Raw genomic sequence first — 57671 nt, forward strand, 5'->3', positions numbered from 1 at the left:
GGCGAATCACATACGTAATATATGTAAGCCACTATTACAGCGAAGAAATGAGCATTCGCTTTGGCAAATAAGAAAGATTAACGAATTAGGCTATCAAATAGATGAACGGGTTATCAAGCAAACAGCTTTACCAAGTAACACGATTTATAAACAACACATCATGGATAAGTTGACCAAAGCGCCTTATGATTCGTTGGACTATAGACAGCTTTATCAGCAGCTTTTTAAACATAATGGGGTGGCTGCAGGAGATATTGTTTATATAGATGCTTTTGACGCAGTAGTAGCTATTGTTAAAGATGGTGGTGTTGCAGTTGTGGCACATCCGGGTCAATTGGATTCCTATGATTTGATTCCAGAATTAGCAGAAGTAGGACTGGGTGGATTGGAAAGAAATCACCCCGATCACACGGAAAGAGATCATGATAAAGTAGAAGCTTTAGCAGAGGAGCTAGATTTAATAATGACAGGTGGTACGGATTATCATGGCGGGTTCGGTAGTTCTATTCAAGTTGGTGAAATATCTAGTCCTATGAATAAATTATTAGTATAGCGTAAAAAGTCTTAATTTAATATGAAGTATCTGTAAATAAACCGTCTTTTCATCATTTTTATGCTTCAATGAAAATAGCTGTAAACTATACTATTTTATTGGGAGGAATACACGATGTATAAAAAAATTGGTAGTTTCTTTATGGTTGTGATGATTTTGTCTATCCTTGCTGCATGTTCAGATGGGAGTGCAGGAGGAGCAAGTAGTGATGATGTTATTGACATTGTTTGGTACCCTAATGAATCTGGTAATGAATTGAAGGCTGCGAGAGACGAAATTGGTAATGTTATAGAAGAAGAGACAGGTAAAGAAGTAGAACACCATTTAACTACTGATTATGCAATCGCAATTGAAACCATTGCAAATGATAATGCTGAACTCGCATTTATGGGAGCTCAAGGTTATATCGAGGCGAATAGTAAAAATGACGCAGTGAAGCCAATGGTTGTTCCTACTGGCCCATCTGGAACATTAGAAGATGCAATGTATCATAGTTGGCTTGCTGTGAACGTCGATGATCAAACGAATTATAAAAATGGTGATGATTTTAGCTTAGATACGATTGAGGGCAAAAGATTCTCCTTTGTTTCAAATAGTTCAACTTCCGGCTTTGTTGTTCCATCTTCCACAATAATGGAGAATTTCTCAGACAAGGAGTTAACCGAAGAAGATTTAATGGAAGGTGGTCCTTTATTCGAACAAGTATTATTTGGTGGATCGCATCAAGGATCAGCAGTTAACTTGTTAAATGGAAATGCAGACGTAGCAGCTTTTTGCGACACATGTGTAGAAAATTATGTAGAGGTAGCAGAAGGTGAAGAAAACACAGTAGGTTCTGTATATAAAGTAAAAGATAATGCTGAAGAGCCATTTAATACGGTAACTGGTAGTGAATTTACATTAATGAATGTAACTCCAGTCTTAAATGCTCCTTTTGTAGCAAATACGAATTTACTTAGTGATGAAGAATTTGAAACCATTCAAAATCTATTTAGTTCCGAAGAAATTGCAAATAATGAGGCAATTTTTGTCCCTGAAGATTCCGATGAATCTGGTTTATTCTTTAAATCTGGTGATGAGCGTTTTGTCCCTGTAGAGGATCAATGGTTTAACCCAATTCGAGAGCTTTCAGCTACAAAGTAAATTTAATGACTATCTACCGGAATTATCGGAAGGAGTGTCCATGTATGACTTTATTAGAAGTTAATAACCTTGGTAAGCACTATAACGGAGATACGAAAGTCTTAAAGAATGTTAATTTTGAAATTGGATCTGGCGAATTTGTCTCTATCATTGGTCCTTCTGGTGCGGGTAAGTCTACATTACTACGATGCATTAATCGAATGGTAGAAATTAGTGAGGGTAGCGTATTTGTAGATGGACAAAGTGTAGGAGATATGAAGAAAAAGTCTTTAAGAACTCTACGTACAAATATAGGAATGATTTTTCAACACTATAACTTAGTACCTCGTCTTACGGTAATTGAAAATGTGCTACATGGAAGATTTGGGTATAAAACAAATTTACAAGGTATATTTGGGAGATTTACAGAAAAAGAGAAAGAAAAAGCTTTTGAATTACTTGATAGATTAGGTATTGCTGATCATGCATATAAGCGGTGTGACCAATTAAGTGGAGGGCAGCAGCAGAGAGTTGGAATATGTCGCGCATTAATTCAAGATCCAAAGATTATTCTATGTGATGAGCCAATCGCGTCTTTAGATCCAAATTCTTCGAAGATAATTATGGATTATCTAAAAAGAATTACAAATGAATTAGGGATTACCTGTTTAGTGAATTTACACCAAGTCGAAGTGGCAAAAGAATATGCAGATCGCATTATTGGTTTAAAAAGTGGAGAAATTGTTTTTGACGGCCCAAGCAATATGTTGTATCAGGATAAAATTGAATCGATTTATGGTTTTCAACAGCGAGAACTAATTACGGTATAGAGGAGTAGGTCATATGGATGAACAAAAGATGAGGAAAGGGAAGTGGCAAGCAACAATCTTTTTACTACTAATTATCTTGATGACCTATTTTGCTTCGTCCATAACGCAGTTTAATTTGCTTGAGAGTATTACGACAATTCCACAAGCAATTGGTTGGATGGTTGCTAATCTTTTTATTACCAGTGAAGCTATTACAAAATTACCTGGTATAGTAGAAAAATTGACCGAGACAATTTTTATGTCTATTGCTGCTACAACTTTAGCAGCAGTGCTATCAATCGCGTTAGCATTACTCGGTTCAAAAACGACAAAAGTAAATAACTTTTTTAGTGTGCTAGCTCGTTTTATAGCATCTTTTTCAAGAAACATTCCTGTGGTAGCTTGGTCATTGATTTTACTGATTTCTTTTGGTCAAAACTCGGTGACAGGCTTCCTGGCACTTTTCGTTGGGACATTGGGATTTTTGACTAGAGCATTTATTGAAACAATAGATGAAGCAAGCTCAAGTTCGGTAGAAGCCCTTAGTGCAACAGGGGCTACATACTTTCATATTGTAAACAATGCCGTAATTCCGCAAAGCCTCCCGCAAATGTTAAGCTGGATCCTATTTATGATTGAAACGAATATTCGTAGTGCAACACTTGTAGGGATATTAACAGGTACTGGTATTGGATATATGTTCGATATTTACTATAAAAATTTGAATTATGATGTTGTTGCGTTGATTACTTTGTCCATCGTTATAGCCGTAATTATTATTGAATTATTATCTAACAAGATACGGAAGGTGATATTGTAATGGAAATGAATCAAGTAACAACCTCGATAAAAATGAGACGGAAGCGGAACGGGCAAATTAATATAAAATCTGGGAACAAAATTGATTTAGTTGTCAAGAGTACAATATGGATCCTTAGCTTGTTAACAATCTTAGCGTTTTTCTTTTTCAATTATTCCGGTCTACAGCTAGAACGAGCAATACCAGAAACATGGCATAATTTAAGAGTAATGTTCTTAGAGCCTGCTCTTAACCATTTTAGTTGGCAAGAAGCGGCGTATCAAATTGGGGTCACATTGGGATTGGGTATTTTAGCTACGGTTTTTGGGGCGATTATAGCATTTTTTCTTGCTTTGATGGCTGCAGAGAATTTATCAAAACCATGGATATCCAAAACAGTTAGGATTTTTGTAGCGTTTGTACGAGCTGTACCTACCGTGCTTTGGGTGCTTATTTTTGCTATAGCAGCAGGACTCGGAAGTGAAGCTGCTGTTCTTGGAATGTTGTTTCATTCCGTTGCTTACCTAGTAAAGGCATTTTCAGAAGCGTTTGAAGAAGTGGATGCTGGAATTCTTGAAGCACTAAGAGCTTCAGGTTCAAAATGGTGGCATGTAATTGTACATGGTATATTACCATCTACCTTTACGTATTTATTGTCTTGGACATTCTTACGATTTGAAATAAATTTCTCAGTAGCTGTGGCAATGGGCGCGGCTGCTGGAGCGGGTGGAATTGGCTTTGAATTGTTTATGGCTTCTGGATTTTACTTTGATCTTAGAGAAGTTGGCTTTATCACATATGCGATTTTATTAATCGCAATCATACTAGAGATTATGTCAACGAGATTGAAAAATCGCTATTTTCCTGGTCAAGTAACTTCTTAAGAGCAGGAGAATATGTATAGATAAATAGCTAGCTTTAACCAATAATTTTGGTAAGCATGTGTGCAGGTTGAACTAAAGCGAAATGAAAATAGTTTTTAGATGCTTCGCGTATTTTAAGGTGGATGATGCGCCTTCGGATACTATGTATTCCAATATGCTCCCCTTCAGGTGGACGGTTTAAAAAACATAAACTGTTTATCGATGGGGAGTTTTTAATTGCCTATATTTCAATATCCAAACTATTTTAAACTAGAGATTTTCGTGTTTTTATTATCTATATATTTTTAAATTTTTGAAAAAATGAAACCGATAATGAGTAAAATCGTATATAGTAGAAAAGGAGGGGTTATATGAAATTTCTACGTGACATAGATGCGGATTCACTCTTACCATATATTTTGACAAGTATCCTACTATTACTCGTGTCTGCTTTTGGTATACCTGGGATAGCTATTATTTTTATTCAGGACTTATTATTTTTTTCTTATGATCATTGGATTTTCATTCGACCTGTAGAATCGTTTAAAGGATTTGGAATCGCCATGATTTTGATTGCAGTGACACTATTATCTTTCTTATTAACTAAATTCTATATGGAGAAAAAAGATAAAGAATATAAATTAACGACTATTCATCTCTTATTACTAGTTGTAACAATTCCATTATTTATCTTTTCAGTTTCACATTATGCTTATTTTGATAGTAATGGGGTACATGGAAATGATTTTTGGTCTTTATCTGAAAATAACATTGCCTGGGATGATGTAGAGGAAGTTAGTAGGGTTGTTGATCCTCGTTCACGATCAGTATTTTCATACCATTTTTCAGATAGTAATACAACGATTGATATTCCATATGACACGCAAGACAATCGTATCAAACAAATCATTACCGAAGTGATAAACACAAATGATTGGGATGTAAAGGATATATATAATGAATAATTTTTAAGATGAGAGAAGGTATAACATGATTATTTGGATTAATGGAACATTCGGCGTTGGAAAAACAGAAACTGCGAAAATACTACATAAAAGAATACCGAATTCCTATTTGTATGATCCGGAAGAAGTAGGCTTTCTAATCCGAAAACAGCTACCGGTTGAATTATGTGAAGAAGACTTTCAGGACCATGAAGAATGGAGAATGTGGAATTATCACTTATTAAAGAAGATAACAACAGAAACAGAAAAAATAGTGATTGTACCAATGACACTTACGAATGAACAATACTATCAAGAAATTATAGGAAGACTAAAGAAAGAAGGTATTCAATTACATCACTTTACACTTGTAGCAGAACCTCAAACAATAATAGATAGATTAAAGAAAAGAGGGGATGAAGATAATAAATTTATTGTGAATCGAATCGAAAAAATGTAAACCAATTAGATGCAACTTTTTTTCAAAGACATATAAATACAGAAAAACTAACTGCGGAAGAAACAGCATCAGAGGTTTTAAATATAATCATAAGCAAATGCCTATGACTATTCATAACATGTTCTAGGTGCATAATTAATCCATAATAGTAAAAGAAAATAAAAAGATTAGTAGGAAGAAAATAGTTACTATAATGATTATTACATCAGTCTTGCTAGCAGAGGGAATTTATTCTATTAATCAGTGGGGAAATTCCCCACTGATTGAGAGGACTGTCCCTAAAACTCCATCTATTTTCTGCCTCGTTTCTTCTCCCAAGCGAAGCTTCCACCGGTGACATCTCTTACATCGTGAATGACTACAAATGCTTTTTCGTCGACGGAGTAGATAAGTCTCTTTAATCTCATTAATTGGTATTTGCTAATAATAATATAAGACATGTCTGCATCTTGTTTCATATAACCACCATAACCCTTAAATACGGTTGCGCTAGTGTCTAAATTGTTTATTACCACGTCTGTGATTTCAGTAGCATGCGTGGAGATTACACTAACTGCTTTTCTAGGATCTAGCCCCTCCATAACAAGGTCTGTAGCTTTCTTACCAATAAACAATAAGATGATAGTATACATCGTATTTAAAGTTCCAATAAAAAATAATCCAGCTAAAACGACGGCTGCATCCAGTACAAAATTCGTTCTTGTTAGATCCCATCCTAGATTATGGTGAAACATCCGGGCAATAACACTTGTACCGCCCATCGAACTACCGGTACGGAAAATCAATCCTGCACCTATACCACTAAAGAAACCTGCAAATATAGCAGATACAAGCGGATCTGCAAGGGGTTCAATATTATTTTCTGTTATATAAAGAAATAAGGAAATCAGTGTTGCTGTGATCGTAGTTAGTATGATATTTCTTTTTGGTAATACGGTGTATCCGATTGCTAGGATAATTGCTGCCAATATAAAGTTAACAATACCCGTAGACCATCCAAATACATAATGGAGAAGAATGGACATACCTGTAAGCCCGCCATCAGCAAAGTTATTGGGGATAATTAACATATTAACAGCTAATGCGTAAAAAAGTGCTCCGATAATAATAAAAATAATATCTTTTAAGAAATGTTTCATTATGTAAGCTCCTTGTTAGTAGAAATCGTCTCATTCTAAACTAAATTTTTCCCTATTTACTTAAATTAAAACCAAATTTTATATGGTATTTTTTCAGAAAGAGGATGATACATTGGAACGAATATCAAGAAAAAAGTCAATCATCTATGTTACTTTAATAATCTTTCTATTATTTGTACTTGTTGATATCTATTATGAAACGAATGTATTCAAAGTGAATAAAGTACATTTCAAATCTAATAAATTGGATAGTGATTCGAGAATTAAATTGATTCAGCTTAGTGACCTTCATGCAAAAGTATTTGGTGATAATAACCAGAAGTTAATACATACAATAAAAAATCAGCAGCCAGACGTTATTGTGATTACAGGGGATATTATAGATAGAAAGACGAAGCGTTTCCATGACGTTTTTCACTTAGTAGAAGAATTAACGTCTTTTCAGCAGCACGTTTATTTTGTATCTGGTAATCACGAATGGGGAAATAATTTAAAAAATGAACTGTTGATAGGACTTGAGCAACGAGGAGTACACATGTTAAATAATGATTCCACAGAAATGATGATAAAAGGAATGACTCTCAATCTTGTCGGTATAGATGATGTGTCTACCAATCATGAGGATATGAAAAAGGCATTTAACAATGTCAATACTAAAGAATATACAGTGTTGTTGTCTCATTCTCCAGGTGTTACCGATAAATATGTTGAAATAGATGCTGATTTAATCCTGAGTGGTCATACTCACGGAGGGCAAGTAAGGTTGCCATTGATTGGTCCGATAGTAGCACCTGATGAAGGTTTATTTCCTAAAAAAGATAAAGGTGTTTATCAACTGAAAGAGAATCAACATTTGTATATCGATAGTGGTTTAGGTACGAGTTTATTACCAGTTCGATTTTTAAATCAGAGTCAGCTCAGTGTCATTGAAATTACAAACTAACATGTAGTAATGTTTTAGTGTACTTTAGTGAATTGGTAAAAACGTAATAAAGTAAGTTCGATGTGAAAATTTTAATATTTGAAACATTTCCGGTGAGATAGTCGTAGAATAGTTATATTTTTATATAAAAGGGAGAGTAAATATTGAGAGAATGGTGGGAAACAAAAAAAGCTAAAACGAGAAAGCAAAGAAAAGATAAAGAAGATTATACGAAAAAAGATCTTGTATTAGATATTTTGTTTTGGGTTCCTGATATTATTATTTTGCCTATTCGCTTAATTATTTGGCTGATAAGAGGTATTTTTAGATGGATGGATCTGATTTGAAATCTAAGATTGTTTGCATAACGATGTTATAGCTAAGGAGCTGACATAAATGGGAAATAACCAATCATACTCACCACCAAAGCATTTTATATCAGCAGCAACGATTGTCATCAATGAGCATGATGAAATATTATTAATCAAAGGTCCCAGGAGAGGATGGGAAATGCCTGGCGGTCAAGTTGAAGAAGGAGAATCTTTGAAAGTAGCCGCTATTCGAGAAACGAAAGAAGAATCTGGTGTGGATGTTGAAATTATAAAGTTCTGTGGTGTATTTCAAAATGTTCAACAGTCGATAACCAACACCTTATTTTTAGCGAAACCAATTGGAGGGACGCCCTCTATTACATCAGAGAGTCTAGAAACAGGATACTTCCCTATTAAAGTAGCATTAGATATGGTAACGTTACCTAATTTTAAACAAAGAATCAAATATTGCTTAGATGAGAATACGCATCCTTTTTGCATAGAGTTCTAAATGGTTGTTAGTCATTTGTGCTACTTAAGTTGTTTTCTTCTGAAGTATATACAGATATATCATCTGTGTCTATATTTCTTACAATGATGTGGTTCGAGCTTTCTTTTGTAGAATAAATTTCAGATCCCTTAGGTTCAGAATTGGAGCGTAAATGTCTAACGGGCATAACATCAGGTGGAGTCTGTTCCTTAATTTCACCAATTTTTACAGATTGGCTGTAGTTTGTTGCATCATCCAAATAATAGTAATTAGTATTATGAATTCTGATCATGCTTTGATAGGATTCGCTTTCTGTTGCAGTATTACATGCTCCGAGAAAGAATATAAAGAAAAGAAACATTGATCGTTTTTTCATCGTCATAACCCCCATTTTTTAATTATATTATAGGGAGAACTAAAAATGAATCAACATTGGTTAAAAAGAAGCATGGAACAGTAAGCTACATTTCACTTGCACTAGGTATCACCTGTTTTTTTATCGTGTTTGTGCAACCCACTAGAATTGCAAACATAGGCAGTTTAATTGGAGATTCTATTACTATGATATTATCTGCGGTAGGTATCATTCTTTCTCTGTTTGGTAGATTAAAAAAGTCAGAGAAGAATGTAATTCCAACAATTTCGTTGATACTATCTGGGTCCTTCATTATTTATTGGGTCATGATTTTTATTCTCTTGATTACAGGAATCATTGATTTTGCACCATAAAATGAAAGGTGTGAGGATATAGTTGAAAATAACATTGATGATTACTAATTTAATTGTTTGTGGATTTCTTGCTTTTGCTATTACGTTATTTTTTGCTAGCGGAACAATTGCTGAGAATTATACTGATAAAACTTTTGTGGCACCTGAATATTTTTTCATTTTACCTATTTGGTTTCTTGGTGTTATATTGTCATGGTTTTATGTTTATAAGCGCAAGATCGAACATATTTCTTATCTAGAAATGATATTCATTAATATTTTTCCATGGCTCTCTCTGTTTGTTGGGATTTTTATTATACATTTTATTTTATAGTTGATAAGTCTATTGAGCATTTTTAAAACGAGAGGAGTTAGTACATGATGAATAAGCTTTTATCTTATTTATGGAAAATACTACTTTTCGCCTTATTCATCGTACCAATCTTCTACCTACTGATTATGAATGTGGACACAAATGACCAAGTACAGGTAGATGATGATTATCAATTTACTTCAGAGGGGTACGTCGTCTCTAAAAGATTAACAAATACAATATGGATAGCAGATGAGCCTACTTCTTTGATCAATAGAATTACAGGGCATCTTTTTTCTGAACATAAAGGGCTTATCATCGTTTCGGAACATCGAGCTGTCAAAGGTAACAATCTGTTTCATAATATTAGTGTAAATCAAAAAGTGCGTGTCTATAGCGATAAATTATTGGAGTCCTCACCTGCGAGAACAAATGCTTATTTTGTTGAAGTAATCGACGAATGAAATTAGGTCTATGCTAAAAATTCCTTTAATAGCGCATTAAACCTCTCAGGGTATTCCCAAAACATCATGTGTCCACCGAGTATCTCTATGTCTGCTTTTGAAGCTAATTGTTTCAAATAAGGCTTCGCTACATCGGACCAATGTTTGGCAATAATAAATAAAGTAGGTATTTCTGTACTAAGCTGTTGTGCTTCTGTACGATAATCAGAAAATAACCCAGAAGCAAATAAGCTTGCAGCAACATGTGGAGGAGTAAGTAATGATTGGCCAATAATCCAATCTAACTCACTATTGGTTAGGTTACGCTGAATCATTACATTTTCACTGTAACTCTTAATAAATTCCTTTTGACCCTTTTCATCTCGTAAACTGGCATGATATACGTGTGCCATATCATCCAGATTCCCTTCAACCCAATCATTTTCATTTACGGATAATGATTTAGGTGGCATATCAATGAAAGTGGTTGATTTAAGATGATCACTTCCAAATTGTTTGACGTATTCCCATACCGTTAGACAACCAAAAGACCATCCAACTAAATGGACATTTGTTAATCCTAAGCTTTGTAGAACCATGTGTAAATCCATTCCATGGGTAACGTAATCATTCCCATGAACAGTTGTAGTTGATTTTCCATGACTTCTAGGATCGATTATAATCACTCGATAATTAGACGAAAAATAATTTACTTGGTGTTGAAACACTTCAGATGTAAAAGTGAACCCAGGTATAAAAACAAGAACATCCTCTTTACCGCCACTATCCCTAACATAGAGTTTTACATTTTCTTCTACCTCTATAAATAATTCTTGCATCTTCACCTAACCTCCATCATTTTTATTTTCTATAAGTATACTTCAATAAAAATTGAAAAAGACCTGCTGAAGTTTAGTTTATATGGAAATGTCGAACAATTCTATTTCAAAAAAGGAACTGTTCTATTAGGATTAGTATTGTAAACTAGTATATATAATTCGATACAGCGAGAAAAGAGGCATATTTATGTTTGATTTTTCATTATTAGATTGGGTTATTGTTATTATTTGTGCATTATTTGTTGGGTTTTCGAAGTCTGGATTACCAAATCTAGTCATTCTAGTTGTAACGTTGATAATGTTTGTATTTCCCGCGCGAGAATCAGTTGGATTATTACTTCCTATGTTGTTAATTGGCGATTTATTTGCAGTTACATATTATCGTAGAAATGTAGTTTGGAAGTATCTTACTAATTTGATACCTTGGGTTTTAATGGGGATTTTGGCAGGCTTTTTTGTACTACAATATGTCAATGATGAACAATTAAAACCTATTATCGGTGTAATTGTTTTAATCATGATAGCATTAAATGTAGTTAGAGAGAGGCTTGGGAGTAAGTTTAATGAGATGCTACCTACTTCACTGACATTTACAATTTTGATGGGAGTTCTAGGTGGCTTTACTACGATGGTTGGTAATGCAGCTGGTGCTATTATGACAATATACTTGCTTGTAAAAGGACTTCCGAAGAAAGAGTTCGTTGGTACAGGTGCTTGGTTTTTCCTATCAGTTAATGTAATTAAATTTCCTTTTTACATGTACTTAGGTTTAATTACAACGGAATCATTAACATTCAATTTAACGATGGCACCAGTCATCATACTGGGAGCTATAATAGGAGTAAAAGTATTGCCACTGATCCCGCAACATGTATTTACTATGCTTATACTAGTTTTAGCAACGGTTGGCGGAATTAATTTACTCTTTAATTAGGTAGAGCAAATAAAAACAACCGAACTTTCATCCAGTTAATTTAATGGAGAAAAGTTCGGTTATCTTGGATTATGCTTATATTAAAATGCAGCTGTCCATCCGCCATCTGCTGTTACAACGGTTCCGTTAACGAAGCTTGCGTCATCAGATGCTAAGAAAAGCGCCACTTGTGCAATCTCTTCAGGTTGTCCAACACGTGGCATTACACCTTGAACTGCTTTTGTACGTCCAAAACCAAACTCATTGAATCCTTTTAACGAAGAGGTAATATTAGTAGCAACACCACCTGGAGCAATGGCATTACAACGAATGCCGCTATTTGCATACATATAACCTGTATTTTTGGTTAAACCAATTACAGCATGCTTAGAAGCGCCATATGCAGCACCAGCGTGTGCACCATTTAAACCTCCGGTAGAAGCAGTATTTACAATAACACCGCTTTCTTTTTCAAGGAAAATTGGTATAGCTTTACGCATTGCACGCATAACACCTTTTGTGTTTATATCAAAAATAAGGTCCCAACGGTCATCCTCAACATCACCAACTGCTTCAAAACCATCCATGATTCCTGCATTATTCACTAGAATATCTAATGTTCCGTAAGTATCAACAGCAGTATCAATCATCTTATCAATATCCTCTTTTTGAGCAATATTAACTTTGATTGCAGTTGCAACTCCGTTATTGCTTGTAATTTCTTCAACAACACTTTGTGCGCCTTCTTCATTCAAATCAGCGACAATTACTTTTGCTCCTTCACTAGCATATAGAGTAGCAATGGCTTTCCCCATACCAGATGCCGCCCCAGTAACAATAGCTACTTTGTCTTTTAATTTCATTTCAACATCCCCTTTATCAATTTATTGTACATCTGTTCAATAAAAATTATACTGTAAGATAGAGATGGTTCCTATAAAAATAAGTTATGGTTTTTGATTAATCGACAGTTCTTCTTAAACATGTCTAATAAAAGGGGGATGAATAAATTGAAAAAAGATCTTCGTATCATAAAGACAGAAAAAAACATCCGAACTGCATTGTTTTCTTTACTAAAGTCCAAGTCATTAGAAGATATAACGGTATCTGAACTCTGTCGTAAGGCTCATGTAAATAGAGGAACATTTTATTTGCATTACGGAAATATTCAAGATGTATTTAAACAAACTTTTGAAGAAATAGTGGAGGATTTAAAAATATCGTACGATGAACCATATAAACAGACAAACGATAATATTAATCAACTAGACGCAAATATGATACGAATATTTGATCATGTGAAAAGACATCAAAATTTTTATGAAATCGTATTCAATGAGCGTATTCCAATGACGTATTATTACTCTGTTTTTGATCGAATTCGTTTGTTGATGTCTTATTCCATTGAAAAAGCGTTGACGACAACTACTAATATAGATAAGGATTATTTATTAAGCTATCAAACGAATGCAATTCTTGGTTTGTTAATTCAATGGCATCGAAAAAATTATGGAACACCTGTAATGGAATTGAATAAACACTTATTAAAAATTATAAATTTCAATAGTTGAATCAATTTCATGATTGTTACATTGGCAAAAGGAGAGAATACTAAAGGAACCCATTAATTATGTAACTTTTTACCACATTAAATTGTTAAATAGTATAGACTTTATTATCAGATTATTGTTATTATAATGAGAATACAAACAGATTGGAGGAAGATGTCTTGAAATCTTTAGAGAAAGTAAGCATTTTTGCAGGTAATACCTTTGCGATATGGGTGTTGTTATTTGGGGTGATTAGTTTTATTTTTCCAAGTGGATTCTCTTGGATCGCTCCACATATTTCGCTACTTCTTGGAATTATTATGTTTGGAATGGGGTTGACACTTACTCCAAATGACTTCAAAGGGGTAATAAAGACACCGAAAAGTGTATTAATTGCTGTAATATTGCAATATACCATTATGCCAATTATTGCATATTGTCTTGCTGTAGTTTTTCAACTTCCTCCAGCAATTGCGGTGGGAGTCATACTAGTAGGGTGTTGTCCGGGTGGCACTGCGTCTAATGTTATGACATATTTAGCTAAGGGTAATACTGCGTTATCCGTATCCGTGACAACAATATCTACATTAATTGCACCAATTATGACACCTACATTAACATTGTTATTAGCGAGTGAATGGATGGCTGTCTCATTTATGAGTATGTTTATATCCATTATACAGGTAGTATTACTACCAATAGTGCTAGGTGTAGGGGTACGTATGTTATTCCGTAATCAAGTGGAAAAAAGCGTATCGGTTCTACCGCTTGTATCTGTAATCGGAATTGTTGCAGTAGCAAGTGCGGTTGTTGCCGTAAATACTGAAGCAATTGCAACATCAGGTTTATTGATTTTTGGAGTTGTTATGCTACATAATTTATTAGGTTTATTCTTAGGATTTCTCATTGCAAAATTAGCTAAACTCGATTTTTCCGATCGAAAAGCAATATCGATTGAAGTAGGTATGCAAAATTCTGGCCTCGCTTCAACGCTTGCATTAACAGCTTTTGCAACAACACCAGTTGCCGCTGTACCAAGCGCGATTTTCAGTGTATGGCATAATATATCTGGGCCATTATTAGCAACATATTGGTCAAAAAAGGGCGATAAAGATATTTCCATTATCCAAGAAAAAGTTGAAAATCTAGGATAAAAGCAATATCTAGAATTTATCATCTTTATCTCACACAATAAAAATACTGTGTAATAATTTATACAGTATTAGAAAATCCTAGATAATAATATATTGAAAATAAACCGTCTGGGTAGTATAGTGAAATTAATTAAAAAATATCAATTGTGCTGAGGATGATGAATTTGTCAAAACAATCACGTAAAATCACAATCCTGAATGCAGCATCAGGAATCGTAAGTGAAAAAGGGATTTTCAATTTAACATTAGAGGCTGTAGCGAAAGAGGCAGGAATTAGTAAAGGCGGGTTGTTATATCATTTCCCTTCTAAGGAAGCTCTTGTAAAAGGGATGGTGGAACACTTAGCACAAAACTATCAAAATAAAATAAGTGATAATGTTGAGAGAGATCCATTGGAGAGAGGTAAGTGGACGAGATCATTTTTAAATGTAACTTTCAACCAAGGATATCCGAATAAAGATATGCATGCTGGACTATTAGCAGCCAAAGCGGTTAATCCTAAATTGATGGCTCCGCTTCATGATGCGTATGAAAAATGGCAAGGTAATATTGAAAATGATGGGTTAGACCCGATTGATGCAACAATCATTCGTTTAGCAGCAGATGGTATTTGGTTAGCTGAACTTTTAGAACATTATAATATAGATAATGAAAAGAAGAAAGAAGTATATAAAAGGCTCCACGAATGGATTCAGGATTTATATATGAAAGCAGAAAAGAAAGAGAAAGATAGCGATTAAAACTACCTAAGTGATTAGGTAGTTTTTTTTATGAGAAATAACGAACAATAAAAAAGTGAAAAAGGGTGTTGATATAAAACCGTCCAGATGGTATAGTAACACTTGTGAATAATTAACCGTCTGAACGGTACAGTATTTGAATATATATAGATCAAAATTTATAGGAGGGGATAAGATGGCTAAAAAAGTTATGTTAACTGCTGCTGTTACAGGAGCAGGAGATACTATTCAAAAAAATCCTAATGTTCCGGTTACACCGAAGGAAATTGCCGAATCTGCGATTGCTTCTGCAAAAGCAGGTGCCACAGTTGCACATGTTCATGCAAGAGATCCAAAAACAGGTGGAATTAGTCATGATGTAGAACATTATCGTGAAATCGTAGATCGAATTCGTGATTCAGAAACAGATGTAATTATAAACATTACTTCTGGTGGTGGTGGAGATTTTATTCCAAGTTTAGATACACCATCAGCTGGAGGAAATGGTACAGATATCCAGATTCCATCCGAACGACATAAACCTGTTGGCGAATTACTGCCAGAGATGTGTACATTGGATTGTGGTTCAACCAATTTTGGCGACATGATCTACATGAGTCCAACTGATTGGTTACGTGAACAGGCGGCACTCGTGCGAAAAAGTGGAGTGAAGCCAGAACTTGAATGTTTTGATACTGGACATATTCATTTTGCAAATCAGCTAATTAAAGAGGGATTAATTGATAATGATCCGATGTTCCAATTTTGCCTCGGAATTCCATGGGGAGCAGATGCTGAATTAGACACATTGCTGTATATGAAGGGACGTATTCCGGAAAATGCTCACTGGTCTGCATTTAGTATTGGACGAAATCAATTACCAATGGTAACTCAGGCTGCCCAACTTGGAGGAAATGTAAGAGTTGGACTAGAAGATAACATTTATTTAAAAAAAGGTGTATTAGCAACAAATGAAGCCTTAGTAGATCAAGCGGTAAATCAATTACATGCAAATAATATAGAAATAATGACTCCTCAAGAAGCAAGAGAGGCTTATAACTTAAGAGGTAAATAAAGGGGAAATCCAAAATGAAGAAAGTAGCTGTTATTGGTACAGGAGTAATTGGTAATGGATGGATTACTCGTTTTCTTGCAAACGGGTGTGAAGTTGTAGCTCATGATCCTGCACCAGGGGCAAAAGAAAGAACAATACAAGCAATCGAGAATGCTTGGGAATCAGTAGAACAATTAGGATTAAAAGAAGGTGCATCCAAAGATTCTCTTACTTTTGTGGATAGTATTGAAGAAGCGGTTAAAGATGCAGATTTAATTCAAGAAAGTGTACCAGAACGATATGAATTAAAACACGGCGTACTTAAAGAAATTGATCGTTTTGCACATTCGAATACAATTATTGGATCTAGTACTTCTGGAATTAAGCCAACAGACTTACAAATAGGCTTAAATCATCCGGAACGTTTAGTAGTAGCTCATCCATTCAATCCAGTTTATCTACTTCCACTCGTAGAAATCGTTGGTGGAGAGGCAACAACAAAAGAAATTACGAATAGGGCATCGGTATATTATGAATCTTTACAAATGAAACCTATGGTAATTGAAAAAGAAATTGAAGGATTTGTAGCAGACCGTTTAATGGAGGCACTTTGGCGTGAAGCATTGCATCTGGTAAATGACGGTATCGCGACAACCGAAGAAGTAGATAAAGCAATTACTTATGGCGCTGGTTTACGTTGGGCGCAAATGGGACCATTTATGACGTTCCATTTAGCTGGAGGAAATGCAGGCATGAGACATATGCTAGAACAATTCGGACCAGCATTAAAATTACCTTGGACGAAACTAGAAGCACCGGAGTTAACAGATGAATTAAAAGAACGTGTTATTCAAGGCTGTGAAACACATGCTAATGATCGGTCTGTCGAAGAGTTAGAGAAAAAGAGAAATGAATTTTTAGTAAAACTTATTGATCTTGTCGAAGATTATTGGCCATAAGAGGTGACATGAAAAGATGGATAGAATGTTTAACTTCAAATCAGAAGTAAAACCAGAATGGGTAGATTATAACGGTCATATGAATGATGCCGCATATGCTGCTGTTTTCAGTTATGCAGTGGATTCTTTAATGGAGTTTTTTGGCCTGACGAAAGAAGTCATCGAGAATGAAAAATACACACTGTTTACTTTGGAAACGCATCTTTGTTACTTAAATGAAGCTTATTTAGGTGAAGAACTTCACGTAGATTTGCAATTGTTGGATGTAGATTCCAAACGATTACATGCATTTTTTACGATGAAAAATGCAAAAGAAGTTGTTATTGCAACCAGTGAGCAAATGCTTATGGGGATGGATCAAGAAATAGGAAAGCCAGCACCGTTTCTACCTCATGTAAAAGAAAATATTGATCATGTTTGGAATAACCATCAATGGATAGAGAAACCGAAACAAGCAGGAAGAGTAATAGGAATAAAGAAAAAATAATAATTTATTGTGAAATTTGAAGGAGAGTATACATGAATAAGATTGAAGTAAATCAATTAACGAAGATTTTTGGCTCTCATTCAAAAAAAGGATTACAACTACTTGAAGAGGGTTATACAAAAGATGAAATTTTAAAGAAATCTGGTAATACTGTCGGTGTTAATAATGTATCTTTTGATGTAAAAAGTGGTGAATTCTTCGTGATTATGGGACTTTCTGGTAGTGGTAAATCTACCTTGATTCGATTAATTAATCGATTAATTGAACCGACTAATGGCTCCATTAATATTGATGGAGATGATATCACGAAGATGAATAAGGAACAGTTGATCGAGACAAGAAGAAATAAGTTAGGAATGGTATTTCAAAATTTTGGATTGTTTCCTCATCGAACTGTTATTAATAATGTATCTTACGGTCTTGAGATTCAAGGCGTTTCTAAAGAAGAAAGAAATAAGAAAGCTTACAAATCAATTGAAGATGTTGGTCTGAAAGGCTATGAAAATAGCTATCCGAACGAACTTAGTGGTGGAATGCAGCAACGAGTTGGTCTCGCAAGAGCATTAGCCAATGATACTGATATTCTACTAATGGATGAGGCTTTTAGCGCACTTGATCCACTTATTAGAAAAGAAATGCAAGATGAGTTATTAAAACTTCAAAATACATTAAATAAAACTATTCTTTTTATTACGCATGATTTGGATGAAGCATTGAAATTAGGCGACCGAATTGCAATTATGAAAGATGGCGAAATTGTTCAAGTCGGTACCTCAGAAGAGATTCTTGAGAATCCTGCAAACGAATATGTAAGTAATTTCGTGAAAGATGTTGATCGTTCCAAAGTATTGGATGCTGGAACGGTTATGCGGAAACCAGAAGTACTGACCACGTATAAAGATGGACCGCGAATGGCAGTACGAAAAATGGAAGAAGTAGGGGCGTCTAGTATTTTCGTTGTTGACCGTCAAGATCATTACAAAGGTTTACTAACAATTGATGATGCCATTCGTTCTTATAAAGAAGATATCCCTATGGAAGATGTATTACAAACAGAAATTTATCAAACAACTCCAAGTACTCCTTTAAGTGATTTAATTGGAATAGCTGCGGATACAAAATACCCAATCGCCGTTGTTGAAGAAGACAAGTTAGTTGGGATTGTATCACGAGTATCCATTCTATCAGGTCTAGTTCTAGGAAAGGAAAACGCGGAGGTGAATGAATAATGGATTATTTTTATTTACCACTAGAACAGTGGATGAATGAATTCGTTAATGGATGGTTTCTACCAACGTTTAGTGGTATATTCAACGTCATTAGTGAAGTTTTTAACATATTTATCGGTGGAGTTACAGATTTATTATTATTGATCCCAGCAGAACTATTTACTATTATTCTAGCATTAATAGCTTGGAAGGTATCTGGCATTGGTTTAGCTGTTTTTACTATAATAGGATTTTTATTTATTGGTTCTGTGGATATGTGGGAAGGAGCTATGCAGACACTTGCAATTATTATTGTAGCAACCCTTGTCTCTCTCGTTATAGGTATACCTGTGGGAATATTAAGCGCCATGAATGATGGAGTACAACGAATCGTGCGACCAATCCTAGATTTCATGCAAACTTTACCGAGTTTTGTGTACCTAATTCCTGCAGTCTTATTATTTGGTCTAGGCGGTGTCCCAGCAGTGATGGCTACATTTATATTTGCTGCTCCTCCAGCTGTTCGCATGACTAATTTAGGTATTCGAAGTGTACCAAAAGAGATTGTTGAAGCTTCTCGAGCATTTGGTTCTACAAATAAGCAACTATTATATAAAGTTCAAATTCCATTAGCGATACCAAGTATCATGGCAGGAGTAAATCAAACAATTATGCTTTCCCTGTCAATGGCTGTTGTGGCTTCTATGATCGGAGCACCAGGATTAGGTGCATCTGTATTAACAGCTATTTCTCAAGTGAATATTGGATTAGGTTTGGTAGCTGGTTTGGGAATTGTTGTCTTAGCAATTGTTCTTGATCGGATTACACAAGGAATTGGTAAAGGAAAATAATCGATGAAAGGATTGTTTAACATAATGAAGAAGTTTACTATTGTTTTATCACTGTTTACATTACTATTTTTAGCAGCCTGTGGATCTAGTAATGAAGAATCAACGGATGCTAGCGAAAGTAAGGGAACGATTAATTTAGCTGTAACTCCATGGACGAGTACAGTGCCTCCAACAAAAATTGCACGTATTATCATTGAAGACATGGGTTATGAAGTGGAAGAAACACAGGCAGATGTGAGTTCGACCTTTGTTGGTCTTTCTCGCGGGGACTTAGACGCATATATGGATTCATGGATGCCAGCGCATGAAAATCAGATGGAAAAGTATTCAGATTCAGTTGAAAAAGTAACTACAAGTTACGATAATGCAAATACTGGATTAACAATTCCTTCGAATTTAGAGGGAATAAATAAAGTAAGTGATCTAAAAGGAAAAGAAGATCAATTTGGTAATAAGATTTATGGAATTGAAGAAGGCGCTGGTGCAACAGAAATGATGCGCGAGTTAATTGAAGAAGCAGATTTAGACTTAGAATTAGTTCCGTCCTCAGAAGGTGGAATGCTAGCTCAAGTACAACGAAAAATATCTAGCGATGAGCCAGTGATATTCTATGGCTGGAGACCACACTCTATGTTTAATAAGTTTGATATTAAAGTATTAGAAGATGACTATAAAGTATTTACACCATCAACTGTAAATGTACTTGCGAATAATGGTTTGAAAGAAAAAGCACCGGATGTCTATGCATTTCTACAAAACTGGAATATTTCTATTGATGAAGTAGAAGAGATGATTACGAAGATTGAAGATGGTGCAGATGAGCGTGAAGTTGCCCAAGAATGGATCGATAATAATCAAGATAAAGTAAATAAAATGTTAGAAAACGAATAAAAGATAAACAATAGCACGTTGGGACAAAACGATTTTTAACAAAAAAGCTTATAAACAATACTTAGGAAATAAACTCGTTTATCTAGAGGTTGATTGAAAATCTTCCTCAATCTGATTGCTAGTTTATTTCAGAAAGCGTAAGTATTTTACTTTTGAGTTAAAATCAACTATTTTGTCCCAGCCTGTTTTATTTATTTTCTAATAGTTGAATATCTTTGTTGGCTAGTGACTCTTGATTAATTTGGATGTTTCCAGATTTTATATGATCCAAGTTAATTTTGCCATTAATGAAGAATTTGTCAGGTAATATAGAAGGAATCGGATAGGATACACGTTTTCCAGCTATATCGTAAAATAAATATCCTTCATTGTCATCGTGTATTACGGAGTTTATTTTCATATTTGGGACAAGAAGCAGTGTCATTTTTTCTTGATCATTCCAGAGCATTTTGATAATTAACTTCTTGTTTATTTTTTCTTCTACAAAAGCTTTCCATTGCTGCAAGGTTATTTCGTTATTCATATTGTTCCTCCTGATTTCGCGTATGAGACGGGTAGTGAAGCAGTATGGTTTTTAGCCGGCTTTCAAATGCTATTCATTCGAATGTTTTTAAGTAAATACTTTTTCCAAAACCTCATAATTTTTCTTTTATTGAAGTGAATAAATTTCATAATTAATATAATTGGTGTAAAATCCGTATATTGCGTTGTTTGATTTTCATTGCAGACGGTGCTTTGCGCAAGCACCGGTTTTTAGCTAACATGAAAAGAAGAACACTTTTCAAGTGGATCTTCAGCTCGTGCGGTTCCTGCAGGAGTCGCCATCTTCCATTGCAATCAAAGCCAAATTATTGCTATAATCCGAACATTAAATATAATAACATCTAAAACGTTCGTTTTTTAAACTGGATTTAGCAATTATGAAATGGACTCAAGTAGCTGTTTATTTCTATTTTGTCCAATCCTAATTCGGATAATCCTTTACGAATGATGTTTTGATAAGGAATGGCAGGGGAGTATTTCTCCATTTCAGTTATTCCATTGCTATTTGTAAATGTGAAGATAGGAGAGCCATCCTCTTCACCTAAATAGATAATACGATCATACCAGCCCAATTCTAAATCAGCAAAACCTCGTTTCTTCACTCCAGATAAATCAATATAAATATCCTCCAATTGATTTTCTTGAGCAACAACTTCTAAAAATTGTTCTTCTGTGATTCGATACATACGCCCGATAGTTGATTGGGATATGTCATATTCGTGATGTATAAATGCAACTCCACCCTTACCCCATTTACTTCTTTCTTTAGCAAAATAGAGCTGATATGGGAGGATAATCTTTTTATTATCTCTTGGTAGGGTTTTATTACGACAACCCCTCTCAACTTTGTTAGAGCCATATGGTTGTAACCCAAGGATGTAACAATAAAAACGCTCTTCACATAAATTTGATCCATAACTTGAATACCAAACTTCCATTTACACTCAACCCCATATAAAGAAATAGTATGGTCATTGTAACGAAACAATTTCTATATTTCTATTGAAAAGGCAGTGTTAATTGGAAAATATTAGCTTATTTTGAACTGGAAATCTAGAAAAATTAAGGATATGCGATTATTTCGTATCTTATATAAGCATTTAGCTAATTTTATTATTTATAGAATCATATTTAATGTATTTTTCTGAAATATAAGTTAAAAGAGAAATTTCTTAATATGTAATTATTTGATACCATTAAATATGTCAGTTTTTGTAGAAATCAAACTATTTAGGGGGCAGAAAGAATGAAAAAGAATAAGTGGAGTTTGCTGATTGTATTGTCGGCGTTATTAATTTTCCTTGCGGCTTGCGGATCCGGTGAAGAGGATTTAGCATCAGGTGAAGGAGAGGATGAAAGTAATAATGAGAGTTCTTATGATTTAGAGGAATCTTATACAGTAGTTAGTGATAATTCTTTCGTTCCTTTTGAATTTGTAGAAGATGGGGAGTTAACAGGATTTGATATCGAACTAATTAAAGCTATTGCAGATGAAGCGGGATTTGAAATAGAAGGTGGAGAAATTCAAACAACCAATTTTGATGGAATCATCCCTGGACTTCAGACACAACAATTTGATATTGCTATTGCTGGAATAAGTATTACTGAAGACCGTAAGCAGGTTATCGATTACAGTGAACCTTATTATGAGTCCGGTTTGAAAATTGGGGTTTCAGCAGATAATGAAGATATTAATAGTATAGAAGATTTAGAAGGTAAAACAGTTGCTACTCGTATGGGTTCTACTAGTGCAGATTTTCTTGAAGAAAATACGGAAGATGCGACTATTAATCAATTCGAACAACTGGATCAGGTTTATTTAGCAGTGGAAAACGGAAGTGCTGATGCAGTGGTTTACGATGCTCCAAATGTTGATTATTATATATCCACAACAGGAGATGGATTAAAAACTGTTGGGGAATTATATCAAGCTGAAAATTATGGGATTGCCATTGCAAAAGGAAATGAAGACTTAGTTGCTGCGGTTGACGATGCGCTGGCAACGTTAAAAGAAAATGGTAAGTATGATGAAATTTATAATAAGTGGTTTGGTTCAGAAGAATAATTTAGTCAGCATTAAGTTTGAGGTAGCTATATAAAATTTTAAAGCTTATAAGGCTTATCCAAAGAAGATAAGCCTTATTTTATTTAATGAGGTGAAAGAATGGATGCTATTGGAAGAATATTAGAATTTGATTGGTTTCGTGTGTTTGAATTTTTACCTGAGCTAGGAAAAGGCTTGTATTACACACTCTTAATTTCGATTGTTGGTTTACTCATTGGTTTTGTTCTTGGAGCGATATTTGGACTTGGACGAATCTCTAAAAATAAATTTTTATTTGTATTGGCGTCTATCTATGTAGAAGTAGTAAGAGGTACGCCTGTACTTGTACAAGCAATTTGGATATTCTTTGCCTTACCAATAATAATTCAATATAATTTTGACCCTATTGTAGCGGGGATTATTGTTATTGCAATTAATTCAGGTGCGTATATCGCGGAAGTTGTTCGAGGATCAGTAGATTCTATTGATAAAGGTCAAATTGAAGCTGGGCGTTCACTCGGACTGACTAAAAATCAAACCATGAGGTATATTATTTGGCCACAGGCTTTTAAACGAATGATACCTCCATTAGGAAATCAATTTATCATTAGTATCAAGGATACTTCATTACTATCTGTTATCCTGGTGCCAGAGTTAATGTTTCAAGGTAGATTAATAGTATCCAATCAATTTATTGCAGTTGAAATATATACTGCTGTGGCATTATTTTATCTAGCAATCACATTAACACTATCGTTAATATTACGATTAATTGAAAGAAGGTTGAATTACTAATGATAACTGTAAATGATCTACACAAACGATTTGGAAAAAATGAAGTATTAAAAGGGATAAATTGTGAAGTTGAAGAGACAGAAGTTGTGTGTGTTATAGGTCCCAGTGGATCAGGGAAGAGTACATTTTTACGTTGTTTAAATCTATTAGAAGATGTTTCCGCCGGTAAGGTGGTTATTGATGGACATGATTTAACGGATAAAAAAACGAATATTAATACTGTGCGAACAGAAGTTGGAATGGTATTCCAGCAATTTAATTTATTCCCACATAAAACAGTAATACAAAATGTAATGTTAGCTCCACAAAAAGTAAGAAAAATTACAAGCGAAGAGGCGAGAAAACGTGGGGAGATATTGCTAGAAAAGGTTGGCTTATCAGATAAAGCAAATCAATATCCTGCTCAGTTATCTGGAGGACAACAGCAACGGGTTGCGATAGCAAGAGCATTGGCGATGGAACCGAAGCTTATGCTATTTGATGAGCCCACTTCGGCTCTTGACCCAGAATTAGTGGGAGAAGTATTAGAAGTTATGAAACAATTGGCTAAAGAGGGTATGACAATGGTAGTGGTTACACATGAAATGGGTTTTGCTAAGGAAGTAGCGGATCGTGTTTTATTCATGGACGAAGGAATTATCATGGAGGAAAATACGCCAGATAAGATTTTTACCAACCCTGATTCCGAAAGAACAAAGGAATTTCTAAATAAAGTATTATAGATAAGCGTAAATCTCCAACCTTTTGTAGGTGGGGATTTATTTTTGCATTGGAATGGAAACTGGCCTAGCTATTTTAGCAAATTCAGACTAAGAAGTTAGCAGAATCTTGGTGTGGTAAATAGAGTAGCTCTCTAAACCAAAAAAAGCCGAGAAACCGGAGAAAATGGTGAATAGAGCAGCTCTCTAAACCAAAAGAAGCAGAGAAGTCGGGGAAAGTGGTCAATAGAATGGTTCTCTAAGACAAAAAAACGCCAGAAAACGGAAGAAGTAGTCAATAGAGCAGCTCTCTAAGACAAAAAAAGCCGAGAAGCCGGAGAAAGTGGTCAATACAACGGCTCTCTAAACCAAATAAACATGAGAAACTAGAAAAATGGTGAATAGAGCGTTTCTAAAATTTATTTCCATATTATTGCGTAAAAAGAAAGGAGTCATTTTAGTTTCTTTCGGTTACAATGTAATCAATCACAAAAAAGATAGATAGAAGAGTATTAAAATACTGAGTACAAACAAAACAATCAACAGAGGTTTGAAATCAAGGTAATAAGGAAAAACATGATTTATGGTTTATAGAAGTTTGGTTCACCAGAGAAATTCATAAGAAATCATGGAACACGATACATCAGGGCCGTAGCATAGATAAACCAGCAATTGAAATATGTTTAAAAGGAAAAGGAGTTCGAGTAATGCAGTTATTTCGAGTAAGTGCTAATCACCAAATATCTGCTCAATTTCTTGATAATAGGAGATTGTCTAAACAAGTACTGGAAACATATCAAATTATCCGAGTTTGTTTAGCAGAGTTACAACTTATTGAAGGTAATACAAAATATCTTCAGCATCCTATTGTAAAGCACGTATTTAATAACGGTTCACCATATTTATTAGATGCATGGTGTTATTTACAGGCATGTAATGAAGAGCATATTTTGCGAGGAGGTACTCGTAATATAGAATTTCGCAATCAATTATTCGATTTAGGTCAACTAATTGAGGATCATAAATATTTATTTTCAGATGAATCCTTACCACCGTATTTTGTGTATGGAGACAAAAAGGTTTATGGGAAACAGGCATACGAACTATATCAGTCCCTTTTATATGATAAATGGAGTAATGATAAGATAGCACCTCGATGTGGAATACATAGATAGGGTGGTGTAATATGTATAATTTATTAACCATAACACATGATCCAGATGGAAAGAATTTGGAACTATGGATAAAGTGTAAAGAAATAATCGAAAAATATTATCATGAAATATATATGTGTGTAAGCCATGAAACGAGCAATGAGCTACTCAGCGCTTTAAACGATAGTCGAGTAAATATTAAAGTGATACCGAAAAAAGGTGTCTCCCACGCTAGAAGGAGTGTGGTTCAATTTTGTAGTGAACATTCGACAACGACTGCAGATTATCATTATTGTGATTTTGATAGATTGCTAACTTGGGTTGATAAGTTCCCTAATGAATTAAAGAGTATATTAGATACTCCCTTAGATTGTGATTATCTAATTTTAGGAAGATCAGAGCAGGCGATGGAAACACACCCCGTGGAATGGAAAAAAACAGAAGAAATAACGAATTACATATTTTCTGAAGTGTTTGGTCAGCAAGTAGACATAACAGCAGGATCTTGTATGTTTTGTCATCAATTATCATCAATAATCCTTCTTTATTCAAAAGGATCAATGACTGATGCTGAGTGGCCAGCTATTGTACAACGAATAAAGAAAAGTGTAATCGGCTATCGAGCAGTTGATGGTCTAATGTATATTGAGGAAGTGAATGGGATACGAAAAGAACTAGCCGATATTGAAAAATGGATAAGCAGATTAAAGTTATGCGTAAAAATTGCAGAGAGTGCTGAACAAATTACTATTTCTAAGGAATAGAAGTAAATGCTCTTTCCCCACTAGTCTAAAAAGCGTATACTATCTATATTCATTTTTTTTGAAAAATTTTGTTGCTTGAAAGAAGGTAGTTAAGGTTGAACTATGCATTTAGATGGCCATTTTTTGTTGTTGGGATTATGGTCTTTAGTTTAGGGATTGCATTGACTATAAATATGCAACATCTTGGCATTCATCCTTGGGATGTACTTAATGTGGCATTCTTTGATAAGTTCGGACTTTCCATTGGTTCATGGAATATTATAATTTCCTGTATATTAATTATCGTTTCGTTTTGTTTGGATCGAACATACATAAAAGTTGGTACGTTTTTTAACGCTATCCTTGTGGGTGCTTTTGTAGATTTTTATCATTGGTCTGGAATTCTCCCTAACGCAACGGACACTTGGATTGATATCGTATTTATATTGCTTGGAATTGTTATTATGGGCTTTGGTGGTGGAATGTATAATGCTGCAGGAGTTGGTTCAGGTCCAAGAGATGGTTTTATGTTATCTTTGTCAGATAAATTAGGTGCACCAATTGGTAGAGTAAGAATTATGACAGAATGTACGGTTTTAGTAATTGGCTTACTAATTGGAGGTCCAGTATTTGTTTTTACATTTATTTTTACGTTTATACAGAGCCCGATATTTCAGTGGACCTATTTGAAGTTAGGTACGCTTGTGGTGAAATTGGATTATAAAAGAAGTAATCGTTTAAAGCGAGACACACATGCATCTTAAGAATTATTGAACAGTGTGCAAAGCGGTTTCTTAAAAAGAACGAATAAGCGGTAAATTCCATGAAAAGCAGTTCTTTAGAATAAGTTTTTTCGGATCTATGTTTCACGTCGTTATAGTATACATTATTTGTTAACCATTTGCATGAGCCCACAAAAGTATGGCATAATAGTGTTGTTGAAAAATGCAACATAAGTAGGTGTAGAAATGATTAAAACAATGTTAATTGCCCCATATTCTGGTATGGCTGAGTCTGTAAAACAACTTAAACTTCCTGAAGATTTCCAAGTAGATATTGAAATTGCTAACTTAGAAGACGCAATTCAACTAGCTAAGAGTGTTGAAGATCAAGGGTATGATTTGATTATCAGTCGTGGTGGTACCGCAGCTATGATTCAAGAAAAAGTTTCGATACCAGTTATTCATATAGATATTAGCGGGTATGATATGCTTCGTGTATTTACTTTAATTCAAGACACACACCATCGTGTTGCGCTTGTAGGATTTGAGAATATTAGTAGAGGCGCAAAGACGTTGAGCAGCATATTAGAATATGAAATTGAAATGTTTACGATAAGCCATCGAGATCAAGTTCGTTCTCAATTAGAAGAGTTAAAAAGACTTGGTTATACTATCGTTATTGGAGACGTTGTAACGGTTGAAGAAGCTCAAAAATTAGGAATAAGAGGTATTTTAATCACTTCAGGTAAAGAAGCTATTCTTGACGCTTTTGACGAAGGAAGAAGACAGTATCAATTATTAAAGCGGGCACATGCGAGGGTATCCCGCTATCATCAGATTCTTCAATCGATTCCATCGAATATTATCTTGGTAAATAAAGAGTCAAAAATAGAATTCTCAAATCTCTCTAGTGAATACGATGAATTAGTAAATGAAATTATCGAATCCAAGGAAATAAATCAACTAGTAGTAAAAGTGTTTAAAGAAAAGAGATCTTATTGGAAAACCATAGAAACTAAAAAATTTAACATAGATATGCAAATTTTTCCGATTAAACAAGATAATTCTTTAATCGGAATATATATACAAGCACTCAATAAGTTAGAGGATATAAGCTCGATTAAAATGACGAGCAAAGTAGTTCATGTGCCTATTATAGGCGATAGTCCTTATGCGGAAACTTTAAGAGAGACTGTACACCAATTTGCCCAAGCTAATGAAAACATTCTTATAACCGGTGAACAATCTACGGGCAAAATGACCATCGCAAAAGCTATACATTTTGCAACATTTGGTCAGGATGCTCCAATGCTTGTTGTAGATTGCAGTTCAATTAAAGAGGGCATCCAAAATTTAGTTGAAAAAGTACAAATGATTCAACATGGTACAATTGTATTTAAAGAAATAGATCGTCTCTCCATTAAAGAGCAAGAGCTATTAGTTAATCTTGTTCAAAACACACCTAGTAGTTTTCAAATTATTTCACTATCAGAGCAGGATTTAGATTCTATGCTTGAGGCCGAGCTATTTAATTCGGACTTATACCATTTAATTTCTGAACTATCATTCTATACGAAGCCATTAAGAGAACGAAAAGAAGATATAGCTGCATTTATCTCTTATTTCTTATCGGAATTTCATACGCACAGTGGAAATGAAACACTGGGTATAAGAAAATCGTCAATCGATATGTTAAAAGAGTTTGAGTGGCATGGGAATCTAGGTGAATTGCAGAGAAGGGTAAAAGAATTAAGTATAAAAGCAACAGGGTATTATATTAATGAAGATCATATTATTGAACTATCAGAAAGAAAAGATAAACAAAAAAAGAATGATTTGATGGATCGAGATAATTATATTTCAATCAAAGGAACTTTAGAAGAAATAGAACAAGCAATTATTCATAAAGTCTATGAAGATGAAAATAGAAATCAAACCAAAACAGCAAAAAGATTAGGAATTAATCGTACAACCCTTTGGAGAAAACTGAATAATACGTAAAACAAAGAGAGCCTATTCATATTTGAAGGCTCTCTTTTGTTGCATTATTAAACAAATAATTACATTAATAAATAAATTTCTGCTGTTTTTTCAAAAAAATGTTGCAAAAAAGTTCTGTTAGTTGTACTATTATTATTGAAAACGCTTTATATATCAAAAGAGTTGTTTAAAAATTAAACAATCTATATAATTGAGGAGGATTTGATATGAAAATTAAAGCTACGATTGAACGAATTCCAGGAGGTATGATGGTTGTACCATTGTTACTTGCTGCAACAATTAATACGATAGCTCCAGATTTACTTCGTATTGGGAATTTCACACAAGCCTTGTTCGTAGATGGAGCAAGCACGTTAATTGCACTATTTCTTTTATTTACAGGTGCACAAATTAATCTACGTAATGTTGGGGTTAGTTTAGGTAAAGGAGCAACACTACTTGCTACTAAATGGTTCGCGGGTGCGCTCGTTGGTTTAATTGCTTTTATGATGATGGGAGATAATGGGTTGTGGCTTGGATTAGCACCTATTGCCATTATTGCAGCCATGACAAATAGTAATGGTGGATTGTACGTGGCGCTTGTCGGACAATATGGAGATAAAACAGATCGTGCTGCGTATTCACTTTTAGCATTAAATGATGGTCCATTTCTAACTATGATTGCATTATCGATTTTCGGAGCAATGGGATTTGTTGAAGGAATGTTCTCATTTGTTTCCTTCATATCAGTATTACTACCGATTGTAGTTGGTATGGTACTTGGTAATTTAGATGAAGATTTAAGAAGTTTCTTCAGCACGGGAAGTTCTGTGTTAATTCCTTTCTTCGCATTTGCATTAGGTATGGGAATTGATTTTTCAAGTATTATTGAAGGTGGACTTGGTGGAATTATATTAGGATTACTAACTGTATTCTTCACTGGTACGGTTGGATACTTTGTATTTAAAGCAATGAAATGGAATCCTATTGTTGGTGCTGCAGAAGGTTCAACTGCTGGTAATGCAGTAGCAACACCAGCTGCTATAGCTGCTGCAAGTCCGGCATTTGCAGCGAATGTAGAATTAGCTACGGTCCAAGTAGCGGCAGCAGTAGTTACGACGGCAATATTACTACCAATATATATTGGTTTTCTTGTTAAACGCCTAGAGAAAAAAGGTGTAAACATACCAGATGACTACGTTGTTCAAGATAATAAGAAATAAAATGGTTTATTAAAGTGGGTGGTACAACATGGCAAAACAGATTGCAATTATAGCGGATGATTTGACCGGAGCGAATGACAGTGGGGTACAATTGACTGAAAAAGGAATGGATACCTCGGTATTATTTGAAATTCCGGATGAAATAGAATTCTTAAGTGAAGGATTGGTAATTGATACAAATTCAAGAGCGCTTAATAAAGCTGATGCAATTTCAATTACTTCACAAGCTACGAATTTTATTAAAAAATTAGGTTATCAGCATGTCTATAAAAAAATGGATTCTACTTTACGTGGCCATATCGGATATGAATTAAAAGTGATGGAGTTTGAATTAGATGCAGATTTAGTTTTAATTGCTCCAGCCTTCCCAAGTATGGGACGTATTACAAAAAACGGGTATCACTATGTATATGGTGAATTAATTTCTGAGACTGAGATATCAAAAGATCCCAAACATCCCGTAACAGAATCTCATATTCCAACGTTGATTAAAAATCAGATAGGGGAAGACGTTGGATTAATTACGAAGAAGGAGTATGAAGACGAGCTCTTACTTCGGAGCAAGCTCGACTCCTTTCAAAAAGAGAATATAAAAATGGTAGTCTTTGATGCAGAATCAGAAGAAGACTTAAGAACGATAGCTTTACGTATAGCTTCTATAAATCAAAATGTTGTTTGGGCAGGATCTGCTGGACTGGCAGAGGTTGTTCCGGAAGTACTGCATTTGGAAAAAGAAAAGCAAGTAGCTACCTATAATAATTCAAATATAACAATGACGGTATGCGGTAGTTTATCCCAAATGACACAAAAACAAGTACAGTATGCAATGAAGCAAACTGGAGTGTTAGCGGTTGAATTAGACCCAACAAAAATGTTTCAGCAGGATTGGGATACCTATAAAACTATTTATATGGAAAAATGTATATCGGGGTTTAAAGATGATAAAGATGTAGTCTTATATGTTCCATCTAATGAAGTAATTCGTAAAGATGTTCAAGAGATTGGAGTGACATTAGGACTTTCTAAAAATCAACTTGGAGAAACTATTTCTGAAAAAATAGCTGATTTAGTAAGTACTATAAAAGAAGAATTTCCTAAAATAGATCGATTTGTATTAACTGGTGGTGATACAGCCAAAGCAACTGCACAATCTTTAGGTGCAGTTGGTATACACCTAATTAAGCAACTTGAGGCAGGTATCCCGTTAGGTTCTTTAATAGGAAGTCATGAAAGTTTAGTTGTCACCAAAGCGGGAGCATTTGGTAAAGAAAATTCTATTTATAAAGCAATGCTCCAACTGAAAGGAGAAATTATCGATGAGTAAGAAACCAATTATCGGAATAACTATGGGAGATGCAGCTGGGGTAGGACCAGAAATTATCATCAAAAGCTTACGTAATCGCGAGTTATATGAACAAGCTCATCCGATTGTAATTGGTGATACAAAAATGCTAGAAAGAGCTGCAAAAATATTAGATGTCGATGTATCTTTTGACAAGAAAACAAAAGATGAAGAATTGATGGATACGGAGTTTGGGAAAATTACTTGTATTGATTTGGATATACTTCCCGAAGACTTAGCATACGGAGAGGTCTCCCCTGTATCTGGAAATGCCGCTTTTGAGTATTTACGAATGGCAATAGAACTTGCTAATGAAGGAAAAATTCAAGCGATATGTACAGCACCTTTAAATAAAGAAGCGCTACAAAAAGGCGGTCATATGTATCCAGGGCATACAGAGATTCTTGCTGAATTAACAAATACCGAAGAATTTTCTATGATGCTGTCCTCGCCTAAGTTAAAGGTTATTCATGTTACGACACATGTTGGTCTTATTCAAGCGATACAGATGATTAAACCAGAACGAGTGCATAAAGTAATTCAATTAGCGCATGAAACACTATCAAATTCAGGTATTAAAAATCCTAAAATTGGCGTTTGTGGTATTAATCCTCATGCTGGAGAGAATGGTTTATTTGGTAATGGTGAAGAAGAAGAAAAAATTATTCCAGCCATTCAACAAGCGGTAAAAGAAGGAATCAATGTAGAGGGACCTTTACCTGCTGACACTTTATTTTTCCGAGCGCAACGTGGAGATTTCGATATTGTTGTAGCGATGTATCATGATCAAGGTCATGGTCCAATTAAGGTATTGGGACTGGAAGCCGGCGTAAATATAACCGTAGGCTTACCAATTATTCGTACAAGTGTTGACCACGGAACAGCATTTGATATTGCTGGTAAAGGGATTGTGGATGAAAGAAGCATGTTAGAAGCACTTCACCAAGCAATTGAGTTAGCCCCGACAAAATAATAAAAAACCTTAAGGAAAACAGAATTATCCGTTCTCCTTAAGGTTTTTTATTTGTTGATATTATTTACTATGGAAAAAATAGAGGAGATGGATTCCTCATTTTGTGTGAAATTTTGTAACCATAGCCAAGTTAAAAAACCGGTTAATAATATAACGACAATGATGATAAAGACAATATGTGAACCTTTCATCCTAGCACCTCTTCAATCATATTATTGTGAAGCTATCGCTTTAGATACATCATAATTTTCCAGCTCGATATCCGGTAACTCACCAAGTGCTATCTTCGCAAGTTGCTGACCCACAAACGGACCCATTGTTAACCCTGTTCCACCCAATCCGTTAGCCAAATATACACCTTTAATTTGATGTAGTGGGCCGACAATTGGGAGGGAGCCAGGGGTGAATGGCCTAAATCCAACTTTTGTTTCAACTACTGTGCTATTTTCTAATTCTGGAGCGATATTAAATGCTTTATCTAATATTTCATGCACTTTTCCAGCTGTAATTCGATAATCAAAGCCAACATTATCTTCATAAGTCGAACCTAAGACAATTCGGTTATCTGGCAAAGAGAGCATATACTGATTTCCGGGTGGCATAATGACAGGCCATTTTGTCGTATCGACCCCAGGTAATTTTACATGTGTAATTTGTGCTCGTTGAGGAAACACTTGTAAATCAATCCCGAAAGGTTTAACTAGTTCGGACATCCATGCCCCGTTTGCAAGTATCACTTTGTCGGCAGGGAGGGTATACTGATTATCCACATGGACTCCCTTGATTTGATTATCCTCGATACTTAAGCTTGCGTCGCCTTCTATAATTTTTACGCCTTTTAATTTTCCAGCTCTTTTAAGTGCTTGAAGTAACTCTTGCCCATTTACTCGAGCAGCTCCACTTATATAGACAGATCGATATCCCTCTTTAAGAATAGGCACGCGGTTTAAAGTTTCTGATTCGTTTAACGTAGAAATTTCACCAATTTCAGGAGCCGTTTCTTTTCTTTTTGTTGCTCGTTCTACCATACCCTCTAATTTCTTTGTTTCAGTATGTAGACTAATTGCGCCGACTTTTTCATACCCGGTATTTGTCTCTCCTAAGGATTTTAATTCAGCAATCAGTTTTGTATATAATGCAGCGCCACTTTTGGCTAGTTGATACCAATCTTTATTACGGCGTTGTGAAATCCAGGGGCATATGATACCTGCCGCAGCATCAGTAGCTTGTCCTTGATCATTACGATCGATTAGTGTAACGGCAGCTCCTTGTTTAGCAAGGTAATAAGCAGTACTCGCTCCTACAATTCCGCCACCTATAACAATTACTTTTTTACTCATTTGTTCGATGAGAAATCAGATTGTTGATTAATTATTTCGTTCAATAATACAATGCGTTTTAGATTAAATTGTTTATTTCTCACCATAACCCTCCAATAGTAATGATTATAATGGAAGTCAATAAACTTTTACAGTATTTACCCAGGAGACAGGAGAATTTAATGAAATGTAGAATCTATACTATTAGGGAAGGAGGGACAAAAGTGCATCAAAAGATAAATTATCTAAGCTATGTGATTATGGTGTTAGGATTATTAATTATTTTATTTGGTATATTTACCTCTATCGAAATGGCTACTATTGATGATTATTATGAACCAAGTGGTTTCTCAGGAGAGGATGAAGAGATAAGATTTGAATGGACACAATTTTATTATTCTTTTATACAATCTTTAGAAGCTGGAATAATTATGATCGGAATCGGTTTTATCGGTTTAATACTCAACCAAGGAAATCGGTTACGGCATAAACAAACGGAAGAATTGACGAAGCTTTCATTACCAGTTAGCAAACAAGAATCAGTATATAAAGTGGAAGAAACGTGGGAGTTAAAAGAAGATGATGAACGAAAAATTGATGAATTATATCAGGATAAAGCGATCTTAGAAATACATCCTACATTGGAAGAAGGATATGTTGTTGTTACTTTAAAGGATTTTGATAATGAAGGTAATTCCTATCAAAGCGTAGTATACATAAGTTCGCAGAAAGCGGAAGAGATAAAGCAACCTGCTCTAGTTGAAAAGTATACGAAGCAACTGAATAATGTAGGTTAACTTTAACGGAGGATTGATGATGGGAAAAAATCAGAAAAAGAAAGGTAACAAGCGATTTTGGTGGGTTCTTATTAGTGTAATTATAATCGTTGGTGTAGGATCCAGTATATTTTTCTTTAATTTTTTTGGAATCGGGTTAGATGCTGTGAATAATAGCAATACAGCAGGTTCTGTTGAACAAAAGGATTTGTCTGCAGAAGAAGAGGAAAAAATTAATACTGTTCGTTCTACATTAGGAGAATCTCATCAAGAATTAGGAGCTTTCGTTTCAACGATCCATGAATTTTATAATGATACAACAGGTTATGGGGGTATTAGTAACCTTAATTGGGAAGAACAGAGAAATACCTCCGAACGAGTGATAAATGAGATAGAGGGGTTATTAGGTGATGTTACAGATGAATCTTTAAGAAATGACTTAGAGTCAATAATAACTTTAAGTAAACAGACTATGAAAGAAGAGGATGTTGAACTTGTACGCTTACTTCATCGATATTTTCATGATTTAGATATCGCATTGAACGACTATGCGACTTATGATAGAATTTGGAATGTTACTGAGACGTTAAAATAGAATACTGTAAAGTGCAGAAGAGGCGTTTATATTATTTCTCAATTTGATAAAGTAAACAACGTAGATTTTATTTTCCAACTGTGATGAGGTGGGTTGGGAGTCTTTTAGTAGAGATGGATAACAAACTTATGGTAATCTAATAAAGGAATAATTGATGGAAGGGGAAGTTGTTAGATGGTGAAAACAGTAATTTTTGGACATAAAAATCCAGATACAGATACTATTTGCTCAAGTATTGCTTATGCAGATTTAAAAACAAAGCTAGGTCATGAAGTAGCACCTGTACGTTTAGGTGAGGTAAACTTAGAAACTCAATTTGCTTTAGACAAATTTAACATACATGCACCTGAACTTATAGAACGTGTAGAAGATGGTGCTGAGGTTATACTAGTAGATCATAATGAATTTCAACAAAGCGTAGATAATATTGAAAATGCAACTATACGTGAAGTCATAGATCATCATCGTATTTCTAACTTTGAAACAAAAGAACCATTATATTTTCGTGCTGAACCAGTTGGTTGCACTGCAACCATCTTAAATAAAATGTACAAAGAAAATGACATTTCTGTAGATAAGAACATTGCTGGAATATTACTTTCTGCCATTATATCAGACTCACTATTGTTGAAATCTCCGACTTGCACAGAGGAAGACGTACAAGCAGCACACGAACTTGCAGAAATCGCAGGTGTAGATTTAGAAAGCTATGGTCTTGATATGCTAAAAGCTGGTGCTGATTTAAGTGATAAAACAGTAAAAGATCTAATTACTATGGATGCAAAAGAATTTGCAATGGGTAATGCTAAAGTTGAAATAGCTCAGGTAAATGCTGTCGATACAAATGAAATCTACAAACTTCATGATAAATTAGTTGAAGTGATAACCAGTCGCATCAACGATAATGATCTAGATTTATTCTTGTTCGTTGTTACTGATATTCTTAACAATGATTCAGAAGTATTAGCTATTGGGAATGGAAAAGATAAAGTGAATGCAGCATTTAATGTGACATTGGATTCAACTAATCGTGCATTGTTAAAAGGTGTTGTATCTCGTAAAAAGCAAATTGTTACTGTATTAACGGAACAATTTAAGTAATATGAAAAAATCTCCTTTACTAGTAAAGGAGATTTTTTTGCACTAAAAAACCATCGATAAAAATCGATGGTTTTAAATCAGCAAACTAATTAGTTTTTAACAACGTTAGCTGCTTGAGGTCCACGGTTACCTTCTTCGATATCGAAAGAAACTGATTGACCTTCTTCTAATGTTTTGAAACCTTCGCCTTGGATTGCTGAGAAGTGTACGAATACATCGTCTCCACCTTCAACTTCGATGAAACCGAAGCCTTTTTCTGCGTTAAACCATTTTACTGAACCTGTGTTCATATTGAAAACCTCCATGTGCATAATGCACGATATATTACTATTTAGTTCAAGTTTACAATCAAGACAAAAGCTCGTTACATTGAAACATTCTATCCTGTATTTCTACCGAACATAAATAATTAATCTTAGTATAACACATATAACAAAAAAATATCCACCCTTTTAGAAAATTGTCTTCGAATAATTGATTGCAATTGCTAAACACTATGTATATAGGAAAAGGAAGGAGGATACGTCTATGTCAAAAAGAAAGATGGGGCCAAAACAACAAAAAAATCCAGAACTGCCAAAAAGTCCCGAACAACCATATGGTGAACCATTAAGCGGATCAAAAAAAGAAAAAAAGGCAAATCATTCAGGACAAAAACATAATCCACACCATGGTTTATAAAGGAAGACATACAGAGAGTGGAGCGGCAGAGAAGGAATCTGAAAGTAATAAATAAATCTAAAACCCAAAAGGCTTTGTAAATGGAAAAAGTGATGACTAGAGCTGCGCTCTAAACCAAGAATCTTGAGGAATCGAAAGAAGTGGTCAATAGAGCTGCTCTCTAAACCAAATAACCATGAGAAATCGAAAAAAGTGGTCAATAGAGCAGCTCTCTAACCCAAATAAACATGAGAAATCGAAAAAAGTGGTCAATAGAGCAGCTCTCTAACCCCAAATAAACATGAGAAATCGAAAAAAGTGGTCAATAGACGTGCTCTCTAAACCAAATAAAGATGAGAAATCGGAAAAAGTGGTCAATAGAGTAGCTCTCTAAACCAAATAACCATGAGAAATCGAAAAAAGTAGTCAATAGACGTGCTCTCTAACCCCAAATAAACATGAGAAATCGAAAAAATAGTCAATAGACCTAAGAAATTGTATAGTGCTTTTACGAAATATAATGCCTGTTGAAAAATCTCTTAATAGTATTAGATATTGTTACTTTCTTCATTCGGAGTAAATTTAAAATAGAATTTACTCCATTAAGTTCTCTCGTAGCAATTCATATAATTTATATTATATATTTTGGGAGTCTCTTGACGGGATAAAACCTTCCTTTTATTCTGTTAATATACTGAATTAGATTGAGAGGTGAATGAAGGTGTGGAAAGAGTTTAAAGAATTTGCTTTTAAAGGAAATATAATAGACTTAGCCGTAGCCGTTGTCATCGGTGGTGCATTTGGAGCCATTGTGACGTCATTTGTGGAAAATATAATTACTCCGTTAATGGGTGTGATAGTTGGAGGAGTGGATTTTACAACTTTAAAAGTAACAGTTGGAGAAGCAGAGATATTATATGGTAACTTCATTCAATCATTTGTTGATTTTATTATTATTGCTTTTTCTATATTTTTAGCTATCAAATTCCTCGTTAAATTCAAACGCCAGAAAGAAGAAGAGGAAGTTGAAGCGGTAGTAGAAGAATTAAGTAAACAAGAAGAGTTACTTACAGAAATTAGAGATCTACTTAAAGAACAATCAAATAAAAATTAATTTTGAGGTTGTCCTATTAAAAAAATGGGGTAACCTTTTTTATTTAGGTATGCAGAAGGAGATAATTTCCGTCAAGAGAAACAGGATAAATAATCTGATATTTGATAATATTTTGTCACGAAGGAGGAGTAAATGTGAAAAAAATTATTGAAGTGAGAAATTTAACTAAGGTGTATAAGAAACGAAAAACAAAGGAAGTGATTGAAGCGTTAAAGGGAATCGATTTTGATGTATTCAAAGGCGAAATTTTAGGATTACTAGGTCCCAATGGTGCAGGGAAGACAACAACAATTAAATTAATTTGCGGGTTATTGCAACCAGATAATGGGATAGTAAAGATTAACGGAATCTCAAATAAACAATATCGACTCGAATCATTACAACATATTAGTGCAGTTCTAGAAGGAAACCGAAATTTATATTGGCGGTTTAGCGTAAGAGAAAATATGGAGTATTTCGCTGGTAATCGTGGAGAATCCCCCAAAAAAATATTTAAAGAAATTGATAATCTATTAACTATGTTTAGTTTGAAAGATAAGGAAAATGAACTAGTTAATCGTCTGTCTCGAGGTATGCAGCAAAAATTAGCAATTGCTGTGGCTATGTTAGCTGATACAGAAGTGTTGTTACTCGATGAGCCAACATTAGGTTTAGATGTAGAAACAAGCCTTGAGGTACGGGGAATATTAAAGAAGATAATAAGTGAATATGGGAGAACAATTATAATTAGTTCCCATGATATGGATGTAATTCAAGATATATGCGACCGCACAGTTATTATTAATCAAGGGAAAGTAATAATGGATGAACGAATAGATCACTTAATGGATTTATTTGAGGTAAGATCATATAAGATATCCATTGGTCAACCATTAACGTTAAAACAGATTAAATCGCTAAAGGAACAATTTCCACTTTATAAATATGACGAAGATGGCAATTATGCGTATATTACCATCGAATTGGAAAAAAGTGAACACATTTATCAATTATTTGCGATTCTACAATTGAATCAAACTCAGATCGATTCAATCGATAGAAAAGCAATCCGGTTCGATGAAGTATTCATGGAAATCATTAAGGGGGAACATGAATATGAAATGGCTTAATTTATTTCGAGCAAATTTGAAAAAAGAATATGTTGAACTAAAGCGATACTTACCAAATACAATTGCAATGATTTTAACTTTTTATTTTATTTTTTTAGGTTTATTTGGTGTTATACACTTCTTCGGAAATCCTTCTACCCAAGACACCAATATTCAGTTTGTAATTGTTAATTATGTATTTTGGTTCTTGTCACTGATGGTCATTCAACAAATAGGATATGATATTGTCAATGAAGGAATGCGAGGAACACTAGAGCAATTATCAATGTCACCGATGGGAATATTAAAAATTCTTATGACAAGATTAATAGCTAATAACATTATATATGGAATTATTGTTCTCATCCTATTGTATGTGTCCATGTTAACAGCGGGTCAGTGGTTGAATGTAGACATTATATCTATTCTACCCATATTTATTTTTACTGTTATCGGAATGATGGGAGTTGGATTAATTATTGGTGGAATTTCCATTATCTTAAAGCAAGTTCAAGCAATTTTACAGATTTTGCAATTTTTGTTAGCAGCCTTGGCGTTTATTCCGATTGTTGCATCGCCAATTATGTATTTTTTACCTTTTGTTATTGGAATTGACCTTGTTCGAGAAATTATGATTGATGGAGCTACACTGATGGAACTTGGTTGGATCAATATGATTATCATCATTATCAATGCATTGGTTTACTTTGCAATCGGAATATTTGTTTTTCGATGTTGTGAGCGATTTGCTATGAAGAGAGGATTGCTTGGTCAATATTAATGATGGAATTTATCCCATGAAATCTGAACAAAATAGGTAACTGTCTCTTACCATCATAAGCAAAATAACATAGGTTAATAGTGAACCTAAAACAGAAAGGGGCTTATTTTATGCGCAGACATCATGGGAGACATTGTGGTTGCGAGAAAACAGTTGTACATCCTACAAAACACAACTGTGTAAACACATGTTCAGAAAGTGTTGTGAATCACGTTCATCCAAGCCATACGACAGTGATGAATCATCACACAGTAAAAAACAAACATTTCTATCCGCATTCTACTTCATATCAAAATCAAACAAACAATGTAAATGAATATGGTGGTTCTTTTAATGTTCCTAATAATGGCCAAGTAGCAGGAGCTATGTCACCAGGTTATGGTAATGGTCAAGTAGCAGGAGCGATGTCACCAGGCTATGGTAATGGTCAAGTAGCGGGGGCAATGAACGGACATTGTAAAGGAAATCAAGTTGGCGGAGCAATGCATCCAGGTCATCATCACTGGAATAAACCAAATAAATGGTGTTAATCTAAAAGAGGTAGCGAATGCTACCTCTTTCCTTATCTTTATATTAAAGTAGAAGGGTATATAGATTAAACACGTATCGTTGAAAAAAGTAAATTTTTTTAATCATGAAGAGTAGCTAAAATTATGACACGTAATACATAAGAAAGTTGGTAAAGTATGAAAATTTTAATGGTAACAGGTTACAAACCAATGGAATTAAATATCTTTAAAGAAGATGACTCTAGGATTCAATTTATAAAAGCTTCTATAGAAAAGCGGGTACGTGAATTTTTAGAAGAAGGGTTAGAATGGGTCATTATTTCTGGACAAATGGGAGTGGAGTTATGGGCTGCGGATGTTGTCATGGAATTAAAAGAAGAGTACCCTGTTCAACTGGGTGTGTTTCCTCCTTTTGAGAATCAAGATGGTCGCTGGCCAGATGCGCTAAAAGAAAAATATGAGGAACTGACGATGACAGCTGATTTCTTTAAACCGATTTATAAAGGTGATTATCAAGGTCCTTATCAATTTCGAACAAAAGACATGTGGTTAATTGATAAAAGTGACGCTTGTTTGTTACTAATGGATGAAGAGTTTCCTGGAAGTACCAAATATTTTTATGATACGTTACAAAAAACAGCTAAAGATTACCCTGTATTTACCATAACTCCCCAAGATATAGATGATGTTGTGGAAGATCTACGTATGCAGGATCCACATTATTGGGATTAATAATGTACCTGTTATATTTACCTAGCATAGGATGGTACAGAGGAGGAATGTTATGTATTATAATTATGTACCATCACCAATGCGTCAGTCAGGCCCTATAAGGCAAACAAACTCTACAATAACAGTTACTGGAACGGGATCGGTCTTAGTTATACCGAGTATCGCACATGTTCGTTTAGCGGTAGTGACAAGAAATGCTTCATTAGAAGAAGCGCAACAGCAAAATAGTGATTCGATGACCAATGTTATTCGTGCAATTGTTAATGAAGGAGTACCTAGAGAATCTATTCAAACAACAAGTTTTTCAGCTCGTCCAATATATGACTATGTAGATGGAAAACAGATCTTTGAAACTTTTGAAGTTAGAAATGAAATTACCATAACTTTAGAAGATTTAGATCGGTTAGGTGAAATTATAGATTTAGCAATTAGTCAGGGAGCAAACGAAGTAGTTTCGGTAACTTTTTCTGTCGATGATCCAGAAAATTTTTACGAAGAGGCACTAACATTAGCAATTCGAAACGCTGAAAGTAAAGCTGAAGTAATGGCTCAGGAATTAGGGGCTCCACTTAATTTAATACCAATTAAAATTACTGAAATTGACTCAGGCGGTAATGGAGTTAAGTTATTTGCAGCGTCTACACCAGTGGAGCCAGGTACACAGAGAATAGAAGCCTCCATTAGAGCTGAATATCAATTACAAGGTTAGGTTCTATTACATTAGCAGCGCCTTCTTTATAGCGAAGTAATTATTTCCTGTATATAATTGGAGTATGTAGCTATAAGGGGGCGAAATTTGTGGAGTCATTTTTAATTATAATATCCTATATTATTCCATTCGCTATTTTATATTTTGTTATTGTAACAGCAGTGAAACGTGGAATTGATCAATCTGAAGCTGGGCGGATAATAATTGAGAACAAATTACGAATTAAAGAGCAAGATAAGAAATAAGAACACATTCATAATAAAACATGTGTAAGAAGCATCCCTAAACTAATGGATGCTTTTTTTATGTACTTAATTATAGAATGGGAATAGTGATATAATAAAAAAAATTGAAAATTAACTAATTATATGGAGAGGAGTGAAAACATGGACTTTATCATTCGGCCTATGAAAAGAAAAGATATTTCTAATGTACAAGACATTGCTAAAACAAGTTGGCATGATACATATAATGGAATAATTCCTATTGAAATACAGGATAAGTTTTTAGAAGGAGCTTATAGTGTTAAAAATATGAAATTCAGATGGAAGAAATCCTATATATATATCGCTGAAAAAGAAGATGAGGCAGTCGGGTTTGCTAATTTCTCACCGGTATCGCAAGAAGGATATGTTGAACTGGGAGCAATATATTTATACCCGTCACATCAAGGGATAGGAATTGGTTCAGCACTTTTACATTATGGAGTTAATCAATTGCGTCCCAGAGAAATACAATTGAATGTTGAACAAAATAATATAAAAGCGCTGGATTTTTATACGTCTAAGGGATTTGAAATAATCAAAGATTTTCAGGAAAATTTTGATGGTCACCTTTTAGACACTTATCGCATGTCATGGAAATTAGATTAAACTATTAAATTCATAATCAATGATAGAAGAATTGGGGTTGGTAATATATACTAATTCTAACTTTTTATTATATACCTTTAAATAAAGAAACGTGACTTTTTAATTGGATAAAAAGCCGTGGGAAATAAGGGTGTACTTTCTTCATTTGTTTTTAACTTTAGATTTATATTGAGTTAAACTTCCTTCGTTATGGTTGAAGTAGATAAAAAAGAAGGAGGAATAGATGTGTTAAAGAAGGTAGGATGGATTTCAGTAATAAGTCTATTAATCTTTGCAGGAATTATGGGAGCATCTTTTGGTAACGAAGAAGATGCAACATCAGCAAAGGGTAATAATAAAAAAGTAGAGAATGTAATATATATGATTCCAGATGGATTTAGTTCAGATTATGCTTCTAATTACCGTGCCTATAAAGGAGAAGAAGTAGTATGGGATTCTCACTTAAAAGGTCTTTTTACAACACATTCAGCAGATTCAGATGTTACTGATTCGGCAGCAGCCGGCACAGCAATGGCTACGGGTGAGAAAACAAACAATGGTGTTATTGGTAAAGATACGAATGGGAATAATTTAGAAACTATTTTAGAAAAATCCAAACAACATCATAAAGCAACCGGATTAGTAGCTACATCAACAATTACACACGCAACTCCAGCTGCATTTGCAACCCATGTAGAAGATAGAAATAATGAAACGGAGATTGCACGACAATTAATTAAATCTGAAGTGGATGTTTTACTTGGTGGAGGAATGAACAAATTTATTGGCGAAGAAGAAGGCGGTAATCAAGAAGATGGTGAGCTAATGCAAAAGGCTCAAGATACGGGCTATATCTTAGCTGAAAATAAACAGGAAATGCTAGAACAAAATATAGATATCAAGAAAGACGAAAAATTACTTGGCTTGTTTGCAGATGAAGCGTTATCTCCAGAACTTCATAGAAAAGATACGGAAGAACCAAGTTTAGAGGACATGACTACACATGCGATTGATCAACTGAATCAGAATAAAAAAGGATTTTTCTTAATGGTGGAAGGTAGTCAAATTGATTGGGCTGGTCATGATAATGATTCTGCCTATGCGATGAGTGATACTGAAGCATTTGAAAAAGCAGTTCAAGCTGCAATTGATTTTGCTGAAGAGGATGGAGAAACATTAGTTGTAGTTGCGGCTGATCATGATACAGGAGGAATGACAACTGGTGGATATGACCAGATGGAATTAAATGCAAACATTCTTAATGATGTAACAGCAACTGGAGAATATATGGCTAATCAACTAGATGAAGAGCGTTCTAATGTCCATGAAGTCGTAAATACGTATACAGGATTTAAATTGACAGAAGAAGAAATAGAATCTATTGAAACAGCAGAAGATCCAAAACTTGCTATCAATCATGTCGTTAGTGCACGATCTACCATTGGTTGGACAAGTACTGGTCACACTGCTGCAGATATTCCGATTTATGCATATGGTCCAAGTGCAGAATCATTTTCTGGCAAATTGGATAACACTGATATTCCAAAGTTAATAGAAAAGGCGATGAAATTAAAATAATAGTAGAAGGATTTAATCACTTTCATCAAAATGCTGTAAGTCCCCCAAAACTTATCGGTTTGATGTTCATTCCAGTCAATCTCTTTTAGTAGATTTTGCCTTTTGATTAACTAGAAAATTCATGCAATGTCACTGTATATCACTATTTATTAATAAATATATATTCGTGAAATCCTGATCTATAATCTGAAATTATCTAGTTTCGGAAGTATAGATCAGGATTTTTATTGATTAGGAATGCTATTAAAAGACATCTAGACTTGTGAGGAGGCTGTATTCATGCGTATAATATACAACAAGTTATAAGAAGGTGAGTGGTTCAAAGGTGAACAGTACAATTGAACAGTTGAAACATAGAATTGCTGTAGCTAGTAAACGTAAACCAGCTGAACTTGTCATAAAAAATGCAGAAGTGTTAAATGTATTTACTGGAGATTGGAAGAAGACGGATGTAGCTATTGCGGATGGTTACATCGCGGGGCTAGGTAATTATGAAGGTTTGCAAACGGTTGATGCTACAGGCAAAAAAATCGTTCCTGGGCTTATAAATGGACATATACATATTGAAAGTACCATGTTGACGCCTAGAGAATTTTCAAAAGTAATGTTAAAACATGGGGTAACGACAGCTATTACAGATCCTCATGAAATTGCGAATGTCGCAGGAACAGATGGTCTAGAATATATGCTAAATGCTTCCGATGCTTTGCCAATGAACATCTTTGTTAATATGCCTTCAAGTGTACCCGCGACACAATTTGAACATAATGGCGCACAACTTGATGCAAAAGATATATCTTCTTACTTTCAAAATCCAAATGTTCTTGGACTGGCTGAAGTGATGGATTTTCCTTCCGTTGCGAATGCTGATCAAAAAATGTTGGAAAAGATAGTTAGTACAATTCAACATGGTGGTATTATTGATGGTCATGCGGCTGGATTATCGAAAGAAGATTTAAATATTTACATGGCTGCTGGCATTCGAAATGACCATGAATCAGTTTCTGCACAGGAAGGGAAAGATAGACTTGAAGCAGGAATGTATCTGATGATACGAGAAGGAACTGTAGCCAAAGATTTGGAAGCTTTATTACCAATTATTAACGATAAAAACGCAAGACGTTGTATATTTGTTACTGATGATATGTTATTAGATGATTTAGTAGAGAATGGAGATATCGATCACATTATACGTAAAGCCATTCAATTAGGATTAGATCCGGTTATGGCCTACCAGATGGCTACATTAAATACAGCTGAATGTTTTGGTTTAAGAGAACTTGGAGCAGTTGCACCCGGATATATAGCAGATTTTTTAATTTTGAATGATGAAAACCAAGTGGATATTCATCAAGTATATAAAAATGGGAAGTGTGTAGTGGACGAAGGAGAAATAAATCAGTCGTATTTTGCTGCTTCTCTCACTTATGATGCTACTACATTACCAAAACCCCGTATTCAGCAATTGAAAGCAAGTGATTTCTCCATTGATCTTACAGATGATTATTGTAATATCATCGAGATTGTACCAAATAAAATTATTACCAACCATGTTTGTGAGAGAGTAGAGGTCAAAGAAGGGAAGTTCGTACCATCTGTAGATAAAGACCAATTACTGATAGCGGTAGTGGAGAGACATAAAGGTCTTGGATATATTGGAAAAGGAATAGTGAAAGGTTTTAAAATGAAAGAAGGAGCCATAGCAACATCTGTGGCACATGATTCACATAATTTTGTCGTAGTAGGTACTTCTGAAGAAGAAATGCTTTCAGCAATAAAAAAAGTAGAACAACTTGATGGTGGTTTAGTAGTAACAAAGCGGAAACAGGTTAAAGCTCACCTAGCACTCCCGATTGGGGGATTAATGTCAGATAAAGATTACCTGGATGCTTATGAAGAAGTTTTAAAGTTAAATCATGTAGCAGTAGAAAATGGTATACCATCGAACTTTAATCCATTTTTAACGTTATCCTTTTTGACTCTACCTGTAATACCGACACTTAAAGTTACAGATCAAGGGTTATTTGATTTTAAGACCTTTTCTCACATTAATGTAGAAGTAGAAGAGAAATAGTTTTAAATAAATTAAGGGAAAAGTGTTCATAAATTTTGTACGGAGAAGGTCTCTTTTAGACAACAATCTATAAGAGTCTTTCTTGTTCTTTTTTTAAAGAAGTTTACATCTACTATATCAATTGATTTGAATTCCATCGTAAGAATTTATATGTGATAATAGAGATTGAAAAGTACGTTTATCGTAAAGTCTTAATCTGAATGGGGAAGGAAAATGGATATACAAATTATACGTATGAACCAAAAATACGCAGTCGAAGCACTTTGTTGGAAATATGAAAAACCGTATGATTTTTATAATCATGTTCTTACCACAGGTGCAATTGCAGAACTTCTAGGAAATCGTTATTTTGCGATTATTAATAACGAAAGGGATTTAATAGGTTTTTTTTGTTTAGGTCGTTCTGCGCAGGTTCCTGCTGGAGATCGGTTTGGTGTTTACATTAATGATTGTATTGATCTTGGCCTGGGAATAAAACCAGAATATACAGGTAAAGGATATGGAACGATATTTTTAAGTCACATCCTAAATTATGTCTATGATACTTGCCCATCAAAAGATATCCGACTCACCGTGGCAACATTTAATCGTCGTGCCATCTGTTTGTATGAAAATCATGGTTTTATTAAACAACAGAAATTCTCACATAAAAATACAGATTTTATAACGATGATAAAATACGTTTCCTGATAAGTATGTTGTAATCAAAATGAATTGCTTTGTGCATGACTTCATCAAAAAATAATCCTTTGCTTAACCGATGGCGGCTGGTGAGTATCTGTATGCTTATGCATTGATGTATCCCGATGCCTTGGCCCCTTGCGCTTCTCTGATCTTCGTCTGGATGAATAACCTATTATGAATGATCCAGTTTTTAAATGGATTTTGGCAAAAATGAAATAGACTAAAATTAGTTTATATGAGATAGTTTGACGATTTGTACGTGTAAACATTACAATATAATAATGTTGAATTTAGATAGTAATATCTATACATGAATAAAAGAATTAAAAAGGTGAATATAATTATGATAGAGAATGCAGAAATACTAAGTTATATACAAGAGCTAAAGCAATATTCAAAAGTAAAACTAGATAAATTGCGACGCCTTCATGCAATTCCTAATGCAAGTCAGCTTAATAAAGCAAAACTAGCGGAGCGATTGGCAACAGAGATTCCAGGTAGCTTTGAAGTTACACTTACGTACTTGAATAAACCTATAATTGATTTATTCAATGACTTCCAGCGAAACAATGGTGTTATTCCAGTACGTGTTAAAACGGAAGAACTGCTCTTTTTACAAGTGCTTGGACTAATATTTATTAAAGAAGTAGATGACGACGAGATAGCTATTATGCCAAGAGAGTTACTCCAAGTATATGATAAAATACAATCTAATGAGTTGCAGAAGACAGCAATTCGAAATACGAAATGGCATAAATTGACGGAAGGTATGTTGTATTATTACGGCGTGATGCAGCAAGAAATCTTGATTGCTCAAGTTGAAAAATTTACAAATGAAAAAATTGATTCATTTGAATTTCTACATGTCATGAAGATTGCCGAAACAATGTATCAATCATTTGAAATACAAGTAGATAAAAGAATATATATAGATTTTCGAGTGGATGATCCAGACTTTATTTTAGTTGAACAATCGAAACGAAAACAAATACCTTATTATCCTTTTACAGAACAAGAACTTTTACAAAGTAGTGAAGATGGATTTATTCCATTAACTCAAGGGTTTAAAAAACTTCGTAAGTATATATTACGTAATTTTGATATCGAAGAAAGTGATGTTTTAGATATCCTTGATAATGTGATTGTTATAAGTAATATGGATCAAAAGCCGACCGCACCACTTCAGTATTTAAATGAAGTATTTGAGTTTAATTCAGAAAAACAATTACAAGAATTTATACCACTAGTAATGAATGCAACAAACGACGTTCGGTTATGGATGTTGAAAGGCCATACACCTAGTGAAATCACTCAAATGAATAATTCGAACTTCAAAGAGCTACCAAAAGGCGAATTTGTACTTCAAAATGAAGATACAAGTCCCATAAAAAAATCAAAAATTGGCAGAAATGATCCTTGCCCTTGTGGTAGCGGGAAGAAATACAAAAAATGTTGTATAGCATAATTTGTGGACAAAATTAAAAAATGATTTTTCCCGTACGGACTATAACCCTTACGTTAATCTTATGAAGTTTAAAGAGGAAAAAGGGAATACGCTTTAAGAATAACTTAAATTAACAGCCTATTATATTATGGATTTTATCATAGTTTAATAGGCTATAATAAGAAAATCTAGTTAAAGACATTAGTATAAAGGTACATTTTATATCTTTCATGGTCACTAGCTTAAGACATCCTCATTTTTTTTCATATAGTGAAGTATGAAATCAGAAAGGGGGATGTACAATGGGAAAATATAACGGACATCATGGTTGTGGTTGCAGTAAATGTCGTAATAACAATAACAATGATAATGTTGAAACAATTACTAACCCAACTCGACAAGTAGTTCGTACCACAACAGACCATAGAACAGTTAGAAATATTCATCCAACTAATATTAGAAATGTCCATCGCACTATTGTTCGTAACGAAAACTATTATCCAGTAAGCGAATCAGATTACGAAGAGACAGTTGTAGAGAACTATAACTGTGGTAGCAATGTAAATGATTCAAGTAATTGTCGTAGAGTAGGCAGCGAGAGTAATGGCAACAATAATGGCAATAATAATGGTAACAGCAATGGGAATGGGTGTCACAAAAAAAGACACGACGATGATAGTGACCGTGGTGGAAGAAGACATGGTAAATGTTGTCGACGTAAAAACTGGTTTATCTAATTAGTAAAAAAGATGATTATTTGTTTGAGGTAGGCAATACCTCTACAATAATCATCTTTTTCTTTTTTTTTAAAGTTATAATGTAGAATTCTGTGGATAACGAGATAAAACATCCATGCGCTTTTGCTATTTAGTATTTATACGATTGTCCACCGTCAATTGGGACGACAGCAGCATTGATAAACCCTGCATGATCTGAAAGTAAGAAAGCAACCAAATACCCTACTTCTTCAGGTTTTCCAAATCGTTTCATTGGATTTACACTTACAAATTCTTTTCCTGCTTCTTCCCAGTTTTCTCCACCCATCTGTTTTAGAGAACCTTCTACCATAGGTGTTAATATAGCTCCTGGAGCAATTGCTTTAATACTAACACCATATTGTCCATACTCAATACCAGAATTCCTAGTTAGACCTACAACCCCATGCTTACTTGCCGCATAACCTGATTGGTTTCCTACTCCACGGATACCTCCTACAGAAGCTGTATTAACAATAGAACCACTACCTTGCTCTTTCATTACTTTTAGTACATGCTTCATTCCGTAGAAAACACCATTTAAATTAATATCGACGACTTTTTCGAATTCATCAGAACCAAAGTCCTCCGTAAGATTTTGTTTTCCTTCTATACCAGCATTATTAAAGAAACCATCTATTTTTCCAAATTGATTAATCGTTTCTTGTACATATGCTTTTACTTCTTCTTCATTTGCTACATTAGCTTTTATTAAAGCAATTTTAGCATTAGGTACAATCTCAAGTATTTCTTTTTTTGTTTCTTCCAAGCCTTGTTCATTTAAGTCAACTAATGAAAGAATTGCACCTTCCTTTGCTACTTGTAGAGCAGTTGCTTTTCCTAATCCTGAGCCACCACCAGTTATAAGTATAACTTTATCTTGAAAACGTTCCATTTTGTTCACCCCTTCAATATATTCATTCTTACTATGGTAATATTTGTGGAATCTATACTTACGTATTGTTGATTGAAAGTTATTTTTGGTATCTATTTTTTACTAACCGTTAACTTTACATTCATCATTAAAAACATATGTTATAATTAATTAAATATATTTTAATTAATTATAAATAGGAGGGATATTTTATGAAGAGAACTGCTGGAATCCACCATATCTCGACCATTGTTGGTCACCCTCAAGAAAATGTAGATTTCTATGCAAGTATATTAGGATTAAGATTGGTGAAGAAAACAATTAATTTTGATGATCCTGGGACCTATCATCTTTATTTAGGAAATAATAAGGGAGAACCCGGAACAATCATTACTTTCTTTCCATGGGCGAATGCATATCAAGGTAGAATAGGGTCTGGTCAAGTTGGTGTTACGAGTTATGCAATTCCTTTAGGAACGATGAATTTCTGGGAAGAGCGGCTTGCTAAATTTAATATATCAACAGAGAAGATAACCCGTTTTGGTGAAACGTATCTTGCATTTAAAGATATTCATGGCTTGAATTTAGAATTAGTTGAAACAGAGAATGGAGAAATAAATGATTTTTCATTTGGTGATATTACACCTGAAGTTTCGATTAAAGGATTTGGCGGGGCAATATTACTATCCTCTCAACCAGAAAAGACTGGAGAGACATTAGTTGATACATTAGGATTTGAAAAAGTTGCAGAAGAAGGAGAGTTTATTCGATATCAATCTTATGGAGATATTGGAAATACGATTGATATTAAACAAACTGCTTCACCAAGAGGTCAAATGGGGGTTGGTACAGTTCATCATATCGCTTTTAGGGCAAAAGATAATCAAGAGCATTTCGAATGGCAACAGCATGTAGCTAACCATGGATTACATGTAACAGAAGTTAAAGATCGCAACTATTTTAATGCTATTTATTTTAAAGAGCATGGTGAGATTTTATTTGAGATAGCTACAGACCCGCCTGAATTTGCTCACGATGAATCAGAAAAAACGATGGGGGAAACGTTAAAATTATCTAACCAATATGAAGTCTATAGAGGAAGATTAGAGAAGAAACTAATTCCTATTGAGATAAGAGATTTGGATAACTAGAGGATAAGGCTATTTGGAATAAAGTAATAAAGGATAGATAAAGTAGATAGAACCAGAACTAGAATGAGAAAATTACATTCTAGTTCCGGTTTGTTATAAAAGTACAAATTTTCGTATGATAAGGTATAGGTTAAAAGGAGGGATCAATTTTGGGATCAAGAATAATGCATTTAATAATTGCAAAGAGAATTACAGAGCATTTTCCTATAGAGGATGTTCATCCATTTCTAATTGGGGGTATTGCGGCAGATGCAATAACACCAAAGGATTCATCGCATTTTTATAAAGGATCTTTAGAAAATTATACAAGAACGATTGATTATATGGGATTTATAGAAAAGTATGCAGAATATAAAACTAATCCCTATGTGTTAGGGTATTTTAGTCATTTAGTAGCAGATGATCTATGGCTACAAGGTTTTTACTTACCTTGGTTGAAGAATAGAATGGAATCGAATAAAGAAATTTTTCAATTATACCATCAAGATTTTAGAATTTTAAATGCTAAATTATTGGAATTTTATGATTATAAGAATGAGTTGAACGCTCATCTTAAATCGAATATAGAAATAAAGGATTTAGATGAAGTAAAGTCACAGGATGTTAAAAACTTTATAGATTGTGTTCTGGATGATATGCGATATAGCAATAAGGAGTTAGAAGCTATATTAAATGTATTTACATTACAACAAATTATTGGATACATAGAAACATCTGTAGAAAGAGCAATTTATTTTATGAAAAAACTATCAAAATAGAACTGTACGAAATATTTAGTTACTGTCTTTCTTATGGGCTATCCATATTGTCCAACGATCTTTTTCAATAATCTCCGTATCATTAGGAAGACGATTTTCTAGCTTTTGAATCCATAATTTTATTTCAGCGTCCGAAAGTTCATGTAAAATAGATCTACCTTTTCTTGATTGAATGTCTTTTCGTAATTCTTGAAAGGAAGCATAATGTTTTCTGACTTCCCATAAATTCATCTGTTTTATTTCAGTAAAACCTGCAGTTTTTAATTGTCCTATCGTTTCTGAAATAGTTGGTCTTCTCTGTTTTTCAATTTCAATAAGTTCTGGAAAATCATAATATAAATAACCTCGGAGATGACTGGTGGATCCAGGGATTAGGCAATCTTCCATCGTGCGGTCTTGAATATATATAATTCCTTCCTGTCGTAGAATTCGGGCAGCCTCGATAAATGCGGCTTCTGGATCTGTTAAGTGATGCAATACTGCACGTTGTAAGTAAAAATCAACAGAATCTGATTCTAAACCACTGTTGTAAGCATTTCCTTTAAGAAATTGGGCCTGATGAAGATGGTGGTAATTATTGGAGGCGGAAGTAAGCATTGCATCAGAAAAATCAATTCCGTATATTTCTTTAAATCCTAAGTCGGCTAATACTTTTGTATATAATCCTCCGCCACACCCCATATCTACAGCTGTCTTTTGTTGAGGGTTACCGATGAAGGTCTGTAATTTTTCGACCCATGTTAAATCAATGTTTCTATTGCTATAAGAATTTGTATTTTCAAATGAGTGAAAATCAATCATGTTACTACCTCCTTTCCTATATTATATCGATTCATGGTAAGAATATATAATATTGTTTTATTATAAAAAGTGATTGGAAATAATTATCTAATCATTTTATAAACAGATTTCTTGAGATGAATGTAACGATATGTTTATATTATACTGTTGTAATTTAAAGAATAGAATATTATGGAGGGAATTTTACAGATGAAAATAGCAGCATTGGTAGGAAGTAACAGAAAAGATTCTTACAACAAACTTCTTGTGAAATATATGAAAGAAAAATATGCGGGAAAGCTAGATATCGATATTTTACCAATCGATGAGCTTCCGTTTTATAATCAGGATAAAGAGATGGATCCACCTGCAATTGTGGAAGATTTAAGAGAAAGAATTAAAAATAGCGATGGCATCCTATTTGCGACTCCAGAATACAATGCTTCTATTTCTGGGATGTTAAAAAATGCAATCGATTGGTTCTCACGTGTTGACTTAGTAATGGTAAATAAACCAGCTATGATTGTTGGTGCATCAATGGGAGCTATGGGTACGGTTAAAGCACAAATACAATTGCGTCAGATTTTGAATGCACCTGGTGTTGGGACATTAACATTACCAGGAAATGAAGTATTTGTAGGTTCTGTTCAAAATAAAATGGACGAGCAAGGTAATTTAACGGATGAGCAAACCGTGCAATTTATAGATAATGTTGTTGATAATTATGTACAATGGATTAAACGAGTAGAAGCATAAGTAGTTGAAGTAAAACCTGGTATTGATTTACCGGGTTTTATTATGTTTAGCCATCAGGTAATTGGCGTTGGCACCTATAATTTATGAAAATGAGATCTGTTCAATTGTGTTAAACTAACATTCAACAGGGGAAGAACGAATTTATAACTGAATACAGTTGTATTATATCTAAATAAAAATTTATTGAATAATACGTAATGACATGCTAAAATTGTTTATTTGCTAAAATTTTATAGTTACAAGAAAGAAGGATTATTATGAGTGAGAGCCATGTAGGTGGGTCTACAGAGAAAATGAGTCGTGTACCAATATTAGTGGTATTGTTATCGGGTGCGTTTGTTGCAATTTTGAATCAAACTTTACTTGGAACAGCATTACCTCATATAATGAGTGACCTGGAATTAGAAGCTAATACTGCACAATGGTTGCAGTCTGCGTTTATGCTTGTGAATGGTATTATGATTCCAATTACTGCGTTCCTTATAGGAACATTTACCACGCGCAGTTTATTTCTAGCCGCTATGTCATCGTTTGCCATAGGAACATTAATATGCGGAATTGCTCCTAATTTCGAATTGCTTTTAACAGGTAGGATCCTACAAGCTGCAGGAGCTGGTATTATCATGCCTTTAATGCAAACAATTATGATGTTAATTTATCCTAGAGAGCAAAGAGGTAGCGCAATGGGGATGTTCGGACTCATCATTTCATTTGCACCTGCCATCGGTCCGTCACTATCTGGTTATATTGTGGAACATTCCCCTTGGAGAACCTTATTCTTTATGGTTCTACCTATTGCAATCATAAATATTGGAATAGCCTATTTCCTACTAAAAAATGTAACAAAGCGTACATTTCCACAATTGGATAAGTTATCCATTATTTTATCTACATTAGGTTTCGGTGGATTGTTGTACGGATTTAGTATTGCTGGCAGCGCTGGATGGTTAAGCAATCAAGTAATTATATCGATGATTGTAGGAATTATAGCGCTGGCTTGGTTTATATTGAGACAATTAAATTTAAAAACACCAATTTTAGAATTTCGTGTATTTCAATACAAAATATTTACGATCACAACCATATTAGGAATGGTCACTTTCATGACGATGATAGGTGCTGCGGTAATTCTTCCGTTATATATGCAGGATATGTTAGGATTTTCTGCATTTGAATCAGGACTTGCACTACTAGCTGGTGCTGTCTTGCAAGGGATAATGAACCCGGTCACTGGAAGATTATTTGATAGATATGGCTCACGTTATTTAGCTATTATTGGACTTGGTCTAATAGTGGTAACCACCTTTATGTTTGGAATGCTGACAGCCGAAACAAGCTTCACATATATTGCAACGATACATGCGATACGTATGTTAGGTGTCGCAATGGCAATGATGCCTGTAACTACTGCTGGTTTAAATTCTTTGCCCGATGAGTTTATAGCTCATGGAACAGCAGTAAATAACACATTAAGGCAGGTTTCCGGTGCTATTGGAACGGCATTGCCAATTACGATCATGTCAACTGCAGCAATTCCTAGCGAGGGATTGCAAGGGTTAATACACGGAGTGAATGTTTCCTTTATTGTTACGGCTATTATCTCTATTGTGGGACTAATCCTTGCATTTTTCATTCATGACGAAAAGAAAAAAAGAATTTCATCACGTTAACTAAAAAAGCTTGGACACGCTGTCCAAGCTTTTTTTACGATCTATGAAAATTTTGCATCCGTGAATAGACGTACTAAATTATTCGCTTACGTTTTGTTCCTAAATAGAAGACATTTCTACTTTAGTGCTATCTATTCGATTATAAGCACCATGCATAACTGGTCCTACGTATTGATTTAACTTCCAACCATTTGCGATTGCAGATGTAACAAATGATTTAGCAGTTTTAACAGCTTCTAAAACATCCATACCATGAGCTAGATTAGCTGTAATAGCAGCTGCAAATGTACAACCTGCACCATGGTTATAGGTAGTGTCGATTTTTTCACTTTCCAATAACTCAAAGCGAGTTCCATCATAGAAAAGGTCTACTGCCTTATCATGTTCTAAATCTTTGCCGCCTTTGATTACAACATTTTTGGCGCCTAATTCATGGATTTTTATTGCAGCATCTTTCATTTGCTCCAACGTTTTAATCGGTTTTGTTTTAGCTAATTGTGCTGCTTCAAAAAGATTTGGTGTAGTAACTAGGGAACGTGGTAATAACTCCTCACGCATCGCATCTGTATTTTCTGGTTGCAATACTTCATCGTCTCCCTTACAAACCATTACAGGGTCTAAAACATATTGTTTTATATTAAATTCATCAATTTTTCTTGCCCCTAAATTGATAATATCTACAGATCCAAGCATACCGGATTTCATAGCATCTACGCCTACTGATAATATGGTATCTAGTTGCTTTTCTACTACTTCCACATCAATTGGTGTAACATGATGATTCCATCCTTGTGGATTCATGGAAACGATAGAAGTTAACGCAGTCATGCCGTATACATTTAATTCCTGGAAAGTCTTTAAATCAGCTGCTATACCTGCACCACCACTAGAATCTGATCCAGCGAGTGTTAATGTCTTTTTCATCGTCATCGTTTGTTTCCTCCTTTGTTGCTCTGCTCTAAATTCGCACTTCAATAAATATTTGATAGTTAAAGAATAATCCTTTATGAACTAGTTGTAAAGTCATAGCGGTTATATATTAGACATTGACAAATTGTTCATCTGTATCCAATACTCCTTTAATTTTTGTAGCATGGAATGGCTGTCCATTCAACCATTTTTGAAAATCAAAAATGAGGGGAGGGCGATTTGCTCCTAATGCGATCCAAGCCTTCATTTCTTTTGGTAAATACGCTGCTGTGTGTAAAGTGCCAGCCCACGCATCATACTTTTTTGAGAAGACTCCTTTTTCCAGATTATTTAATAATTGATAAGCTTCATATGGATTTTCTACTGATGATTGTTGAGAGGATATTTTGTTTAGCCGCTCCATCGATTCGTCAGTTCGGTATCTATTTTCTTCTGTTAGTTCTTCAAAGTGATTCGTACACATATTTGCTTCACGGAATTTGACATTTCGAGGCGATACTTCAGCTACTACCGAATATCCATTTTTATCTAGTAATACATAACTAAATGTATGCCTATGTGGCAGCTCTTGTAATAATTGCTTTGCTTCCTCGACCGAAGCACAGTTTTCAAGAAGAAGTCTACCTATCATATTACATACAAAACCATCATCTGATTTTATTCTGTTCACAAAGTTATACCCCATAGCAAATCCTTTTTCATTTATCCCATCAGTTCTACCGGTGATTTGCATGGTTGGACCGACAGTCGCATAACCTGCATCAGTAGGTTTATATATTACATATCTTCCCTCATAGGAACGAGGTGCATTGTCATAATTTCGAATTAAGAAATCAGCTTCTGTGTAGATAGAGCAGCCGCTACGTCCATATTCGTAGTAGTAACCACCGAATTCACGTATGGCATCTTTTATAGGCATTTGCAATGCATCGGCCAAACCTTCTAACTCCTCCCATATTGCTGGTGAGAAAGTTTGAAAAGCATCTCTAACTTCATCAATATCAACTAGAAAGTTTCGCCAGCGGCTACCTTTTTGTAAGTTACGATGTTTAAGAATAGGTGAATTCTGAAGAAGTTCTCCTTGTCTATATCCGAATTGATAGTGATTTCCTTTAAATTGTATAATATCACTATAAACATTAATCATATTCATTTCTCCATTCTAATGCAGAGTAATTTGAGTGTAGTTGATTTTTGTTTAGAAGGAAAAGAAATTGCTTGGAATTAGAAAGGGGACGTGAAAATGAATATTCCAGATTATCTT

66 protein-coding genes and 1 pseudogene (2 of these 67 running past the window's edge) are annotated in these 57671 nt (G+C 34.4%); 55 read left to right on the top strand and 12 right to left on the bottom strand.

From position 1 onward, the window contains the following. The 7 genes from OB_RS05225 to OB_RS05255 form a co-directional block, all read left to right on the top strand. Positions 1-553, top strand: the 3' portion of a protein-coding gene (locus tag OB_RS05225; protein ID WP_011065377.1) for a PHP domain-containing protein. It extends 254 nt beyond the left edge of the window; only the last 553 of its 807 coding nucleotides appear in the window; its start codon lies off the left edge, out of view; its stop codon occupies positions 551-553. Positions 554-667: 114 nt separating this feature from the next. Further along, positions 668-1696 (top strand): PhnD/SsuA/transferrin family substrate-binding protein, encoded by a 1029-nt coding sequence (locus OB_RS05230; protein ID WP_011065378.1) that lies wholly within the window; start codon positions 668-670, stop codon positions 1694-1696. A gap of 44 nt (positions 1697-1740) precedes the next feature. Then, positions 1741-2505 carry a phosphonate ABC transporter ATP-binding protein gene (gene phnC / locus OB_RS05235; RefSeq protein WP_011065379.1) on the top strand — a complete coding sequence of 255 codons (765 nt, stop codon included), beginning with the start codon at positions 1741-1743 and terminating at the stop codon, positions 2503-2505. A gap of 13 nt (positions 2506-2518) precedes the next feature. After that, on the top strand, positions 2519-3304 hold the full coding sequence (phnE, locus tag OB_RS05240) for a phosphonate ABC transporter, permease protein PhnE (RefSeq protein WP_011065380.1): 786 nt from the start codon (positions 2519-2521) through the stop codon (positions 3302-3304). Beyond that, positions 3304-4167 carry a phosphonate ABC transporter, permease protein PhnE gene (gene phnE / locus OB_RS05245; protein ID WP_011065381.1) on the top strand — a complete coding sequence of 288 codons (864 nt, stop codon included), beginning with the start codon at positions 3304-3306 and terminating at the stop codon, positions 4165-4167. The genes phnE (OB_RS05240) and phnE (OB_RS05245) overlap by 1 nt, the downstream gene beginning before the upstream one ends. A gap of 350 nt (positions 4168-4517) precedes the next feature. Beyond that, positions 4518-5111: a hypothetical protein gene (locus OB_RS05250; RefSeq protein WP_011065382.1), complete on the top strand. Its 594-nt coding sequence runs from the start codon at positions 4518-4520 to the stop codon at positions 5109-5111. 25 nt (positions 5112-5136) lie between these two features. Further along, entirely contained in the window at positions 5137-5550 is a 414-nt protein-coding gene (locus OB_RS05255; protein ID WP_011065383.1) for an AAA family ATPase, read from the top strand. A gap of 290 nt (positions 5551-5840) precedes the next feature. Here the strand turns inward: OB_RS05255 and OB_RS05260 are convergent, their stop codons facing one another. Then, positions 5841-6689 carry a YitT family protein gene (locus tag OB_RS05260; RefSeq protein WP_011065384.1) on the bottom strand — a complete coding sequence of 283 codons (849 nt, stop codon included), beginning with the start codon at positions 6687-6689 and terminating at the stop codon, positions 5841-5843. 112 nt (positions 6690-6801) lie between these two features. Here OB_RS05260 and OB_RS05265 point away from each other — a divergent pair, with 112 nt between their 5' ends. The 3 genes from OB_RS05265 (at position 6802) to OB_RS05275 (ending at position 8433) form a co-directional block, all read left to right on the top strand. Beyond that, a complete protein-coding gene (locus OB_RS05265; protein WP_011065385.1) occupies positions 6802-7632 on the top strand; it encodes a metallophosphoesterase in 831 nt (276 codons plus the stop codon). A gap of 143 nt (positions 7633-7775) precedes the next feature. Then, a complete protein-coding gene (locus OB_RS05270) occupies positions 7776-7958 on the top strand; it encodes a hypothetical protein (protein ID WP_011065386.1) in 183 nt (60 codons plus the stop codon). A 49-nt stretch (positions 7959-8007) separates the two neighbouring features. Beyond that, positions 8008-8433 carry an NUDIX hydrolase gene (locus tag OB_RS05275; protein ID WP_011065387.1) on the top strand — a complete coding sequence of 142 codons (426 nt, stop codon included), beginning with the start codon at positions 8008-8010 and terminating at the stop codon, positions 8431-8433. Between the two features lie 7 nt (positions 8434-8440). Here OB_RS05275 and OB_RS05280 read toward each other — a convergent pair whose 3' ends face one another. Next, positions 8441-8788, bottom strand: coding sequence for a hypothetical protein (locus tag OB_RS05280; protein WP_011065388.1), 348 nt, complete (start codon positions 8786-8788; stop codon positions 8441-8443). A gap of 56 nt (positions 8789-8844) precedes the next feature. Here OB_RS05280 and OB_RS05285 point away from each other — a divergent pair, with 56 nt between their 5' ends. Both OB_RS05285 and OB_RS05295 read left to right on the top strand, forming a co-directional pair. Then, complete coding sequence (locus OB_RS05285) at positions 8845-9141, top strand: hypothetical protein (protein WP_011065389.1); 297 nt, start codon at positions 8845-8847, stop codon at positions 9139-9141. Between the two features lie 357 nt (positions 9142-9498). After that, positions 9499-9897, top strand: coding sequence for a YobA family protein (locus OB_RS05295; RefSeq protein ID WP_011065392.1), 399 nt, complete (start codon positions 9499-9501; stop codon positions 9895-9897). A gap of 8 nt (positions 9898-9905) precedes the next feature. Here the strand turns inward: OB_RS05295 and OB_RS05300 are convergent, their stop codons facing one another. Beyond that, positions 9906-10715, bottom strand: a complete 810-nt coding sequence (locus tag OB_RS05300; RefSeq protein WP_011065393.1) for an alpha/beta fold hydrolase — start codon at positions 10713-10715, stop codon at positions 9906-9908. Positions 10716-10902: 187 nt separating this feature from the next. Here OB_RS05300 and OB_RS05305 point away from each other — a divergent pair, with 187 nt between their 5' ends. Continuing rightward, positions 10903-11649, top strand: a complete 747-nt coding sequence (locus tag OB_RS05305) for a sulfite exporter TauE/SafE family protein (protein WP_011065394.1) — start codon at positions 10903-10905, stop codon at positions 11647-11649. An 80-nt stretch (positions 11650-11729) separates the two neighbouring features. Here OB_RS05305 and OB_RS05310 read toward each other — a convergent pair whose 3' ends face one another. Continuing rightward, on the bottom strand, positions 11730-12491 hold the full coding sequence (locus OB_RS05310; RefSeq protein ID WP_011065395.1) for an SDR family oxidoreductase: 762 nt from the start codon (positions 12489-12491) through the stop codon (positions 11730-11732). 138 nt (positions 12492-12629) lie between these two features. Between OB_RS05310 and OB_RS05315 the strand changes: the two genes are divergently transcribed. The 9 genes from OB_RS05315 (at position 12630) to OB_RS05355 (ending at position 20501) form a co-directional block, all read left to right on the top strand. After that, the gene (locus tag OB_RS05315) at positions 12630-13199 is read left to right on the top strand and encodes a TetR/AcrR family transcriptional regulator (protein WP_041544104.1); all 570 of its coding nucleotides are present in this window, start codon (positions 12630-12632) and stop codon (positions 13197-13199) included. A gap of 158 nt (positions 13200-13357) precedes the next feature. Next, positions 13358-14332 carry a bile acid:sodium symporter family protein gene (locus OB_RS05320; RefSeq protein ID WP_011065397.1) on the top strand — a complete coding sequence of 325 codons (975 nt, stop codon included), beginning with the start codon at positions 13358-13360 and terminating at the stop codon, positions 14330-14332. A gap of 164 nt (positions 14333-14496) precedes the next feature. Beyond that, a complete protein-coding gene (locus OB_RS05325) occupies positions 14497-15072 on the top strand; it encodes a TetR/AcrR family transcriptional regulator (RefSeq protein WP_011065398.1) in 576 nt (191 codons plus the stop codon). A gap of 175 nt (positions 15073-15247) precedes the next feature. Further along, the gene (locus OB_RS05330; RefSeq protein ID WP_011065399.1) at positions 15248-16126 is read left to right on the top strand and encodes a 3-keto-5-aminohexanoate cleavage protein; all 879 of its coding nucleotides are present in this window, start codon (positions 15248-15250) and stop codon (positions 16124-16126) included. A gap of 14 nt (positions 16127-16140) precedes the next feature. Further along, the gene (locus OB_RS05335) at positions 16141-17064 is read left to right on the top strand and encodes a 3-hydroxyacyl-CoA dehydrogenase NAD-binding domain-containing protein (protein WP_011065400.1); all 924 of its coding nucleotides are present in this window, start codon (positions 16141-16143) and stop codon (positions 17062-17064) included. Positions 17065-17080: 16 nt separating this feature from the next. Further along, the gene (locus OB_RS05340) at positions 17081-17551 is read left to right on the top strand and encodes a thioesterase family protein (RefSeq protein ID WP_011065401.1); all 471 of its coding nucleotides are present in this window, start codon (positions 17081-17083) and stop codon (positions 17549-17551) included. Between the two features lie 32 nt (positions 17552-17583). Then, positions 17584-18780, top strand: a complete 1197-nt coding sequence (locus OB_RS05345; RefSeq protein ID WP_011065402.1) for a quaternary amine ABC transporter ATP-binding protein — start codon at positions 17584-17586, stop codon at positions 18778-18780. Beyond that, a complete protein-coding gene (locus OB_RS05350; RefSeq protein ID WP_011065403.1) occupies positions 18780-19610 on the top strand; it encodes an ABC transporter permease in 831 nt (276 codons plus the stop codon). Before OB_RS05345 ends, OB_RS05350 begins: the two co-directional genes overlap by 1 nt. 24 nt (positions 19611-19634) lie before the next feature. Continuing rightward, entirely contained in the window at positions 19635-20501 is an 867-nt protein-coding gene (locus OB_RS05355; protein WP_011065404.1) for a glycine betaine ABC transporter substrate-binding protein, read from the top strand. Positions 20502-20688: 187 nt separating this feature from the next. On the opposite strand, the gene OB_RS05360 is transcribed toward OB_RS05355, so the two are convergent. Continuing rightward, positions 20689-21024 (bottom strand): hypothetical protein, encoded by a 336-nt coding sequence (locus tag OB_RS05360; RefSeq protein WP_011065405.1) that lies wholly within the window; start codon positions 21022-21024, stop codon positions 20689-20691. A 388-nt stretch (positions 21025-21412) separates the two neighbouring features. Then, positions 21413-21982 carry a hypothetical protein gene (locus OB_RS05365; RefSeq protein WP_011065406.1) on the bottom strand — a complete coding sequence of 190 codons (570 nt, stop codon included), beginning with the start codon at positions 21980-21982 and terminating at the stop codon, positions 21413-21415. Between the two features lie 308 nt (positions 21983-22290). Between OB_RS05365 and OB_RS05370 the strand changes: the two genes are divergently transcribed. The 10 genes from OB_RS05370 (at position 22291) to pdxA (ending at position 32718) form a co-directional block, all read left to right on the top strand. Continuing rightward, a complete protein-coding gene (locus OB_RS05370) occupies positions 22291-23109 on the top strand; it encodes a glutamine ABC transporter substrate-binding protein (RefSeq protein ID WP_011065407.1) in 819 nt (272 codons plus the stop codon). A 99-nt stretch (positions 23110-23208) separates the two neighbouring features. After that, the gene (locus OB_RS05375) at positions 23209-23883 is read left to right on the top strand and encodes an amino acid ABC transporter permease (RefSeq protein WP_011065408.1); all 675 of its coding nucleotides are present in this window, start codon (positions 23209-23211) and stop codon (positions 23881-23883) included. After that, on the top strand, positions 23883-24605 hold the full coding sequence (locus OB_RS05380; RefSeq protein ID WP_011065409.1) for an amino acid ABC transporter ATP-binding protein: 723 nt from the start codon (positions 23883-23885) through the stop codon (positions 24603-24605). Before OB_RS05375 ends, OB_RS05380 begins: the two co-directional genes overlap by 1 nt. Positions 24606-25288: 683 nt before the next feature. Further along, the gene (locus OB_RS05385; RefSeq protein ID WP_011065410.1) at positions 25289-25756 is read left to right on the top strand and encodes a pyrimidine dimer DNA glycosylase/endonuclease V; all 468 of its coding nucleotides are present in this window, start codon (positions 25289-25291) and stop codon (positions 25754-25756) included. 11 nt (positions 25757-25767) lie between these two features. Then, complete coding sequence (locus OB_RS05390) at positions 25768-26499, top strand: hypothetical protein (protein ID WP_011065411.1); 732 nt, start codon at positions 25768-25770, stop codon at positions 26497-26499. Between the two features lie 137 nt (positions 26500-26636). Further along, positions 26637-27242, top strand: coding sequence for a YczE/YyaS/YitT family protein (locus tag OB_RS05395; protein ID WP_050750238.1), 606 nt, complete (start codon positions 26637-26639; stop codon positions 27240-27242). Positions 27243-27446: 204 nt separating this feature from the next. Beyond that, complete coding sequence (locus tag OB_RS05400) at positions 27447-29201, top strand: sigma-54-dependent Fis family transcriptional regulator (protein WP_011065413.1); 1755 nt, start codon at positions 27447-27449, stop codon at positions 29199-29201. A 206-nt stretch (positions 29202-29407) separates the two neighbouring features. Next, positions 29408-30403, top strand: a complete 996-nt coding sequence (locus OB_RS05405; protein ID WP_011065414.1) for a 2-keto-3-deoxygluconate permease — start codon at positions 29408-29410, stop codon at positions 30401-30403. 28 nt (positions 30404-30431) lie between these two features. Beyond that, positions 30432-31727: a four-carbon acid sugar kinase family protein gene (locus OB_RS05410; RefSeq protein WP_011065415.1), complete on the top strand. Its 1296-nt coding sequence runs from the start codon at positions 30432-30434 to the stop codon at positions 31725-31727. Further along, the gene (pdxA, locus tag OB_RS05415; protein ID WP_011065416.1) at positions 31720-32718 is read left to right on the top strand and encodes a 4-hydroxythreonine-4-phosphate dehydrogenase PdxA; all 999 of its coding nucleotides are present in this window, start codon (positions 31720-31722) and stop codon (positions 32716-32718) included. The genes OB_RS05410 and pdxA overlap by 8 nt, the downstream gene beginning before the upstream one ends. Before the next feature lie 212 nt (positions 32719-32930). Here the strand turns inward: pdxA and OB_RS05420 are convergent, their stop codons facing one another. Then, positions 32931-34058 carry an NAD(P)/FAD-dependent oxidoreductase gene (locus OB_RS05420; protein WP_011065417.1) on the bottom strand — a complete coding sequence of 376 codons (1128 nt, stop codon included), beginning with the start codon at positions 34056-34058 and terminating at the stop codon, positions 32931-32933. Between the two features lie 203 nt (positions 34059-34261). Here OB_RS05420 and OB_RS05425 point away from each other — a divergent pair, with 203 nt between their 5' ends. The 3 genes from OB_RS05425 to OB_RS05435 all read left to right on the top strand — a co-directional run bounded on the left by OB_RS05425 (position 34262) and on the right by OB_RS05435 (position 36509). Next, positions 34262-34834, top strand: a complete 573-nt coding sequence (locus OB_RS05425; protein WP_041544105.1) for a hypothetical protein — start codon at positions 34262-34264, stop codon at positions 34832-34834. A 19-nt stretch (positions 34835-34853) separates the two neighbouring features. After that, positions 34854-35408, top strand: a complete 555-nt coding sequence (locus tag OB_RS05430) for a hypothetical protein (RefSeq protein WP_011065419.1) — start codon at positions 34854-34856, stop codon at positions 35406-35408. 174 nt (positions 35409-35582) lie between these two features. After that, positions 35583-36509: a manganese-dependent inorganic pyrophosphatase gene (locus OB_RS05435; protein WP_011065420.1), complete on the top strand. Its 927-nt coding sequence runs from the start codon at positions 35583-35585 to the stop codon at positions 36507-36509. A gap of 89 nt (positions 36510-36598) precedes the next feature. On the opposite strand, the gene cspD is transcribed toward OB_RS05435, so the two are convergent. Beyond that, the gene (gene cspD / locus OB_RS05440) at positions 36599-36799 is read right to left on the bottom strand and encodes a cold-shock protein CspD (protein WP_011065421.1); all 201 of its coding nucleotides are present in this window, start codon (positions 36797-36799) and stop codon (positions 36599-36601) included. 238 nt (positions 36800-37037) lie between these two features. Here cspD and OB_RS05445 point away from each other — a divergent pair, with 238 nt between their 5' ends. The 15 genes and pseudogenes from OB_RS05445 to OB_RS18610 all read left to right on the top strand — a co-directional run bounded on the left by OB_RS05445 (position 37038) and on the right by OB_RS18610 (position 49474). Beyond that, positions 37038-37190, top strand: coding sequence for a small acid-soluble spore protein P (locus OB_RS05445; RefSeq protein ID WP_011065422.1), 153 nt, complete (start codon positions 37038-37040; stop codon positions 37188-37190). Between the two features lie 700 nt (positions 37191-37890). Then, positions 37891-38283, top strand: coding sequence for a large conductance mechanosensitive channel protein MscL (mscL, locus tag OB_RS05450; protein WP_011065423.1), 393 nt, complete (start codon positions 37891-37893; stop codon positions 38281-38283). Positions 38284-38417: 134 nt separating this feature from the next. Then, on the top strand, positions 38418-39392 hold the full coding sequence (locus OB_RS05455) for an ABC transporter ATP-binding protein (RefSeq protein ID WP_011065424.1): 975 nt from the start codon (positions 38418-38420) through the stop codon (positions 39390-39392). Beyond that, entirely contained in the window at positions 39379-40152 is a 774-nt protein-coding gene (locus OB_RS05460; protein WP_011065425.1) for an ABC transporter, read from the top strand. Before OB_RS05455 ends, OB_RS05460 begins: the two co-directional genes overlap by 14 nt. 110 nt (positions 40153-40262) lie before the next feature. Further along, a complete protein-coding gene (locus tag OB_RS05465; protein WP_011065426.1) occupies positions 40263-40682 on the top strand; it encodes a spore coat protein in 420 nt (139 codons plus the stop codon). 156 nt (positions 40683-40838) lie between these two features. Then, on the top strand, positions 40839-41393 hold the full coding sequence (locus tag OB_RS05470; protein ID WP_011065427.1) for an SLOG family protein: 555 nt from the start codon (positions 40839-40841) through the stop codon (positions 41391-41393). Between the two features lie 52 nt (positions 41394-41445). Continuing rightward, on the top strand, positions 41446-42102 hold the full coding sequence (locus OB_RS05475) for an SIMPL domain-containing protein (protein WP_011065428.1): 657 nt from the start codon (positions 41446-41448) through the stop codon (positions 42100-42102). Positions 42103-42191: 89 nt separating this feature from the next. Next, positions 42192-42347 (top strand): hypothetical protein, encoded by a 156-nt coding sequence (locus OB_RS18470; protein WP_011065429.1) that lies wholly within the window; start codon positions 42192-42194, stop codon positions 42345-42347. Positions 42348-42488: 141 nt separating this feature from the next. Then, positions 42489-42974: a GNAT family N-acetyltransferase gene (locus tag OB_RS05480; protein WP_011065430.1), complete on the top strand. Its 486-nt coding sequence runs from the start codon at positions 42489-42491 to the stop codon at positions 42972-42974. A 225-nt stretch (positions 42975-43199) separates the two neighbouring features. Then, on the top strand, positions 43200-44531 hold the full coding sequence (locus tag OB_RS05485) for an alkaline phosphatase (RefSeq protein WP_011065431.1): 1332 nt from the start codon (positions 43200-43202) through the stop codon (positions 44529-44531). 325 nt (positions 44532-44856) lie between these two features. Continuing rightward, a complete protein-coding gene (ade, locus tag OB_RS05490) occupies positions 44857-46605 on the top strand; it encodes an adenine deaminase (protein ID WP_011065432.1) in 1749 nt (582 codons plus the stop codon). A 234-nt stretch (positions 46606-46839) separates the two neighbouring features. Further along, positions 46840-47295 (top strand): GNAT family N-acetyltransferase, encoded by a 456-nt coding sequence (locus OB_RS05495; RefSeq protein ID WP_231846996.1) that lies wholly within the window; start codon positions 46840-46842, stop codon positions 47293-47295. A gap of 337 nt (positions 47296-47632) precedes the next feature. Beyond that, entirely contained in the window at positions 47633-48754 is a 1122-nt protein-coding gene (locus OB_RS18755) for an SEC-C metal-binding domain-containing protein (protein ID WP_011065434.1), read from the top strand. A gap of 281 nt (positions 48755-49035) precedes the next feature. After that, positions 49036-49293 (top strand): annotated as a pseudogene (locus tag OB_RS18605) (spore coat protein); the annotation flags it as partial. Positions 49294-49336: 43 nt separating this feature from the next. Continuing rightward, entirely contained in the window at positions 49337-49474 is a 138-nt protein-coding gene (locus OB_RS18610; RefSeq protein ID WP_231847038.1) for a hypothetical protein, read from the top strand. Between the two features lie 126 nt (positions 49475-49600). Here the strand turns inward: OB_RS18610 and OB_RS05510 are convergent, their stop codons facing one another. Continuing rightward, a complete protein-coding gene (locus OB_RS05510; protein WP_011065436.1) occupies positions 49601-50383 on the bottom strand; it encodes an SDR family oxidoreductase in 783 nt (260 codons plus the stop codon). Between the two features lie 191 nt (positions 50384-50574). Here OB_RS05510 and OB_RS05515 point away from each other — a divergent pair, with 191 nt between their 5' ends. Together OB_RS05515 and OB_RS05520 are read left to right on the top strand one after the other, a co-directional pair. After that, positions 50575-51513, top strand: coding sequence for a ring-cleaving dioxygenase (locus OB_RS05515; protein WP_011065437.1), 939 nt, complete (start codon positions 50575-50577; stop codon positions 51511-51513). 149 nt (positions 51514-51662) lie between these two features. Further along, positions 51663-52271 (top strand): zinc dependent phospholipase C family protein, encoded by a 609-nt coding sequence (locus tag OB_RS05520; protein WP_011065438.1) that lies wholly within the window; start codon positions 51663-51665, stop codon positions 52269-52271. A gap of 15 nt (positions 52272-52286) precedes the next feature. Here OB_RS05520 and OB_RS05525 read toward each other — a convergent pair whose 3' ends face one another. Beyond that, positions 52287-53072 carry a class I SAM-dependent methyltransferase gene (locus OB_RS05525; RefSeq protein WP_011065439.1) on the bottom strand — a complete coding sequence of 262 codons (786 nt, stop codon included), beginning with the start codon at positions 53070-53072 and terminating at the stop codon, positions 52287-52289. A 189-nt stretch (positions 53073-53261) separates the two neighbouring features. Between OB_RS05525 and OB_RS05530 the strand changes: the two genes are divergently transcribed. Next, positions 53262-53807 (top strand): NADPH-dependent FMN reductase, encoded by a 546-nt coding sequence (locus OB_RS05530; RefSeq protein ID WP_011065440.1) that lies wholly within the window; start codon positions 53262-53264, stop codon positions 53805-53807. 257 nt (positions 53808-54064) lie between these two features. Then, the gene (locus tag OB_RS05535) at positions 54065-55477 is read left to right on the top strand and encodes a DHA2 family efflux MFS transporter permease subunit (RefSeq protein WP_011065441.1); all 1413 of its coding nucleotides are present in this window, start codon (positions 54065-54067) and stop codon (positions 55475-55477) included. Positions 55478-55576: 99 nt separating this feature from the next. Here the strand turns inward: OB_RS05535 and pdxK are convergent, their stop codons facing one another. Together pdxK and OB_RS05545 are read right to left on the bottom strand one after the other, a co-directional pair. Beyond that, on the bottom strand, positions 55577-56407 hold the full coding sequence (pdxK, locus tag OB_RS05540; RefSeq protein ID WP_011065442.1) for a pyridoxine/pyridoxal/pyridoxamine kinase: 831 nt from the start codon (positions 56405-56407) through the stop codon (positions 55577-55579). Positions 56408-56516: 109 nt separating this feature from the next. After that, positions 56517-57554 carry a C45 family autoproteolytic acyltransferase/hydolase gene (locus OB_RS05545; RefSeq protein WP_011065443.1) on the bottom strand — a complete coding sequence of 346 codons (1038 nt, stop codon included), beginning with the start codon at positions 57552-57554 and terminating at the stop codon, positions 56517-56519. 96 nt (positions 57555-57650) lie between these two features. Between OB_RS05545 and OB_RS05550 the strand changes: the two genes are divergently transcribed. Beyond that, on the top strand, positions 57651-57671 hold the start of the coding sequence (locus OB_RS05550) for an endonuclease III domain-containing protein (protein ID WP_011065444.1). 648 nt of this gene lie beyond the right edge of the window; the window shows 21 of its 669 coding nt (coding positions 1-21); its start codon is at positions 57651-57653; its stop codon lies off the right edge, out of view.

The sequence above is a fragment of the Oceanobacillus iheyensis HTE831 genome (assembly GCF_000011245.1).
Lineage (GTDB): Bacteria > Bacillota > Bacilli > Bacillales > Amphibacillaceae > Oceanobacillus > Oceanobacillus iheyensis.

What these genes read in the sequence shown, in the direction of transcription:
- OB_RS05230 (WP_011065378.1), top strand. Translation starts at nt 668, where the DNA reads ATGTATAAAAAAATTGGTAGTTTCTTTATGGTTGTGATGATTTTGTCT.
- phnC (WP_011065379.1), top strand. Translation starts at nt 1,741, where the DNA reads ATGACTTTATTAGAAGTTAATAACCTTGGTAAGCACTATAACGGAGAT.
- phnE (WP_011065380.1), top strand. Translation starts at nt 2,519, where the DNA reads ATGGATGAACAAAAGATGAGGAAAGGGAAGTGGCAAGCAACAATCTTT.
- phnE (WP_011065381.1), top strand. Translation starts at nt 3,304, where the DNA reads ATGGAAATGAATCAAGTAACAACCTCGATAAAAATGAGACGGAAGCGG.
- OB_RS05250 (WP_011065382.1), top strand. Translation starts at nt 4,518, where the DNA reads ATGAAATTTCTACGTGACATAGATGCGGATTCACTCTTACCATATATT.
- OB_RS05255 (WP_011065383.1), top strand. Translation starts at nt 5,137, where the DNA reads ATGATTATTTGGATTAATGGAACATTCGGCGTTGGAAAAACAGAAACT.
- OB_RS05260 (WP_011065384.1), bottom strand. Translation starts at nt 6,689, where the DNA reads ATGAAACATTTCTTAAAAGATATTATTTTTATTATTATCGGAGCACTT.
- OB_RS05275 (WP_011065387.1), top strand. Translation starts at nt 8,008, where the DNA reads ATGGGAAATAACCAATCATACTCACCACCAAAGCATTTTATATCAGCA.
- OB_RS05280 (WP_011065388.1), bottom strand. Translation starts at nt 8,788, where the DNA reads ATGAAAAAACGATCAATGTTTCTTTTCTTTATATTCTTTCTCGGAGCA.
- OB_RS05295 (WP_011065392.1), top strand. Translation starts at nt 9,499, where the DNA reads ATGATGAATAAGCTTTTATCTTATTTATGGAAAATACTACTTTTCGCC.
- OB_RS05300 (WP_011065393.1), bottom strand. Translation starts at nt 10,715, where the DNA reads ATGCAAGAATTATTTATAGAGGTAGAAGAAAATGTAAAACTCTATGTT.
- OB_RS05305 (WP_011065394.1), top strand. Translation starts at nt 10,903, where the DNA reads ATGTTTGATTTTTCATTATTAGATTGGGTTATTGTTATTATTTGTGCA.
- OB_RS05310 (WP_011065395.1), bottom strand. Translation starts at nt 12,491, where the DNA reads ATGAAATTAAAAGACAAAGTAGCTATTGTTACTGGGGCGGCATCTGGT.
- OB_RS05315 (WP_041544104.1), top strand. Translation starts at nt 12,630, where the DNA reads ATGAATAAATTGAAAAAAGATCTTCGTATCATAAAGACAGAAAAAAAC.
- OB_RS05330 (WP_011065399.1), top strand. Translation starts at nt 15,248, where the DNA reads ATGGCTAAAAAAGTTATGTTAACTGCTGCTGTTACAGGAGCAGGAGAT.
- OB_RS05335 (WP_011065400.1), top strand. Translation starts at nt 16,141, where the DNA reads ATGAAGAAAGTAGCTGTTATTGGTACAGGAGTAATTGGTAATGGATGG.
- OB_RS05340 (WP_011065401.1), top strand. Translation starts at nt 17,081, where the DNA reads ATGGATAGAATGTTTAACTTCAAATCAGAAGTAAAACCAGAATGGGTA.
- OB_RS05345 (WP_011065402.1), top strand. Translation starts at nt 17,584, where the DNA reads ATGAATAAGATTGAAGTAAATCAATTAACGAAGATTTTTGGCTCTCAT.
- OB_RS05350 (WP_011065403.1), top strand. Translation starts at nt 18,780, where the DNA reads ATGGATTATTTTTATTTACCACTAGAACAGTGGATGAATGAATTCGTT.
- OB_RS05355 (WP_011065404.1), top strand. Translation starts at nt 19,635, where the DNA reads ATGAAGAAGTTTACTATTGTTTTATCACTGTTTACATTACTATTTTTA.
- OB_RS05360 (WP_011065405.1), bottom strand. Translation starts at nt 21,024, where the DNA reads ATGAATAACGAAATAACCTTGCAGCAATGGAAAGCTTTTGTAGAAGAA.
- OB_RS05365 (WP_011065406.1), bottom strand. Translation starts at nt 21,982, where the DNA reads ATGGAAGTTTGGTATTCAAGTTATGGATCAAATTTATGTGAAGAGCGT.
- OB_RS05370 (WP_011065407.1), top strand. Translation starts at nt 22,291, where the DNA reads ATGAAAAAGAATAAGTGGAGTTTGCTGATTGTATTGTCGGCGTTATTA.
- OB_RS05375 (WP_011065408.1), top strand. Translation starts at nt 23,209, where the DNA reads ATGGATGCTATTGGAAGAATATTAGAATTTGATTGGTTTCGTGTGTTT.
- OB_RS05380 (WP_011065409.1), top strand. Translation starts at nt 23,883, where the DNA reads ATGATAACTGTAAATGATCTACACAAACGATTTGGAAAAAATGAAGTA.
- OB_RS05385 (WP_011065410.1), top strand. Translation starts at nt 25,289, where the DNA reads ATGCAGTTATTTCGAGTAAGTGCTAATCACCAAATATCTGCTCAATTT.
- OB_RS05390 (WP_011065411.1), top strand. Translation starts at nt 25,768, where the DNA reads ATGTATAATTTATTAACCATAACACATGATCCAGATGGAAAGAATTTG.
- OB_RS05395 (WP_050750238.1), top strand. Translation starts at nt 26,637, where the DNA reads ATGGTCTTTAGTTTAGGGATTGCATTGACTATAAATATGCAACATCTT.
- OB_RS05400 (WP_011065413.1), top strand. Translation starts at nt 27,447, where the DNA reads ATGATTAAAACAATGTTAATTGCCCCATATTCTGGTATGGCTGAGTCT.
- OB_RS05405 (WP_011065414.1), top strand. Translation starts at nt 29,408, where the DNA reads ATGAAAATTAAAGCTACGATTGAACGAATTCCAGGAGGTATGATGGTT.
- OB_RS05410 (WP_011065415.1), top strand. Translation starts at nt 30,432, where the DNA reads ATGGCAAAACAGATTGCAATTATAGCGGATGATTTGACCGGAGCGAAT.
- pdxA (WP_011065416.1), top strand. Translation starts at nt 31,720, where the DNA reads ATGAGTAAGAAACCAATTATCGGAATAACTATGGGAGATGCAGCTGGG.
- OB_RS05420 (WP_011065417.1), bottom strand. Translation starts at nt 34,058, where the DNA reads ATGAGTAAAAAAGTAATTGTTATAGGTGGCGGAATTGTAGGAGCGAGT.
- OB_RS05430 (WP_011065419.1), top strand. Translation starts at nt 34,854, where the DNA reads ATGGGAAAAAATCAGAAAAAGAAAGGTAACAAGCGATTTTGGTGGGTT.
- OB_RS05435 (WP_011065420.1), top strand. Translation starts at nt 35,583, where the DNA reads ATGGTGAAAACAGTAATTTTTGGACATAAAAATCCAGATACAGATACT.
- cspD (WP_011065421.1), bottom strand. Translation starts at nt 36,799, where the DNA reads ATGAACACAGGTTCAGTAAAATGGTTTAACGCAGAAAAAGGCTTCGGT.
- OB_RS05445 (WP_011065422.1), top strand. Translation starts at nt 37,038, where the DNA reads ATGTCAAAAAGAAAGATGGGGCCAAAACAACAAAAAAATCCAGAACTG.
- OB_RS05460 (WP_011065425.1), top strand. Translation starts at nt 39,379, where the DNA reads ATGAAATGGCTTAATTTATTTCGAGCAAATTTGAAAAAAGAATATGTT.
- OB_RS05465 (WP_011065426.1), top strand. Translation starts at nt 40,263, where the DNA reads ATGCGCAGACATCATGGGAGACATTGTGGTTGCGAGAAAACAGTTGTA.
- OB_RS05470 (WP_011065427.1), top strand. Translation starts at nt 40,839, where the DNA reads ATGAAAATTTTAATGGTAACAGGTTACAAACCAATGGAATTAAATATC.
- OB_RS05475 (WP_011065428.1), top strand. Translation starts at nt 41,446, where the DNA reads ATGTATTATAATTATGTACCATCACCAATGCGTCAGTCAGGCCCTATA.
- OB_RS05480 (WP_011065430.1), top strand. Translation starts at nt 42,489, where the DNA reads ATGGACTTTATCATTCGGCCTATGAAAAGAAAAGATATTTCTAATGTA.
- OB_RS05495 (WP_231846996.1), top strand. Translation starts at nt 46,840, where the DNA reads ATGAACCAAAAATACGCAGTCGAAGCACTTTGTTGGAAATATGAAAAA.
- OB_RS18755 (WP_011065434.1), top strand. Translation starts at nt 47,633, where the DNA reads ATGATAGAGAATGCAGAAATACTAAGTTATATACAAGAGCTAAAGCAA.
- OB_RS18610 (WP_231847038.1), top strand. Translation starts at nt 49,337, where the DNA reads ATGGCAACAATAATGGCAATAATAATGGTAACAGCAATGGGAATGGGT.
- OB_RS05510 (WP_011065436.1), bottom strand. Translation starts at nt 50,383, where the DNA reads ATGGAACGTTTTCAAGATAAAGTTATACTTATAACTGGTGGTGGCTCA.
- OB_RS05515 (WP_011065437.1), top strand. Translation starts at nt 50,575, where the DNA reads ATGAAGAGAACTGCTGGAATCCACCATATCTCGACCATTGTTGGTCAC.
- OB_RS05525 (WP_011065439.1), bottom strand. Translation starts at nt 53,072, where the DNA reads ATGATTGATTTTCACTCATTTGAAAATACAAATTCTTATAGCAATAGA.
- OB_RS05530 (WP_011065440.1), top strand. Translation starts at nt 53,262, where the DNA reads ATGAAAATAGCAGCATTGGTAGGAAGTAACAGAAAAGATTCTTACAAC.
- OB_RS05535 (WP_011065441.1), top strand. Translation starts at nt 54,065, where the DNA reads ATGAGTGAGAGCCATGTAGGTGGGTCTACAGAGAAAATGAGTCGTGTA.
- pdxK (WP_011065442.1), bottom strand. Translation starts at nt 56,407, where the DNA reads ATGACGATGAAAAAGACATTAACACTCGCTGGATCAGATTCTAGTGGT.
- OB_RS05545 (WP_011065443.1), bottom strand. Translation starts at nt 57,554, where the DNA reads ATGATTAATGTTTATAGTGATATTATACAATTTAAAGGAAATCACTAT.